The sequence below is a fragment of the Arthrobacter sp. TE12232 genome (genome assembly GCF_054062615.1).
Genome location: NZ_JBSSFK010000001.1, coordinates 1,839,000 through 1,894,841, shown reverse-complemented (window position 1 = coordinate 1,894,841; position 55,842 = coordinate 1,839,000). Strand labels below are relative to the sequence as shown.

54 protein-coding genes and 1 tRNA gene (2 of these 55 running past the window's edge) are annotated in these 55,842 nt (G+C 67.3%); 27 read left to right on the top strand and 28 right to left on the bottom strand.

The genetic code is table 11. The features are described from left to right. Together ACVWZ7_RS08320 and ACVWZ7_RS08315 are read right to left on the bottom strand one after the other, a co-directional pair. Positions 1-435 carry the 5' portion of a TetR family transcriptional regulator gene (locus tag ACVWZ7_RS08320; protein WP_456507567.1) on the bottom strand. The gene continues 159 nt to the left of window position 1, outside the view, so only the first 435 of its 594 coding nucleotides appear in the window; its start codon is at positions 433-435; its stop codon lies off the left edge, out of view. Beyond that, positions 432-1,448: an aldo/keto reductase gene (locus tag ACVWZ7_RS08315; protein ID WP_116767093.1), complete on the bottom strand. Its 1,017-nt coding sequence runs from the start codon at positions 1,446-1,448 to the stop codon at positions 432-434. Before ACVWZ7_RS08315 ends, ACVWZ7_RS08320 begins: the two co-directional genes overlap by 4 nt. A 165-nt stretch (positions 1,449-1,613) precedes the next feature. Between ACVWZ7_RS08315 and ACVWZ7_RS08310 the strand changes: the two genes are divergently transcribed. The 3 genes from ACVWZ7_RS08310 (at position 1,614) to ACVWZ7_RS08300 (ending at position 5,620) form a co-directional block, all read left to right on the top strand. Continuing rightward, positions 1,614-2,294: an NADPH-dependent F420 reductase gene (locus ACVWZ7_RS08310; protein WP_456507566.1), complete on the top strand. Its 681-nt coding sequence runs from the start codon at positions 1,614-1,616 to the stop codon at positions 2,292-2,294. A 141-nt stretch (positions 2,295-2,435) separates the two neighbouring features. Next, the gene (ppc, locus tag ACVWZ7_RS08305) at positions 2,436-5,249 is read left to right on the top strand and encodes a phosphoenolpyruvate carboxylase (protein ID WP_344362851.1); all 2,814 of its coding nucleotides are present in this window, start codon (positions 2,436-2,438) and stop codon (positions 5,247-5,249) included. Positions 5,250-5,314: 65 nt separating this feature from the next. After that, complete coding sequence (locus ACVWZ7_RS08300) at positions 5,315-5,620, top strand: hypothetical protein (RefSeq protein WP_116767090.1); 306 nt, start codon at positions 5,315-5,317, stop codon at positions 5,618-5,620. Between the two features lie 13 nt (positions 5,621-5,633). Here the strand turns inward: ACVWZ7_RS08300 and ACVWZ7_RS08295 are convergent, their stop codons facing one another. Both ACVWZ7_RS08295 and ACVWZ7_RS08290 read right to left on the bottom strand, forming a co-directional pair. Next, on the bottom strand, positions 5,634-6,269 hold the full coding sequence (locus ACVWZ7_RS08295; RefSeq protein ID WP_116767089.1) for a DedA family protein: 636 nt from the start codon (positions 6,267-6,269) through the stop codon (positions 5,634-5,636). A gap of 28 nt (positions 6,270-6,297) precedes the next feature. Further along, on the bottom strand, positions 6,298-7,296 hold the full coding sequence (locus tag ACVWZ7_RS08290; RefSeq protein WP_116767088.1) for an RluA family pseudouridine synthase: 999 nt from the start codon (positions 7,294-7,296) through the stop codon (positions 6,298-6,300). Positions 7,297-7,552: 256 nt separating this feature from the next. Between ACVWZ7_RS08290 and ACVWZ7_RS08285 the strand changes: the two genes are divergently transcribed. Next, positions 7,553-8,239 carry a helix-turn-helix domain-containing protein gene (locus ACVWZ7_RS08285; protein WP_456507565.1) on the top strand — a complete coding sequence of 229 codons (687 nt, stop codon included), beginning with the start codon at positions 7,553-7,555 and terminating at the stop codon, positions 8,237-8,239. Beyond that, positions 8,232-8,924, top strand: a complete 693-nt coding sequence (locus ACVWZ7_RS08280; RefSeq protein WP_456507564.1) for an SRPBCC family protein — start codon at positions 8,232-8,234, stop codon at positions 8,922-8,924. The genes ACVWZ7_RS08285 and ACVWZ7_RS08280 overlap by 8 nt, the downstream gene beginning before the upstream one ends. A gap of 283 nt (positions 8,925-9,207) precedes the next feature. Here the strand turns inward: ACVWZ7_RS08280 and yczR are convergent, their stop codons facing one another. After that, a complete protein-coding gene (gene yczR / locus ACVWZ7_RS08275) occupies positions 9,208-10,809 on the bottom strand; it encodes a MocR-like transcription factor YczR (protein WP_456507563.1) in 1,602 nt (533 codons plus the stop codon). 61 nt (positions 10,810-10,870) lie between these two features. On the opposite strand from yczR, the gene yczE reads away from it, so the two are divergent. Continuing rightward, positions 10,871-11,503 carry a membrane protein YczE gene (gene yczE, locus ACVWZ7_RS08270; RefSeq protein WP_456507562.1) on the top strand — a complete coding sequence of 211 codons (633 nt, stop codon included), beginning with the start codon at positions 10,871-10,873 and terminating at the stop codon, positions 11,501-11,503. Positions 11,504-11,739: 236 nt separating this feature from the next. Here the strand turns inward: yczE and ACVWZ7_RS08265 are convergent, their stop codons facing one another. From ACVWZ7_RS08265 to ACVWZ7_RS08225, 9 genes are all read right to left on the bottom strand, one after another. After that, positions 11,740-12,603, bottom strand: coding sequence for a DNA-formamidopyrimidine glycosylase family protein (locus ACVWZ7_RS08265; protein ID WP_456507561.1), 864 nt, complete (start codon positions 12,601-12,603; stop codon positions 11,740-11,742). Continuing rightward, the gene (locus tag ACVWZ7_RS08260; RefSeq protein WP_456507560.1) at positions 12,596-17,737 is read right to left on the bottom strand and encodes an Lhr family ATP-dependent helicase; all 5,142 of its coding nucleotides are present in this window, start codon (positions 17,735-17,737) and stop codon (positions 12,596-12,598) included. Before ACVWZ7_RS08260 ends, ACVWZ7_RS08265 begins: the two co-directional genes overlap by 8 nt. Positions 17,738-17,799: 62 nt before the next feature. Next, the gene (locus ACVWZ7_RS08255; RefSeq protein WP_202615846.1) at positions 17,800-18,429 is read right to left on the bottom strand and encodes a DUF4232 domain-containing protein; all 630 of its coding nucleotides are present in this window, start codon (positions 18,427-18,429) and stop codon (positions 17,800-17,802) included. Between the two features lie 114 nt (positions 18,430-18,543). Beyond that, a complete protein-coding gene (locus ACVWZ7_RS08250; protein ID WP_456509084.1) occupies positions 18,544-19,296 on the bottom strand; it encodes a YcnI family copper-binding membrane protein in 753 nt (250 codons plus the stop codon). 260 nt (positions 19,297-19,556) lie between these two features. Next, positions 19,557-20,174 carry a hypothetical protein gene (locus ACVWZ7_RS08245; RefSeq protein ID WP_344362876.1) on the bottom strand — a complete coding sequence of 206 codons (618 nt, stop codon included), beginning with the start codon at positions 20,172-20,174 and terminating at the stop codon, positions 19,557-19,559. Positions 20,175-20,308: 134 nt separating this feature from the next. Further along, positions 20,309-20,452, bottom strand: a complete 144-nt coding sequence (locus ACVWZ7_RS08240; protein WP_344362878.1) for a hypothetical protein — start codon at positions 20,450-20,452, stop codon at positions 20,309-20,311. After that, positions 20,439-20,684, bottom strand: coding sequence for a hypothetical protein (locus ACVWZ7_RS08235; RefSeq protein ID WP_456507559.1), 246 nt, complete (start codon positions 20,682-20,684; stop codon positions 20,439-20,441). The genes ACVWZ7_RS08240 and ACVWZ7_RS08235 overlap by 14 nt, the downstream gene beginning before the upstream one ends. 213 nt (positions 20,685-20,897) lie before the next feature. Then, a complete protein-coding gene (locus ACVWZ7_RS08230) occupies positions 20,898-21,458 on the bottom strand; it encodes an SRPBCC family protein (RefSeq protein ID WP_456507558.1) in 561 nt (186 codons plus the stop codon). A gap of 181 nt (positions 21,459-21,639) precedes the next feature. Then, a complete protein-coding gene (locus ACVWZ7_RS08225) occupies positions 21,640-22,656 on the bottom strand; it encodes a LacI family DNA-binding transcriptional regulator (protein ID WP_456507557.1) in 1,017 nt (338 codons plus the stop codon). Between the two features lie 162 nt (positions 22,657-22,818). On the opposite strand from ACVWZ7_RS08225, the gene ACVWZ7_RS08220 reads away from it, so the two are divergent. The 13 genes from ACVWZ7_RS08220 (at position 22,819) to ACVWZ7_RS08160 (ending at position 37,083) form a co-directional block, all read left to right on the top strand. After that, the gene (locus ACVWZ7_RS08220; RefSeq protein WP_456507556.1) at positions 22,819-24,384 is read left to right on the top strand and encodes a sugar ABC transporter ATP-binding protein; all 1,566 of its coding nucleotides are present in this window, start codon (positions 22,819-22,821) and stop codon (positions 24,382-24,384) included. Continuing rightward, the gene (locus ACVWZ7_RS08215; protein ID WP_456507555.1) at positions 24,381-25,403 is read left to right on the top strand and encodes an ABC transporter permease; all 1,023 of its coding nucleotides are present in this window, start codon (positions 24,381-24,383) and stop codon (positions 25,401-25,403) included. Before ACVWZ7_RS08220 ends, ACVWZ7_RS08215 begins: the two co-directional genes overlap by 4 nt. Further along, positions 25,393-26,406, top strand: coding sequence for an ABC transporter permease (locus ACVWZ7_RS08210; protein WP_344362908.1), 1,014 nt, complete (start codon positions 25,393-25,395; stop codon positions 26,404-26,406). Before ACVWZ7_RS08215 ends, ACVWZ7_RS08210 begins: the two co-directional genes overlap by 11 nt. A gap of 58 nt (positions 26,407-26,464) precedes the next feature. Then, positions 26,465-27,550, top strand: coding sequence for a rhamnose ABC transporter substrate-binding protein (rhaS, locus tag ACVWZ7_RS08205; RefSeq protein ID WP_456507554.1), 1,086 nt, complete (start codon positions 26,465-26,467; stop codon positions 27,548-27,550). 128 nt (positions 27,551-27,678) lie between these two features. After that, positions 27,679-28,053 carry an L-rhamnose mutarotase gene (locus ACVWZ7_RS08200; protein ID WP_456507553.1) on the top strand — a complete coding sequence of 125 codons (375 nt, stop codon included), beginning with the start codon at positions 27,679-27,681 and terminating at the stop codon, positions 28,051-28,053. Further along, positions 28,050-29,216, top strand: a complete 1,167-nt coding sequence (gene rhaI / locus ACVWZ7_RS08195; protein WP_456507552.1) for an L-rhamnose isomerase — start codon at positions 28,050-28,052, stop codon at positions 29,214-29,216. The genes ACVWZ7_RS08200 and rhaI overlap by 4 nt, the downstream gene beginning before the upstream one ends. Positions 29,217-29,222: 6 nt before the next feature. Beyond that, positions 29,223-31,274, top strand: coding sequence for a bifunctional aldolase/short-chain dehydrogenase (locus ACVWZ7_RS08190; protein WP_456507551.1), 2,052 nt, complete (start codon positions 29,223-29,225; stop codon positions 31,272-31,274). Next, positions 31,271-32,803, top strand: a complete 1,533-nt coding sequence (locus ACVWZ7_RS08185) for a rhamnulokinase (protein ID WP_456507550.1) — start codon at positions 31,271-31,273, stop codon at positions 32,801-32,803. Before ACVWZ7_RS08190 ends, ACVWZ7_RS08185 begins: the two co-directional genes overlap by 4 nt. Beyond that, a complete protein-coding gene (locus ACVWZ7_RS08180) occupies positions 32,800-33,603 on the top strand; it encodes a (Fe-S)-binding protein (protein WP_456507549.1) in 804 nt (267 codons plus the stop codon). Before ACVWZ7_RS08185 ends, ACVWZ7_RS08180 begins: the two co-directional genes overlap by 4 nt. After that, entirely contained in the window at positions 33,600-35,126 is a 1,527-nt protein-coding gene (locus tag ACVWZ7_RS08175; RefSeq protein ID WP_456507548.1) for a LutB/LldF family L-lactate oxidation iron-sulfur protein, read from the top strand. The genes ACVWZ7_RS08180 and ACVWZ7_RS08175 overlap by 4 nt, the downstream gene beginning before the upstream one ends. Continuing rightward, positions 35,123-35,764, top strand: a complete 642-nt coding sequence (locus ACVWZ7_RS08170) for a LutC/YkgG family protein (RefSeq protein ID WP_456507547.1) — start codon at positions 35,123-35,125, stop codon at positions 35,762-35,764. The genes ACVWZ7_RS08175 and ACVWZ7_RS08170 overlap by 4 nt, the downstream gene beginning before the upstream one ends. Before the next feature lie 145 nt (positions 35,765-35,909). Continuing rightward, complete coding sequence (locus tag ACVWZ7_RS08165) at positions 35,910-36,176, top strand: hypothetical protein (RefSeq protein WP_456507546.1); 267 nt, start codon at positions 35,910-35,912, stop codon at positions 36,174-36,176. Positions 36,177-36,513: 337 nt separating this feature from the next. Then, positions 36,514-37,083, top strand: coding sequence for an SGNH/GDSL hydrolase family protein (locus ACVWZ7_RS08160; protein ID WP_456507545.1), 570 nt, complete (start codon positions 36,514-36,516; stop codon positions 37,081-37,083). A 486-nt stretch (positions 37,084-37,569) separates the two neighbouring features. Here ACVWZ7_RS08160 and ACVWZ7_RS08155 read toward each other — a convergent pair whose 3' ends face one another. The 5 genes from ACVWZ7_RS08155 to ACVWZ7_RS08135 all read right to left on the bottom strand — a co-directional run bounded on the left by ACVWZ7_RS08155 (position 37,570) and on the right by ACVWZ7_RS08135 (position 42,155). After that, a complete protein-coding gene (locus tag ACVWZ7_RS08155; protein ID WP_456507544.1) occupies positions 37,570-38,478 on the bottom strand; it encodes an NAD(P)-dependent oxidoreductase in 909 nt (302 codons plus the stop codon). A gap of 34 nt (positions 38,479-38,512) precedes the next feature. Then, complete coding sequence (locus tag ACVWZ7_RS08150) at positions 38,513-39,439, bottom strand: SDR family NAD(P)-dependent oxidoreductase (protein ID WP_456507543.1); 927 nt, start codon at positions 39,437-39,439, stop codon at positions 38,513-38,515. Between the two features lie 207 nt (positions 39,440-39,646). Continuing rightward, positions 39,647-40,471 (bottom strand): helix-turn-helix domain-containing protein, encoded by an 825-nt coding sequence (locus ACVWZ7_RS08145; protein WP_456507542.1) that lies wholly within the window; start codon positions 40,469-40,471, stop codon positions 39,647-39,649. A 398-nt stretch (positions 40,472-40,869) separates the two neighbouring features. Then, a complete protein-coding gene (locus ACVWZ7_RS08140) occupies positions 40,870-41,454 on the bottom strand; it encodes a dihydrofolate reductase family protein (protein WP_456507541.1) in 585 nt (194 codons plus the stop codon). Positions 41,455-41,900: 446 nt separating this feature from the next. Then, positions 41,901-42,155 carry a hypothetical protein gene (locus tag ACVWZ7_RS08135; protein ID WP_456507540.1) on the bottom strand — a complete coding sequence of 85 codons (255 nt, stop codon included), beginning with the start codon at positions 42,153-42,155 and terminating at the stop codon, positions 41,901-41,903. A gap of 114 nt (positions 42,156-42,269) precedes the next feature. Here ACVWZ7_RS08135 and ACVWZ7_RS08130 point away from each other — a divergent pair, with 114 nt between their 5' ends. Further along, positions 42,270-42,785, top strand: a complete 516-nt coding sequence (locus ACVWZ7_RS08130) for a TetR/AcrR family transcriptional regulator (RefSeq protein ID WP_456509083.1) — start codon at positions 42,270-42,272, stop codon at positions 42,783-42,785. A 518-nt stretch (positions 42,786-43,303) separates the two neighbouring features. Here the strand turns inward: ACVWZ7_RS08130 and ACVWZ7_RS08125 are convergent. From ACVWZ7_RS08125 to ACVWZ7_RS08095, 7 genes are all read right to left on the bottom strand, one after another. After that, positions 43,304-43,861, bottom strand: coding sequence for an NAD(P)H-dependent oxidoreductase (locus ACVWZ7_RS08125; RefSeq protein WP_456507539.1), 558 nt, complete (start codon positions 43,859-43,861; stop codon positions 43,304-43,306). A gap of 56 nt (positions 43,862-43,917) precedes the next feature. Further along, positions 43,918-44,316, bottom strand: a complete 399-nt coding sequence (locus ACVWZ7_RS08120) for a nuclear transport factor 2 family protein (protein WP_456507538.1) — start codon at positions 44,314-44,316, stop codon at positions 43,918-43,920. Positions 44,317-44,757: 441 nt separating this feature from the next. Then, positions 44,758-45,591: an alpha/beta fold hydrolase gene (locus ACVWZ7_RS08115; protein ID WP_456507537.1), complete on the bottom strand. Its 834-nt coding sequence runs from the start codon at positions 45,589-45,591 to the stop codon at positions 44,758-44,760. A gap of 97 nt (positions 45,592-45,688) precedes the next feature. Continuing rightward, entirely contained in the window at positions 45,689-45,991 is a 303-nt protein-coding gene (locus ACVWZ7_RS08110) for a tautomerase family protein (RefSeq protein WP_456507536.1), read from the bottom strand. A gap of 125 nt (positions 45,992-46,116) precedes the next feature. Next, complete coding sequence (locus ACVWZ7_RS08105; protein ID WP_456507535.1) at positions 46,117-47,070, bottom strand: GlxA family transcriptional regulator; 954 nt, start codon at positions 47,068-47,070, stop codon at positions 46,117-46,119. Between the two features lie 211 nt (positions 47,071-47,281). Continuing rightward, on the bottom strand, positions 47,282-47,875 hold the full coding sequence (locus ACVWZ7_RS08100) for an HD domain-containing protein (protein ID WP_456507534.1): 594 nt from the start codon (positions 47,873-47,875) through the stop codon (positions 47,282-47,284). Further along, a complete protein-coding gene (locus ACVWZ7_RS08095; protein ID WP_456507533.1) occupies positions 47,872-48,714 on the bottom strand; it encodes an inositol monophosphatase family protein in 843 nt (280 codons plus the stop codon). The genes ACVWZ7_RS08100 and ACVWZ7_RS08095 overlap by 4 nt, the downstream gene beginning before the upstream one ends. Before the next feature lie 107 nt (positions 48,715-48,821). Between ACVWZ7_RS08095 and ACVWZ7_RS08090 the strand changes: the two genes are divergently transcribed. After that, positions 48,822-49,790, top strand: a complete 969-nt coding sequence (locus tag ACVWZ7_RS08090; protein WP_456507532.1) for an Lrp/AsnC family transcriptional regulator — start codon at positions 48,822-48,824, stop codon at positions 49,788-49,790. 71 nt (positions 49,791-49,861) lie between these two features. Here ACVWZ7_RS08090 and ACVWZ7_RS08085 read toward each other — a convergent pair whose 3' ends face one another. Beyond that, the gene (locus ACVWZ7_RS08085; protein ID WP_456507531.1) at positions 49,862-51,328 is read right to left on the bottom strand and encodes an MFS transporter; all 1,467 of its coding nucleotides are present in this window, start codon (positions 51,326-51,328) and stop codon (positions 49,862-49,864) included. Positions 51,329-51,426: 98 nt separating this feature from the next. Here ACVWZ7_RS08085 and ACVWZ7_RS08080 point away from each other — a divergent pair, with 98 nt between their 5' ends. After that, positions 51,427-51,987, top strand: a complete 561-nt coding sequence (locus ACVWZ7_RS08080) for a TetR family transcriptional regulator (RefSeq protein ID WP_456507530.1) — start codon at positions 51,427-51,429, stop codon at positions 51,985-51,987. Positions 51,988-52,051: 64 nt separating this feature from the next. Further along, a complete protein-coding gene (locus ACVWZ7_RS08075) occupies positions 52,052-52,618 on the top strand; it encodes a hypothetical protein (RefSeq protein ID WP_456507529.1) in 567 nt (188 codons plus the stop codon). A gap of 96 nt (positions 52,619-52,714) precedes the next feature. Here the strand turns inward: ACVWZ7_RS08075 and ACVWZ7_RS08070 are convergent. After that, a tRNA-Ser gene (locus ACVWZ7_RS08070) sits at positions 52,715-52,804 on the bottom strand. A gap of 128 nt (positions 52,805-52,932) precedes the next feature. Between ACVWZ7_RS08070 and ACVWZ7_RS08065 the strand changes: the two genes are divergently transcribed. The 4 genes in view from ACVWZ7_RS08065 to ACVWZ7_RS08050 are tightly spaced (at most 35 nt apart) and all read left to right on the top strand, a layout consistent with a single transcriptional unit that may run on beyond the window. Then, entirely contained in the window at positions 52,933-53,994 is a 1,062-nt protein-coding gene (locus ACVWZ7_RS08065; RefSeq protein ID WP_456507528.1) for a dehydrogenase, read from the top strand. Between the two features lie 3 nt (positions 53,995-53,997). Beyond that, entirely contained in the window at positions 53,998-54,396 is a 399-nt protein-coding gene (locus ACVWZ7_RS08060; RefSeq protein ID WP_456507527.1) for a 6-pyruvoyl trahydropterin synthase family protein, read from the top strand. Positions 54,397-54,405: 9 nt separating this feature from the next. Further along, the gene (locus ACVWZ7_RS08055; protein ID WP_456507526.1) at positions 54,406-55,608 is read left to right on the top strand and encodes a glycosyltransferase family 4 protein; all 1,203 of its coding nucleotides are present in this window, start codon (positions 54,406-54,408) and stop codon (positions 55,606-55,608) included. Between the two features lie 35 nt (positions 55,609-55,643). Next, on the top strand, positions 55,644-55,842 hold the 5' end (the start) of the coding sequence (locus ACVWZ7_RS08050) for a DNA glycosylase AlkZ-like family protein (protein ID WP_456507525.1). It continues 1,088 nt past the right edge of the window; 199 of the gene's 1,287 nt are visible here — the first part of the coding sequence; it begins with the start codon at positions 55,644-55,646; the stop codon falls past the right edge of the window.

Sequence of the window (55,842 nt, the reverse complement as noted above, 5' to 3'; positions counted from 1 at the left end):
AAACTCGCCGCTGCTGACGCCGTCGGCAATGATCTCAGTGATCATGGCGGCCAGATGGTCGACGTGGGCCGCCACGACTTCCCGCGCCTCGGCGGTCAGCTGGCTGAAGGTGGCAAACAGCTCGGGATCATTTAGTGCCAAGCCCTGTTTGATGGCCGCGAGGCGTTCCAGCCAGCGGAGCAGGCGTTCCGCGGCCGGGCCGTTCGTATCCCGGGCAGGATCCAGCGGCTCCACGAGACGGTCCAGCCAGCGCCGGGCCACCGCGTCCCGCAGCGCCACCTTCGTGGGGAAGTGCCGGTACACGGTGCCGTGGCTGACGCCGAGGGCCTTCGCAACGTCCACCACTGTGGCCTTGGCCGGCCCGAAGCGCCGCAGCACATCTTCGGCGGCGTCGAGGATGCGCTCCTCCGTCAGGACGGCGACGGCAGGCGTCACCGGCGTTCGCTGTCGAGCCAGGCCATCTGGCCGGCGTCGTAGCGGGTGCCCGCGGCGGCGCCGGCCGGGACGGCGGCCTCGATCGCTGCCAGGTCTTCGCCGGAGAGGACCAGGTCGGCCGCTCCCAGCGATTCGGTGAGCCGATCGCGACGGCGGGCGCCGACGAGGGGGACGATGTCCTCGCCGCGGGACAGGACCCAAGCAATGGCGAGCTGGGCGACGGTCGCGCCCTTGCGGTCCGCGATGCCGCGCAGCCGTTCGACGAGTTCGAGATTTCGCTGCAGGTTCTCGCCGGAGAATCGGGGGAGGTGGGCCCGGAAATCGCGCCGGTTTCCGGTGCCGGCCGCGGGCCAGTGACCCGATACCAAGCCGCGGGACAGTACGCCGTAGGCGGTGATGCCGATACCGAGTTCGCGGGCCGTCGGCAGGATGTCCTGTTCGATGCCGCGGGAAATCAGGGAGTATTCGATCTGGAGATCGGAGACCGGGTGGACGGCGTTGGCGCGGCGCAGGGTTTCGGCGCCCACTTCGGACAGGCCGATATGGCGGATGAGGCCCTGCTTCACGAGTCCGGCCAGGGCCCCCATGGTCTCTTCCACCGGGACGGTCGGATCGAGGCGGGTGGGCCGGTAAATGTCAACGTAGTCTGTACCCAATCGCCGCAGGCTGTAGGCCAGGAAGTTCTTGATCGCGGCGGGGCGGGTGTCCACGCCGTTCCATCCGCCCCGGGCGTCGCGCAGTGCGCCGAATTTCACGCTAATCAGGGCGTCCTCGCGCCGGCGGCCGCGGAGCGCATCACGCAGCAGCATTTCGTTGTGTCCCATGCCGTAGAAGTCCCCGGTGTCCAGCAGCGTCACGCCGGCGTCGAGGGCGGCATGGATCGTGGCGACGCTCTCGGCGTCGTCTGCCGGTCCATAAAGATCGGACATGCCCATCAGTCCGAGGCCGATGGGAGCCGTGGCGGGGCCCCTGGAGCCCAGGGTGCGGGTGGGGCCGAGGGGAGAAGTAGTCATGGAGAGAGACTACCGCGGACAGCTGACATATTTCAATATTTGTCAGTCGATCGATTCCCGGCGCCCAAGGTGCCCTTTTTTATTGCCGTAGACAGGTCTGTCTGATAGCGTCTTGCCCACACGTAGACGAACCTGTCTACTCCACTGATTCAGAATGAGGATGCCATGAAGATTGCAGTACTGGGAACCGGCATGGTGGGGCGCACGATTGCCGGCGCACTCGCAGGCCTGGGGCACGACGTCGTGATCGGCACCCGCGACCCGCAGGCGACACTTGCCCGGACCGAGCCGGACATGATGGGCACACCGCCGTTCGCCCAATGGCACGCCGCGAACTCCGGAGTCGGCGTCGCCGCGTTTGCCGACGCCGCGGCCGGGGCCGAACTGGTCGTCAACGCCACGAACGGAGGCGGTTCCCTGGCAGCCCTGACCGCTGCGGGCTCCGGGAACCTCGCCGGCAAGGTCATCATGGACATCGCCAACCCGCTGGACTTTTCGCAGGGCATGCCGCCGTCCTTGAACCCGGTGAACACGGACAGCCTGGGCGAGCAGATCCAGCGGACCTTCCCCGAGGCCAAGGTGGTCAAGACGCTGAACACCATGACGGCCTCGGTGATGGTGGATCCCGCGCGGGTGGCCGGCGGCGAGCACTCGGTGTTCGTCTCCGGCAACGACGCCGACGCCAAAGCCGCAGTGACCGGGATCCTCAAGAGTCTCGGCCACCGCGACGTGATCGACCTCGGCGACATCACCAGTGCCCGCGGGGCGGAAATGATCCTGCCGATCTGGCTGCGGATCTGGGGCGCGCTGGGCACGGGCGAGTTCAACTTCAAGATCGCGCGGTAGGTCCCGGAGGGGACTGACACTATCTGAGACGGAATTCCGGACGGGAGTGCCTCCGGGTAACATCCCATGGGAAGAAGTAATCCGGCTCACAGTATCCAGCGCAGTGTACGAGCCACGTCGAACCCTCGAAAGATAGTTTCCATGGCTGACACTGCAATGCATTCCGACACCGATCTTGCGGCCGAACTCCGGGCCGACGTCCGCCGCGTTTCCACCCTTCTCGGCGAATCCCTGGTCCGCCAGCACGGGCCCGAGCTCCTGGACCTCGTCGAGCAGGTGCGCCTGCTGACCAAGGAATCCAAGGAGGCCGCCCGGGGCGGGGCCGACGCCACCGGGCCGTGGAGCTCGTACGACGTCGTCGCCCAGGTCCGCGAACTGCTCGGCTCCCTGCCGCTCGAGCAGGCCACCGACCTGGTCCGCGCCTTCGCGTTCTACTTCCACCTGGCGAACGCCGCCGAGCAGGTCCACCGGGTCCGCGGGCTGCGCAGCCGGCAGGAAAAGGACGGCTGGCTCGCCAAAGCCGTCGTTGAGATCGCGGACCAGGCCGGCAGTTCCGTGCTGCAGGAAGTCGTCAACGAACTCGACGTCCGCCCCATCTTCACAGCGCACCCCACCGAGGCCTCCCGCCGCTCGGTGCTGGACAAGATCCGCCGGCTCTCGGACATCCTTGCCGAATCGACGGCGGAGGGCACGTCCGCGCGCCGACGCCAGGACCGTCACCTGTCCGAAGTGATCGACCAGATGTGGCAGACCGACGAACTCCGCCAGGTCCGGCCGACCCCCGTCGATGAAGCCCGGAACGCCATCTACTACCTCACCGGCATCCTCAGCGACGCCATGCCGGAAATGCTCTCGGACCTGTCCGAGCTGCTCGCCGAGCACGGCGTCACGCTGCCGACGCAGAAGGCGCCGATCCGCTTCGGCTCCTGGATCGGCGGCGACCGCGACGGCAACCCCAACGTCACCGCCGCGGTCACCCGCGAGATCCTCCAGATCCAGAACCAGCACGCCGTGCGGATCAGCATCGGCCTGATCGACGGGCTGATCTCCATCCTGTCCAACTCGACCGCGCTGGCCGGGGCGGACCAGGAACTCCTGGACTCGATCGACGTCGACCTCAAGAACCTGCCCGGCCTGGACCGCCGTGTCCTCGAGCTCAACGCGCAGGAGCCGTACCGGCTGAAGCTGACCTGCATCAAGGCCAAGCTGATCAACACCGGCCGTCGGGTCGCCGCCGGATCCGCGCACGAGCCCGGCCGCGACTACGTCGCCACCGCCGAGCTCCTCGCCGAACTCGGCCTGCTGGAACGCTCGCTGCGGAACCACCACGCCGCGCTTGCCGCCGACGGCGCCCTGTCCCGGGTCCGCCGCGCCATCGCCTCCTTCGGCCTGCACCTGGCCACCCTCGACATCCGCGAACACGCCGACCACCACCATGACGCCGTCGGGCAGCTGATGGACCGCCTCGGCGGCCCGGGTGTCCGGTACGCGGAGCTCAGCCGTGCCGAGCGGCTTGAGGTCCTGGGCTCCGAACTCGCGTCCCGGCGCCCGCTCTCGGGCCACCCGATCAAGCTCGACGGCGTCGCCGACGGCACGTACGACGTCTTCCGGGAGATCCGGCGCGCCCTGCGCACCTACGGCCCCGACGTGATCGAGACCTACATCATCTCCATGACCCGCGGCGCGGACGACGTCCTGGCCGCGGCCGTTCTGGCCCGCGAGGCCGGCCTGGTCAGCCTCTTCGGCGAGGCGCCGTACGCCAAGATCGGCTTCGCCCCGCTGCTGGAGACCGTGGAGGAGCTGCGCGCCTCGGCCGAGATCGTGGACCGGCTGCTCTCGGATTCGTCCTACCGCGAGCTGGTCCGGCTGCGCGGCGATGTGCAGGAAATCATGCTCGGCTATTCGGACTCCAACAAGGAATCCGGCGTCATGACGAGCCAGTGGGAAATCTACAAGACCCAGCGCAAGCTCCGGGACGTGGCGGCGAAGCACGGCGTCCGGGTGCGCCTCTTCCACGGCCGCGGCGGCTCCGTGGGCCGCGGCGGCGGGCCGACCTACGACGCCATCATGGCCCAGCCCAACGGTGTGCTCGAAGGGGAGATCAAGTTCACCGAGCAGGGCGAGGTCATCTCGGACAAGTACTCCCTGCCGGAACTGGCCCGCGAAAACCTGGAACTCTCCCTCGCCGCGGTGATGCAGGGCTCGGCGCTGCACCGTGCGCCGCGGACCTCCGAGGACCAGCGCGTGCGCTACGGCCACGTCATGGAAACCGTCTCCGACGCCGCGTTTGCCCGCTACCGCACGCTGATTGACGACCCCGACCTGCCCGCGTACTTCATGGCTTCCACCCCGGTGGAGCAGCTGGGGTCGCTGAACATCGGATCCCGCCCGTCCAAGCGGCCCGATTCCGGCGCCGGCCTTGAGGGCCTGCGGGCCATTCCGTGGGTCTTCGGCTGGACGCAGTCACGGCAGATCGTCCCGGGCTGGTTCGGCGTCGGCTCCGGCCTCAAAGCCGCGCGGGAGGCCGGAAACTCGGCCCAGCTCAAGGAGATGATCGAGGGCTGGCACTTCTTCCGCTCCGTGCTTTCCAATGTTGAGATGACCCTGGCCAAGACGGACATGGACATTGCCGGCTACTACGTCTCCACCCTGGTGCCGGAGGAACTGCACCACCTGTTCCACACCATCCGGGCAGAGTATGAGCTGACCGTGGCGGAAATTCAGAACCTCACCGGCGAGCACGTGATCCTCGACGCCCAGCCCACCCTCAAGCGCTCACTGGAGATCCGGGACCAGTACCTCGATCCGATCAGCTACCTGCAGGTGGAACTCCTGCGCCGCGTCCGGGCCGAGGCCGGGGCGAGCATCTCCGGCGCCGAGATCGACGAGCGACTCCAGCGCGCCATGCTGATCACCGTCAACGGCGTCGCCGCCGGGCTACGCAACACGGGCTAACCGGCCCCCGTTTCGATCCTCCCTCAGGATCTGCGGGAGGATCGGAGGGCCGATAGGGTTGTTTCATGCCGTCGTTCCAGACCAGACTGAAGATCACCGGACTCAAGCCGGGCAACCACCCGGAAGCGGTCATGGCCGCGGCTGTCGAGGCGCTCGGGACGCGGCACCACGTCGAATCCCACCAGCTTGATCTCGCCGGCGGCGTGCCGCAGCTGAACCTGCGCTTCCTCGTCGACGCCACCGCGTACAGCACCGAGAACAGCCAGGCGCTCGAATCGGCCGCCATGATGCGCGACGCCGTCGAACGCGTTGCGCTCACCGGTGCGCTGACGGTGCTTCGGCGCAGCCGAGGCCGCTGGGCGCCAGTCTAGAAAGTTCGGGCGTCTAGAAGTCGAGTTCCTCGTCCGGGTCGCCGGGGGCGGGCGCGACGGGGGACCGGCTGCCCCGCCGCCGCGTCACGATCACGCCCACGATCGCGCCGATCAGCAGCCCGACGCCCACACCGATCAGGGAGCTCGCCCAGAAGGGGAGCCGGGTGGCCGAACCTGTGAAATAGCCCAGCGCCACGGACCAGCTGGCCCAGAGCAGGCCGCCGAGGGCCGCGCAGAGGCTGAACCCGCGCGTCGAAACGTTCGCGATGCCTGCCGCAGCCGTCGTGGCGAGCCGTCCGCCGGGGATGAAACGGAGGCCGATGATCGCGCCATACGTGGAGGACCGGCCTGCCTTCGCAATCGCCGAGTGCACAGCCGCGTGGAACTGCAGGCCCCATTTCCAGCGGTCAAGCACGTGGCTGAGCCGCCGCTTGAACAGTTGGAACACCAGCAGATCCCCCAGCCAGGAGGACACGGCGGCGAAGAGCACTACGAGGAAGCCGTTGACGTGGCCCTCCGCGGAGAGCGCGCCGCCGGTGATGACGAGCATTTCTGAGGGGATGGGCGGAAAGATGGCATCGCCGATCACGAAGGGGAAGATCCAGAAATAGATCGCGGCGCCCCAGCTGTCCGCATTTCCGAAGTCCATGGGCACAAGGTACCGCACTTCCAGCCTGCTATCGGGCTTCGCTCAGGTTCAGGCCGCTGCGGTATTCCACCGGGATCCCCGAGATGGGGTCGATGAAACGGATTCCGCGGGCCAGGAGCTGTAGCGGCTTGGTGTAATCGTCCGGGGCTTTGTCCAGCAGTTCCGGGTAGAACGCATCGTTGACGATCCCCAGCCCGAGGGAGGCCATGTGCACGCGGAGCTGATGGGTTTTCCCCGAGTGCGGCTCCAGCCGGTACAGCGCCCGGCGTCCGGGGCCGCCGTCGTTACTGCCTAGTGGGCCGCCGTCGGTCTCGCGTGAAACATGCGCGTTGGCGTCCGTTGCGCCGGTGGCGTCAAATGTCCGCAGCCGCTCGATCCGGGTTTCCGCGTTGGGTTCGCCGTCAATGACCTCGGCGAGCAGGTAGCTGCGGGACTTGGTCATCCGGTTGCGCACCACCACGGGGAAGTCGACCGCGGGGTGGCCCGGGGCCGGTTCGGCGGCGGACACGCACTCGTATTCCTTCTGGACCTGGCGCTTTTCGAACAACACTTGGTACTTGCCCCGGGTCTCGGGGTTCGTGGACAGCAGCAGGATGCCGGCCGTCATACGGTCCAGGCGGTGCATCGGGATGAGGTCCGGCAGGCCGAGCTGGTTCCGGAGCCGGACCAGGGCTGACTCCTGGATGTACGTCCCGCCGGGGGTGGTGGGCAGGAAGTGCGGCTTGTCCACGACCAGCAGGTGATCGTCCTGGTGCAGGATGGTCAGCTCCACGGGGATCCGCGTCTCCGGCGGCAGGGTGCGGTAGTACCAGATGAAGGTGTGGTCCTGCAGCGGCGTGGCGCGGTCCAGCGCCACCCCGGCCTCGCCAACGATCTCGCCGGCGTCGAACCGGTCCTCTATGCCCTGCGGATCAATGTGCCCCCAGCGGTGCATCATGTAATCCAGCGCCGTCTCCCAGGGCCCCTCGTCCGGCAGGCGCAGGCGCGTTGCATTGACGCCGTCGCGCACGGGGAGGGGGGATTGCATCACGGGTCTATTCTACGTGTGCGCCTCTTGCCCACCGTCCCGCCCCTGCCCGCCCGCCCCTGCCCCGCCCCTGCGCCCCGCACTGCCCCTGCCCCGCCTCTGCGCCCAGTTCGCCGGACGGGTGCGAATTCGCCGGAAGCTTACGGCGAACTGGTACGTCTCCGGCGAACTCGCGAAACCGGGCCTGCCGTCCGCCGGCCCGCCGACCAGAAAAAAGTTCTTGACAAATAAAATTGTCGGCGAGCAGACTTGAAGCATGTTGGATATCGAAGTGATCGAGGATCCGGCCGCTGCGGAGGCCTCCCTGGACCCGATCCGCACCCGGATCCTGCGCGAGCTGGCCGAGCCCGGATCGGCAACGCAGCTCGCCGCGAAGGTGGGCCTGCCGCGGCAGAAGGTGAACTACCACCTCAAAGCCCTCGAACGGCACGGGCTCGTCGAGCTCGTCGAGGAGCGGCGGCGAGGCAACGTCACCGAACGCATCCTGCAGGCGACGGCGGCGTCGTACCTGATTTCGCCGGCGGCGCTGGCTTCCGTGGCGCCGGACCCGCACCGTTTCTCGGACCGCTTCTCGGCCTTCTGGCTGCTGGCGCTTGCCGCACGCATGGTCCAGGAGATGGGCCAGCTGATCGCCGGTGCGGCCGCGGCCAAACAGAAACTTGCCACCTTCGCGATCGACGGCGAGATCACTTTCCGCTCGGCGGCGGACCGGGCGGCCTTTGCCGAGGAGCTCGGCGTCGCCGTGACCCGACTCGTGGACAAATACCACGACGCCGGAAGGGGACCCGCAGCGGGTTCCCCGGCGGCGGGACGCAGGCACCGGCTCGTCGTCGCGCTCCACCCGGCCCTCAAAGCGCCGGCAGCCAACCCGGCGCCCGCCGATTCACACGCCACAGACGGACAAACTACAGACCCGCAAGCTAAGGAGCAGGACAATGACTGACAAGCGTGAATTTGAGATCGTCTACGACACCGAGCTCCCCGGCACCCCGGAGCGGGTGTGGGAGGCCGTCACCAAGGACACCCCGGCCTGGATGTTCCCCACGGACCAGTGGCCGGCGGTCCGGACCGTGGATGAGTACCCGGCACACCTCGTGTCCCGGATGGACGGTCCGGATGGCTGGTTCAACCAGCTCGAGCACGTCCTGGAACCGCTCGACGGCGGCCGCGCCCGGCTGCACTACGTGCACAGTGGCATTTTCGCGGACAACTGGGATGAGCAGTACGACGGCGCCAGCAAGCACACCGCGTTTTATCTGCACACTTTGGGTCAGTACCTGAAGTACTTCGACGGCAAGCCCGTGGTCTTCACTGACATCCAGGCGCCGGACGCATCGCAGACCCCGGACGGCTTCGACCGGCTCAAGAAGGCCCTTGGCGTTGGCGCTGCGGCCCAGGGGGACACGGTCCAGCTGGATCTCGACGGCGTTGGCCCGCTCACCGGCGAAGTGGACTTCGCCAACGAGAACTTCCTTGGGCTGCGGACCGCGGATACGATGTACCGCTTCTTCGGGCGCAACGCCTTCGGGGCGCCGGTGGGCATGACCGTGCACGACTTCAGCGGCGCCGGGGACTCCGCGGCGACGGAGAAGGCCTGGGCCGGGTTCCTGGCGAAGGTGTATGCGTAGGGCCGCGACACGCATCCCGCGTGGCGAGGCGCACTCCACCTGGTGACGCGCATCCCGGCCGGCGACGCGCAAATGCCTTGTCGACACCCGGAATCGGGCGTCGACAAGGCATTTGCGCGGCGTAGGAAAGCGCAGGCCGCGCCGGGTCGTTAGCGCAGCGTAGGAAAGTGTGGGCGTCGCCGGGTCGTTTGCGCAGCGTAGGAAAAGGTGGGCCGCGCCGGGTCGTTAGCGCAGCGCAGGAAAGTGTGGTGTCGCCAGGTGTCGTTCCCCGCCACGGCTGCGCTCAGGCGATGGCGACAGCTGGCGGTCCCGTCAGGTCCCGGCGGCCGGCGAGCTCTCTTCGCAGTTGCGGCGATGCCTCGAGCCGGTCCTGCGCGGCCCGTAAGGCCAGGACCGCCGTTTTCAGTTGGTCCGGGGGCAGGGTGAACGGCAGCCGCAGGTATTGCTCGAACGCGCCGCCGACGCCGAAACGGGGTCCGGCGGCGAGCCGGATTCCGACGTCGGGAGCCACCACCGCGAGGGCGGTGCTGATCGGCGCCGGGAGACGGCACCAGAGGGACAGGCCGCCGTCGGGCCGTTCCGGCTCCCAGCCCGGCAGGTGCTCGCGCACCAGTTCCAGCAGGGTGTCCCGGTTCTCGCGCAGCGCGGCGAGCCGGGCCGGGAGCGGCTCGGCGATGGCGTTGACCAGATGCGCCGCGGCAAGCTGTTCCACCACGGGGCCGCCGAGGTCCAGGGTGGTGCGGGCGGCGGCGAAGCGCTGGATGAGGGGTTCGCTGGCCCGGATCCAGCCGGTCCGCAGCCCCGCCCAGTGCGACTTGCTGAGGGAGCCGAGGGAGACCACCGCGGGGCTGAACGCGGCCACCGGAGTGGAGTGTGCGTCGTCGAGATTCAGCTCCCGCAAGGTCTCGTCCACCACCAGCACGGTGCCCGACGCGGCGGCAGCCTTCACGAGGCGGCGCCGCTGGGAATCGGGCATCAGCCGCCCGGTGGGGTTGTGGAAGTCCGGCACCACATAGGCCATCGCGGGCCGCTGCTGCAGTAGCGCTGATTCCATGGCCTCGAAGTCCCAGCCGCCAGCGCCGTGGTGAGGAACGCCGTGGTGGCCAATTCCGTGGTGGCTAGCGCCGTTGCCCGCCGTGCCGGTCTGGCCTGTGCCGGTGTGGCCCGTGCCCGTCGGCCCTGGGGCGGGCATGGCCACGGGAACCGGGCGGCAGCCCGCGGCCCGGATGGCGTCGAGGGCATTGGGGTAGCTCGGATGTTCCACGAGCACCTTGGTGCCCGAGCGGCCGGCCAGGGTGCGGAGCACAATGTTCAGGGCATGCTGTGCGCCCGAGGTGACCAGGATCTGCCCGGCCGTGGTGGGAACACCCGCGGCGGTGTACCGCGCTGCGATAGCTTCGCGGAGCGGGCCCACGCCCAGGGCGTCGTAGCCGAAGCCCGGCAGCAGTGCCGGCAGCTCCGTCAGCGCCGCGGCAAAGGCCCGGTGCACCACTTCGCCGCTGGCGGGCAGGGACGCGTAGGCCAGGTCCAGGATTCCGTCCGGCACCGCCAGGCCGGGAGCGCCGCTGAGCCGCAGGGCGCCATCGGGGCCGCCGGCATGCGCGGGCCCCTGGCTCGGGATGCAGCTGCGGCTACGGCTGCCCTGACCGCTGCTGAGGAAGCCCTGCTCGCGCAGCAGAGCGTACGCCGCAGTTACCGTCGTGCGGCTGATTCCAAGGCTTACGGCCAGGGAGCGCTCGCTCGGCAGGGCGACATCCAGGGCAATGCGCCCGTCGAGGATGAGCAGGCGGACGACGTCGGCCAGCTCGCGGTAGGCGGGGGCGGCACCAACGTTCCACTCGCCCAGCTGGCGGGCCAGTGATCCGGGCGTCAGAGAGATCGGCATGTAGCCAGTATTTCAAACTGGCTATGGATTACAAGGCCAGTTTTCCTGGAGGATGGACTCCATGTTGACCCGCAGACTCCTCCAGCTCCTGATCGGCCTCGCCATGTACGGCGTTTCGCTCGCAATGTTCATCCGGGCCGGCCTGGGACTGGATCCCTGGGACGTCTTCCACCAGGGACTCGCTGTCAAGACCGGGCTGAGCATCGGCACGGTGGTGGTGATCGTCAGCTTCCTCGTCCTGCTCTTTTGGATTCCGCTCCGGCAGTGGCCCGGCGTCGGCACTCTGTGCAACGCCGTGCTGGTGGGTGTGTTCGCGGACGTCGGACTGGCCCTCATCCCGAAGTTCTCGCACCTTGGCGGCCAGATCGGAATGCTCGCGGGGGCCATCGTGCTCAACGGCATCGCCTCTGCCTGCTACATCGGCGCCCGCCTCGGACCCGGGGCCCGGGACGGACTCATGACGGGACTCGCCCGGCGCACGGGCTGGTCGGTGCGGGCCTCCCGCACCGGGATCGAAGTGGTGGTCCTCGGGGCCGGCTGGCTGCTGGGCGGTTCTGTTGGTGTGGGCACGGTGCTGTACGCGCTGGCGATCGGCCCGCTGGTGCAGTTGTTGCTGCCGCGGTTCACCGTGCCGGAAGCGAAGCGGCCCGAGATCCCGGTGGCGGAGGCCGACCCCGCCGTCGCGGCTTCTTGAGCGCGACTTCTTGACCGCGACTTCTTGACCGCGGCTTCCTGACCTCCGAATCCTGAGCGGTCCATCCGGTACCCGCATCTTGACGACGGGGGAAATCCCTGCCGACGCGCAGATTTCCCCTCGACGCGGGAATCCAGGTGTCCTCAGGTAAAGAGCGCCGCGCAGACGCTATTCCGCGTCACGAGTCCGATCACGCCGCGCAGGGGTCGCTACGCAGGGGTCCCTACGACCGGGGGCTACGCCGGTCCCGTTGCGGGGGCCGGCAGCGGCTGGCACGTGGGGCAATAGTAGATGTCCCGCTCCTCCGTGAGCGTGCCGGTGCCGGTCTCCTTGCCAAGGACTCCGCGGCGGATCGGGGAACCGCATTTGAGGCACGGCTGGTGCTCGCGCCGGTAAACCCAGTAGCCGGGGCGTCCGGCCGTGCGGCCCACCGGGACGCCCCGCGCATTCAGCACGGTCGTCCGGCGGCCCGGGCCGAGATTGGCCGCCAGCAGTCCCTGGGCCTCCGTGATCATGGCGGCGAGATCCGGCACCGCGGACACGGGCGCCGCCGGATGGACGCCCGAGAGGAAGCAGGCCTCGCACCGGTAGATGTTCCCGATCCCTGCCAGCTTGCTCTGGTCCAGCAGGGCGACCCCGATGGGGACATCGGGGTCCGCGCGCAGCCGGCGTTCGGCCTCGGCCGCGTCCCAGCCCGGGCCCAGCAGATCCGGGCCCAGGTGCCCCACGATCGAGTCCTCCTGGTCGGTGCGGACCACCTCAAGAATGCCGAGGGAGAACCCGACGGCGTCTGCTGTGGCGGTGCGCAGCACACACCGGGCCGTGAAGCCGGGCTTCCGCCAGCGACCTCCGGACGGGTAGACCTGCCAGCTGCCCTCCATCTTCAGGTGCGAGTGGATGGTGAGCCGGTCCTTCGGCGTCGGCCCCTGCACCCGCATCAACAGGTGCTTGCCGCGGGGCACCACCTCGTCCACGGTCCAGCCGCCGAGCTTCAGGGTGGCGAAGCGCGGGACGCGGAAGTCGGACGAAACCAGTTCCTTGCCGGCCAGGGCGGCATGCAGCTGCGCCGCGGCGCGGAAGACGGAATCGCCCTCAGGCACGGATCCTCAGTCCCTTCGGGGTGGAGTAGGCCCCGGCCTGGGCGAGGGCGGCGGCCACCGGGGTGTCGAGGATGCCGTGGCCGTTGACTTTCTCCATGATCAACTTGTCCACTGCGCCGCGGGTCACCACTCCCACCAGGGCCGTGCCCGCCGCGGCCAGGACCTCGGCGTCGTCGCTGAAGGCGAGCAGGGTCTTGCCGCCGCGTTCGACGTAGAGGGCCAAGGCGCCGTCGACCAGAACCACAAGGGCGCCGGCTTTCCGGCCGGGGCGGTGGCCTGTGCCGGCGTCGACGTTAAGCGCAGGCCACGGCAGCGCGGCGCCGTACGGGTTGGCGGGGTCGGTGGCGGCGAGGGCGAGCGCCACCGGTTCGGCCTTGTGCAGCTGGGCGTCCTCGACGTAGGACCGCAGCCGGTCCACCGTGGCCGGCACGGCGAACTGCGCGGCGCCGAGGTGCTCGATGAAGTAGCCGCGGCGGCACCGGCCGGCCTCCTCGAGCCGTGCCAGCACCTTGTACATAAGGCCAAAGCCGCCGAGGATGTTTTCTGCCATGACGGAGCCGCGGGTGACCACGCCGTAGCGGTCCAGAAGGAGTTCCGCGGTGGCCCGGGCGTGGATGGTGGCATCGAGTTCCGGGGATGGCAGGGCGGACCATCGTCCGGCGGCGAGCGGGGGCGCGGGCGCGGTGCCGGTCACCGAGCCGTACCTGCCGCCGGTGAGCCCCGGCGATCCGAGCAGGCCGGTGCCGTGCGCACGCCCGAGGCGGCTGAGCCGCGGCGCGCGAGCCCGCGGGGCGCGCCCCACCTGCCGGTGCGCGGTGTGCCCGCCGGCGATGAGGGCCCGGACGGGGGCAAAGGTGTCGCCCGTGATCCGGCCCGCCCAGGCGAGATCCCACAGCGCGGCCACCACGTCCTGGTCGCTCAGAACGGTGTCCATGCCGCCGGCAACGTCGGTCAGCTGCCGGAAGAAATAGCCGCCGCCGTTGGTCTGCAGGTGCTCCAGGAGCCGCCGCTGGGCGTCGCCGGGTTCGAAATCGACGGCGGGATTCAGCGTCAGTTCGGCCGAATCGGCGAGGTGGAGGCTGATCCAGCCGTCGTTGCCCGGCAGCGAGCCGGCCCCGGACCAGAGGACCTCGCCGGCGGCCATGAGTTCGTCCAGCATGGCGGGCTGGTAATTGGAGACGCGGCTGGCCAGCACCAGCGGCTCCCAGGCGGAGGCCGGAATGGGCACGCCGGAGAGCTGGTCGACGGCCGTGATGATGCCGTCGAGGCCGCGCAGCGCGGACTGCCCGCGGCCGCCGGGTGTTCGCACGTTTTGCCAGGCGGGAAGGAACCGGCCGTACGCCGTGGCGTCCACGGGCTCCACTTCGGCCCGGAGCGCGGCGAGCGAACGACGGCGCAGCTTGCGGAGGACCTCCGCGTCGCACCACTCGCTCACTCCCGCCAAAGGCGGAACGACAGGCGCAACGGCAGTCGGGGCCGTGGCCGCCGCGTCCTCGGATTCCGCGGTGCCGGGTGCGGTGCTGGCTGCCGTAGTGTCCGCCGTGACTGCGGGCGCCGGTGCGTGCGGGCGGAACTCGCCTTCCACCACGCGGCCGTCCGCGGCGAGCCGCTTCAGCGCGGTGCCGACGACGGCGACGCCGAGGCCCAGCCGCGCCGCGGCCTCGGCGGCGGTGAAGGGCCCGTGCGTGCGGGCGTAGCGCGAGACGAGGTCGCCGAGCGGGTCCGCGACCGGTTCAATGAACGCCAGCGGCACGCCCATGGGCAGCGGCACGCCGAGGGCATCGCGGAGCCGGGCGGCGTCTTCGACCGCCGCAAAGCGTTCGACGCCGGCGATGTTGACCTTGATCGCCCGGTTGGCCCGCTGCAGCGCGGTCAGGTGGGCCGCGGCGACGTGGACCCCGGTGACGGCGTCGCCCGCCACAGGAGTCTTGGCAGACGCTGGAGCAGGCTCCCGCGCCGGGGCAACCTCGGCGCTCGCCAGTGCCAGGGTTCCGGCGGGTTCAATGCCCGCGGTTGGTGCCGCCACCGATTCCAGGCGGGCGGCAACCTCGTCCGGAGTGAGCGGGCCCAGGAGGCGCAGGAGGTCCGCGACGCCCTCCAGCCCGCGCGCCCGGCGGTCCGGAGCGAGCCGCTGCAGCTCACGTTCCGTGGCGTCGATGACCTTCGCGTCGAGGAGTTCGCGCAGCTCCACCCGGCCCAGGAGCTCGTTGAGCAAGGTGGAATCGAGCGCCAGGGCCGCGGCGCGGCGCTCCGCCAGTGGTGAATCCCCTTCGTAGAGGAACTGGGCCACGTAACCGAAGAGCAAGGACTTCGCGAACGGTGAGGGCTGTTGGGTGGTGGTCTGCACGATCCTGAGCTCGCGGCGTTCCACCGAGGCGGCGATGTCCTTGAGCGCCGGAAGGTCGTAGACATCCTGCAGGCACTCGCGCACCGTCTCCAGGACGATCGGGAACGTCGGGTACTTCCGCGCCACATCGAGCAACTGCGCGGAGCGCTGCCGCTGCTGCCACAGCGGCTGCCGTTTGCCGGGGTTCTGCCGCGGCAGGAGCAGGGCGCGGGCGGCGCACTCGCGGAAGCGGGAGGCGAAGAGGGCACTGCCGCCGACCTCCGCCGTCACGATCTGTTCCAGCTCCTCGGGATCGAAGAGGAAAAGCTCCGCACCCGGCGGCTCGTCTTCCATCATGGGCACCCGCAGCACGATGCCGTCGTCGGCGGCCATCGCCGAGCCGTCCATCCCGTAGCGCTGGTGCAGGCGCTGGCCCACGGCCAGGGCCCACGGCGCATGCACCGGCAGGCCGAAGGGGCTGTGCAGCACCACGCGCCAGTCCCCGAGCTCGTCGTGGAAGCGTTCCACCACAAGGGTGGTATCACTGGGGACCACCTCGGTGGCGAGCCGTTGTTCGGCGAGGTACTGGATCAGGTTGTTCGCCGCGTAGTCGTCCAGCCCGCTGGCCTTGCATCGCTCGGTGGCTGGTCCGACGTCGGACGCTGAGAGTTCGCGCATGAACGCGCCGAGGGCGCGACCCAGGTCCACGGGCCGGCCCAGCGAATCGCCCTTCCAGAACGGCAGCTTGCCCGGCTGACCGAACGCCGGCGAGACCAGGACGCGGTCGTGCGTGATGTCCTCGATCTTCCAGCTGGTGGCGCCAAGGGCGAAGATATCGCCCACCCGCGATTCATAGACCATTTCCTCGTCGAGTTCGCCCACCCGGCGCCCGCCCTTGGCCGCCGCCGTGGCAGGGCTGGCTGCCCTGCCGTCCGCACTGGCACCGCCGGCGGAACCGCCGGTCCCCTCGACCTCGGTGCCGATGATGTAGACGCCGAACAGCCCGCGGTCCGGGATGGTTCCGCCGGAGGTGACGGCGAGCCGCTGCGCCCCGGGACGGCCCTCGATGGTCCCGGCGTTCCGGTCCCAGATGACCCGCGGCCGCAGCTCCGCGAATTCGTCCGAGGGGTAGCGTCCGGCGAGCAGGTCCAAGGTGGCCTCGAACGCGGACCGGGGGAGCGAGGCGAAGGGCGCCGATCGCCGGACCGTGGCGAACCATTCCTCGACGTCGATGGCGCCCAGCGCGGCGGCGGCGACCGTCTGCTGCGCAAGGATGTCCAGCGGATTGGCCGGCACGCTGAGCCGCTCGATCTTGCCGTCGAGCATCCGTTCCACGGTGATGGCCGTGTGGACGAGATCGGCCCGGTGCTTGGGGAACAGGACGCCCTGGGAAATTTCGCCCACCTGGTGGCCGGCGCGGCCCACCCGCTGCAGGCCGCTGGCCACCGAGGGCGGCGACTCGACCTGCACCACGAGGTCCACAGCACCCATGTCGATGCCCAGTTCCAGGGAGGACGTGGCCACGACGCAGCGCAGCCGCCCGGACTTGAGATCGTCCTCGATCAGGGCCCGCTGATCCTTGGAGACGGAGCCGTGGTGGGCGCGGGCCAGCACGGGATCGGCGCCCGCGGTGCTGCCGGCCTGGGCCATCATGTGCGCCGGCGTGGCGGTGGAGGTGGGCAGCGCCGAGGCGCCGCCGGACTGCACGGCGATCGGCACAGCATTCGGTCCGGCTTCGAAGTCCGGCGCGTCTGCGCCAAACTCGGTCCAGCCGCCGCCAGCTGCCATGAGCTGGCGTTCGGCGTAGATCTCGTTGAGCCGGGCGGTAAGCCGTTCGGCGAGGCGGCGGGAGTTCGCGAACACGATGGTGGACTGGTTGGCCAGCACCAGGTCCACGATCTTTTCCTCCACATGCGGCCAGATGGACGCCTGTGGCTGGAGACCGGAGGCAGGACCGGAATCGAAAGCCCCCGCGGCGCCCTGGAGATCGGACATGTCCTCAACCGGGACAGAAACGGTCAGGTCCCAGTTCTTCCGCGACGGAGGAGCCACAATTTCCACCGGTGCCGACCCGGCGAGGAACTGCGCCACCAGCTCTTTGGGTTCCACGGTGGCCGACAGCCCGATCCGCTGGGCGGGCTTGGGCAGCAGCGCGTCGAGCCGTTCCAGCGACACCGCCAGATGTGCTCCGCGCTTGGTGCCGGCGACGGCGTGAACCTCGTCGATGATGATCGTGTCCACCTCGCTGAGGGTTTCCCTCGCCTTGGACGTCAGCATCAAGAAGAGGGATTCCGGGGTAGTGATGAGGATGTCCGGCGGGTGGCTGAGCAACGAGCGGCGGTCGGCCGCCGTCGTATCCCCGGACCGGACGCCCACGGTGATGAGCGGGGTGGGGAGGTCCAGGCGTTTGGCGGTCTGCGTGATGCCGATCAGCGGCGCGCGAAGGTTGCGTTCGACGTCGACGCCGAGGGCCTTGAGCGGGGAAATGTACAGTACGCGGGTCTTCCGCGGGACCGTTTTCCGGCGGCCGCCCTTGGCCGTCGTGTCCAGGCCGGGCAGGGCTTCGGGCTCGGCCGGGGCGGAGGCGATCAGCCGGTCCAGCGCCCAGAGGAACGCAGCGAGCGTCTTGCCGGAGCCGGTGGGAGCGACAACGAGGGCATGCGAGCCGGAGGAGATGGCATTCCAGGCGCCGTTCTGGGCCGGGGTGGGCCCGGAAAAGGCGCCCAGGAACCAGTCCCGGGTCGGCCGGCTGAACCGGTCCATGGCGTCGGCCGCAAGTGTGCCGCCGGCGAGCTCCTGCCCCTTCATTCCTCCATCATGCCCTACCCGGCCGACACTATTGGCCGGGCAATGTCCTGGGGCGTCTGGGGCTACTTCGGTTGGAAGGCCCCGATGGTCAGCAGGTTGATCTCGGTGTTGCTGCAGGCATCAAGCGGCTGCGGGAGGAACAGGGAAGCGGTGTCCTCAGGCGGGTAGACCCGGAATCCTGCCGCGGGCGTCCGGGTGCAGTCCCCGTAGTTGGCGGCTTGGGTATAGCGCAGGGTGGCGACGCCGGCCTGGCCCGGGGCAAGCTGGACATCGGTGACCGGCGTGGAGTCGTCGCGGGTGGCGGCGGCGCCGATCGGCTCGCCGTCGGCCCCTGCCGTGAGGGAGACGCCCGCGTAGCCCTTGAGCAGGCACGGCTCGGTGCCGGAGTTGGTCACGATCAGTTTCATGTAGACGCTGCCCGCCGCGCCGCCGCCGGTAGAGTCGGTGGTGGCCGTCAGGCCCGCGGCCTTGCACAGCGCGGGGCCGGACTGGGCCGCCTGCGATGCCGGGGCGGCAGAGGTGTCCGTTGCGGCGCCGGAGGCTGCGGGCAGGCTGGCCGGGCTGGCCGACGCGGTAGCCGGTGACGTCGCCGACTGGGTCTGCGCCGCGCTGCCCCCGCAGCCGCTGAGCAGGAGGGCCGCGACGGCAGCCGTTGTCACAAGCAGTGCATGATTCATTCGCTGAGACCTCATGGCTCCACCTTTATGCCCGCCGATGCCTTAGTCAACGACGCCACGGCGACGGAGCCCCGATTGATGCCCGGATTGTGATTTCCGGGCATCAACCGAGGTCAACCGCGCTGCGCGTTACTTCTGGGTCACGGAGCTGCTGCCGTTCTTGGTGCGGCTTCGGATGAATGCTGCCCCGCCGAGCACTAGGCCGCCTAGCCCGGCGGCCATGGCGCCCCAGCTCCGGGCCTGCGCGCCGCCGTCGTCCACGGACGCCATCTGGGTTGCTGCCGGGGCGGCCTCAACGCTGGCAGTGTGGGCCGAATGGCCGTCCGCGCCTGCGACGGCGTCGGTGACCGTCACAGACGGTGACGGGGTTTTGAGGGATTCCTCGTCCTGGCCTTCCTGCGGGATCTGCGACCAGTCGGTCTGACCCTGCTCGCAGGTCTGCAGGGTGGGGAAGTAGAGGGTCTTCCCCGGAGTATCGGGCAGCTTCACGGAGAGCACCAGGGTGTCCCGCAGCTCCGGGTCCAGCGGGGACTTGGCCGTGTAGACGATCTGGCTGGTCCGCTTGGTGATGGACGTCCCGTTGTCCAGTTTCTTGGGCGCGGGCAGCTGCTCCGTAACCTTTTGCACCGTCCAGTTCGGGTTCACCGTGGGCTGGGCGTCGTTGAGTTCGGCGGGCAGGGTGATGGTCATTTTGGTGGTCCCGGACGTATCGCAGCCGTGCGGAATCCCGAAGGTCAGCAGGGCGTACGAGTTCGCGGCGGTCTTGTCCGGGGTGGCTTCGACGTGCGCGGACGCGGCCGGAAGCCCGGCGAGCATCAGCGCCGCCGTTCCGCCGGCCACGGCCGTGACGGAGAGGGTGCGGCGGAGGGCAGAGGCGTGCAGTGTGGTTTTCAAGGTAAGGGTGCCTTTCAGGCGGACGCGCTGCGCTCGGGGCAGCGCGAAAGTGGGGGTGGACGCGGCGGCTCCTACCGCTCATGGCTGTGCGGATCAGCCCAGCCCAGGACAGGACGGGGCAGCACAGGCGGCCCAGAACGGGCGGATTCGATCAGCGCAGGGCAGCGCACGGCAGCGCAGGCCGGATCGGAACGGGCCGGTTGAGGGCACAGCAGAGCGGGACAGCTCCGGCCGCGGCCGGAGGGATGTCAGGGAAGTACGACGGCGGCGGGCGGGCCGCGGCGGCTATCGGGACGGAGGTTCCGCCAGGGGAGCGGGGCACAGTCCGCCGGCCAGCCGGCCGGCACCGGTGCGGGGCCGGCGTCGGGCGTCACCGGTGACGGGAGCTGGACTAGCGGCCGGAGCCAGGCGGCGAGGGCCCACAGGGCGTCTTCGCCCTTGGCCAGGAGCAGCGCGCAGGCAAGAGTGGCCAGCGCGTGGCCGCTCAGCATGAACAGGGCCAGCGGGGAGTCCAGCTCATGGGGCTGAAGATGGGTGAGGGTCCCAGCGGGGATGACGGCCAGGCCGTGGTGGGTTGGCTCGCCGGCGGGCGTCCCCGCAACGGATCCGCCGAACGCGGTGAAGGCCTCGTGCAGGACCACCTGCCCGGCGCCCAGGAGGGCGGCCGCGGCCGGGAACCCAAGATGGAGCCGGGTGGCAACCGTGCAGGCCAGTCCGGTCAGGGCCAGGATGGCAACCAGGATGCCGGAACCGGGCAGTTGGCCGCCGGAGACGACGTGGGCACAGGCTGCCAGCGTCACCGCGGTGGTGGCGAAGAGGGCGGCCCGGAGGGAATGGAAAGGAACCCGGGCGTCGTGTAGTCGCACGGAGTCCTCCTGACGGGTCGCTGATCGCGGGTCGCGGTTTCCTACCAGATTCTACCGGCGCGCGGGAGCTGAGGGGCCCGGGCGGCTGGCGCCGGGGAGGTGCGGGAGTGCCCGGGGGAGGGAAGCCGCTGCGGCTAGTCGGTCTCGGGGCCCGAGCAGTAGTGGCAGTCATCGGGGCAGGAGGCGGCGCCGGAAGCCCAGGTGTCCGTCCCGGCTGCGGTGCCGGACAGGGTGGTCGGCTGGCGCACCAGGGGTGCGGAGCGTTCAGTTGTCAGCATGACGGGCTCCTTCGGGGTCTGCCACGGTCAGTTCGAAGCCGTCGGCAACATGGAACAGCTGCCGGCGTCCGCCGTCGGAGAGCACCCACACGACGGCGCCGTCGGCGGTGCGGTTGTCGACGCGTCCGGCGTACTCAATGCGGCCGCCCCGGCGGAGGTGGACGGCGTCGCCGATCTCGACGTCGTCCCAGTGGACGGGGCCGCCGGAGGGCCGGTTCTTCTGCAAAGTCATGAGGATTCCTGAAAGGTCACGGGGAAACGTTGATGTGATCCAGCTAACCGTGGAATGGCTTGTCGGCTCAATGGTCAACTGAATGAGACACCTCCGTCTCGTTGTGCAGGAGTCCAGTGCGGGAGTCCGTTGCGGGGACAGTGCGGGAGTTTGGGCGCCACGCCTTCCGCTCCGCATCGCTGTCATGCGCGCCGGCGCGGGCTGCCGGCCGGTTCAGGCCCGCCACCGCAGCCAGGCGAAGGTGGGCCGCGGCGGCGGTGGAACAGGGTGCGTTGCGCCGGTGGCGATCCCCGCTGCAGCCCGGCGCCGGCGCAGCTCCAGGGCCAGGCTCTCCTCGCCGCGGGCCATCGCCCAGCGGTGATTGGCGGCGAAACCGGGTTTGAGCAGCCAGCTCAGCCGCCGCAGCAGCGGCTTGGCGGCGCTGACCCGCCAGTCGTAGGTGATGACCGTTTCCGGCCCGTCCGGCTCAAAGGTCCAGCGGCCGGTGCCGTTGAGGTCGCCGGCGGCGGTGAGGGCGAAGCCGCGGCTGGTGACCGGCTCCGTGACCGTGAGCGTCCACCGGAGCGTGTAAGGCAGCCAGCCCTTCGTATGGAGGCGCACGGGGCGGGGAACGCCGGGCCCGGGTTCCGGACCGCCGGCCACCGGCTCGACGCTGAGATAGACGGACGGCCACCAGCGGGGCAGGGCGGTGGCGTCGCCGAGGACGGCCGCGACCTCCTCCGGCGTGCCGGCCACCCGCCAGACAGTCCGGAACTCATAGTCTGTGCTGCCCATGGGGGCCTCCCGAAATGTTCGCCAGCCGTAGGCGATGCAGCGGCCGGGGCGGATCGATGCACGTGACCGTACCCAGCAGGGTGCGTCCGGTCAATGGGCCTGGCGGAAGCCCGAGCGTGCGCTCCGGACGGGGCGAAAGGGCACATGCCCCCGGTCCTGAAGGGCGCAGGGCAGGGGCTCGCTAGTGGCGCCGGGTGCTCTGCCTGGCAACGAGTTCCGGCGTGAACACCACCTGGCTGTGGACGTGACCGTTCTCGTCGTCGATTTCGTCGAAAAGGAGCTGGGCGGCACGCTCGCCGATCAGGTGCCGCGGCTGGCTGATGGAGCTGAGCGGAATGCTCGATTGGGAAGCGAAGTCGATGTCGTCGAAGCCCACGATTGCGATGTCCTCGGGCACGCGGAGCCCGTTGGCGGCGAAGGACTGCAGGAGCCCGAGCGCCAGCTGGTCATTGGCGGCAAACACGGCGTCCGGCCGCTTGTCGGGCTGAAGATTTCCGATGAGATCGCCGATCTGGCGCCCGCGCTCAAATTTCAGGTCGGGCGTTTCGAACAATTGCAGCGATACCCCAGCCGCTTCGGCCGCGTCGGCGGCACCGCGGTAGCGGTCCTCGACCTGCTGCAGCGTGAAGGGACCGCCCACGAACGCCGGGCGCACCGAACCGACGCTTAGGAGATGGGTCAGGGCTGTCGCGCCGCCGGCGACGTCGTCCACCGAAACCGAGCAGAACTGATCCGTGCGTGCGAGCCGGTCAACGAGCACCGAGGGGATGCCCCGGGCACGCATGGTTTCGAGCCGCTCCAGAACCTGGCCGAACGGGGTGATCAGGACGCCCTGGACGCGCTGCTGCTCGAACAGGTCCAGATAGGCCAACTCCCGCCCCGTGTCCTCGGCGCTGTTGGCCAGGATCAGGGAGTGCTTGTGGTCTTCGGCGACGTTTTCGGCCCCCAGCGCCACATCGGTGAAGAAGGGGTTCCGGACGTCCAGTACGAGCATGCCGAGGCTCCGGGTGGACCCGGACCGCAGCGACCGGGCCGATTCGTTGCGCACGAATCCCAGCTGGTCGATGGCAGCCAGGACGCGGCTCTTCTTGTCGACCGAGACCTGCTCCGGCCGGTTGAGGACATTTGAAACAGTGCCGACGGAAACCCCCGCAAGCGCGGCGACATCCTTCAGCTTTGCACCCGGGCCGCTTGACACGTAAGAACCTCCTAATCACTGAATCGAATCAATCCACTCCTTCAATGTTACGTCGTTCACATTGGCCGCCCGGATGTTTGCTGGTTGACACGCAGCGGAAACAAGCCCTAACGTGTGAGTAGGTTCACAAATGAATCGATTCATTACAAAGGAGTAACGGACATGGCCGAAGCACAGGACGCCACGGTTCGGAGCACCCGGAGGGCCCAGGCGGCAGATGTTCCGCTTCTGGAACTGCGGGACATCCACAAGTCCTTCGGCGCGGTGCACGCGCTGCGCGGCGCCAGCCTCAGCCTGTACCGGGGTCAGGTCACCGCGCTGGTCGGAGAAAACGGCGCCGGCAAATCCACTCTGGTCAAGACCCTCGCCGGACTGCACCAGCAGGACCGTGGTCAGGTTCTGCTGGATGGCGAGGAGGTCTCGTTCCGCGATCCGCTCCATGCCCGCGAGGCAGGGATTGCGGTCATCTACCAGGAACCGACCATGTTCCCGGATCTTACTGTCGCCGAGAACATCTTCATGGGCCGGCAGCCGCTGCGGTCCCTGCGCCGGATCGACCGGAAGGCGATGCGCCAGCAGGCCCTGGAGCTTTTTGAGCAGTTGGGGGTCAAGATCGATCCCGACCGGGCCGCGCAGGGTCTCTCGATTGCCGACCAGCAGGTGGTGGAAATCGCCAAGGCCATTTCGCTCGACGCGCGCGTCCTGATCATGGACGAACCGACGGCGGCGCTTAGCGGCGTCGAAGTTGACCGGCTCTTTGCCGTCACCCGGACCCTGCAGGCCCAGGGGGCCGCAGTAATGTTCATCTCCCACCGCTTCGAGGAAGTCTTTGCCCTGGCGGACTGGATCACCGTAATGCGCGACGGCGCGCACGTCGCCACCGCCCCGGCCTCCGAACTGACGGTCGACGGCGTGATCCGGCAGATGGTCGGCCGTGACGTCGCGTCCTTGTTCCCCAAGCAGGAAACGACGATCGGGCCCACCGCCCTCGAGGTGAAGGGGCTCAGCCGCAAGGGCGTGTTCTCGGATATATCCTTCACCGTGAGGGCCGGCGAAATCGTCGGCCTCAGCGGCCTTGTGGGCGCCGGGCGTTCCGAGGTGGCGCGGGCCGTCTTCGGCATCGACAAATACGACTCCGGTGAAGTCCTGGTCCGCGACGCGCCGCTCAAATCCTTGTCCCCGCGGGCATCGATGGCCGCAGGGCTCGCGTTCGTGCCGGAGGACCGGCGCAAGCAGGGCCTGGTCATGGAGCTGAACGTGAGCCGGAACCTCACCCTGACGCTCCGGCGGAAACTGAGCCGTTTCGGTCTCCTCACCAACCAGGCCGAGGCCCAGGCCACAAAGGAATGGGCCAGGAAGCTGCAGATCAAGGCGGGGTCCCCGATGTCCCCGATCTCGACTCTTTCCGGCGGCAACCAGCAGAAGGTCGTCCTGGGCAAGTGGCTGGCCACCGGCCCGCGCATCCTGATCATCGACGAACCCACCCGCGGAATCGACGTCGGCACCAAGTCCGAGGTGCACCGGCTCATCTCCGAGCTCGCGGGCACGGGCCTGGCCGTCCTCATGATCTCCTCGGAACTGCCCGAGATCCTGGGCATGTCGGACCGTGTGCTGGTGATGCACGAGGGACGGATCACCGCAGAACTTAGCCGCAAGGACGCCACGGAGGAATCCGTCATGACGGCGGCCACGGGAGTCGACCCGAAAACCAAGGAGACAACAGCGTGACCACCCTAACCCTGCAACGTCAGCCTTCCACGGCATGGCTGGGGACGTTGACCCGATCCCGTGAATTCAGCGTGTTCCTCGCGCTGGTCATCCTGATCGCCGTCACAGTAGCGGCCAACCCCCGGTTCTTGAGCGGGCAGAGCATCAAAGACCTGCTGCTGAACTCCTCGATCCTGGTGATCCTCGCCGTCGGCCAGGCGATCGTGATCGTGACGAAGAACGTGGATCTGTCGGTCGGCTCAGTGCTCGGACTGACGGCGTTCGCGACCGGAAAAATCTTCATCGCGCTGCCCGATCTTCCCGTGATCGCCATGCTCGGCATCGGCATCGCCCTCGGCGCCACGCTGGGGGCCATCAACGGGGCACTGATCGCGGTGGCCAAGGTGCCGGCCCTGGTGGTCACCCTGGGCACCTTGTATATCTTCCGCGGCGTTGACTTCGCCTGGGCCCAGGGCCAGCAGATCAGCCCCTCCGACCTGCCGGCAGACTTCCTGGCGCTCGGTGCCGGCACGCTGCTGGGATTCCCCTACCTGGCCCTGATCGCCCTCGCGGTCGTCCTGGCTTTCGGCCTCTACCTGAAGAACCTGCGTTCCGGACGCGAGTTCTATGCCATCGGATCGGACGTCCAGGCCGCCCGCCTGTACGGAATCCGGGTCGGGCGGAAGGTCTTCTCCGCTTTCGCGATCTCCGGCGCCCTCGCCGGACTCGGCGGGGTGATCTATGCGGCCAAGTACGGCAACCTGGACGCGACGGCGGGCCAGGGCCTTGAACTGAACGTCGTGGCCGCGGCTGTGGTGGGCGGGGTGGCCATTGCCGGCGGTGTCGGCACGGTCTACGGGGCAGCCCTCGGCGCCGTGCTCCTGACCACCATCACCTCTGCCCTTCCGGTCCTGGGCGTCTCGCCGTTCTGGCAGCGGGCCATGATCGGCGTCCTGATCCTGGCCTCGATTGTCCTGGACCGATACCTTGCCCTGCGCACCGAGCGCCGTCTGAGAGGACACGATTCACATGCTGGTTGATACAGCACCGCCGGCAGCAGAAACCCGCCGCGCCCCCCGCTTCGGCTTCCTGCGCAGCTGGGACACCGCCATCATTCTGGCCCTCGTGGCCAGCATCATCGTCGCCTCCCTGACCGTGAGCGGTTTCGCAACCTCCCGCAACGTCGGGTTCCTTCTGATCGACGTGATCCCGGTCCTGCTGCTGGCGCTGCCGATGACGCTGATCATTATCACCGGCGAGATCGACCTGTCCGTCGCCAGCATCGCCGGCTTCGTCAGCTGCGTCTTCGGAGCGCTCTGGAACGCCGGGATGCCGATGGAAACGATCGTCCCCTTGTGCCTTGTCCTCGGCGCCGTGTCCGGGGCGCTCAACGGTTTCCTGGTCTCCGTCGTCGGCCTGCCGTCCCTGGCCGTGACCATCGGTACCCTGGCGTTGTACCGCGGGCTTGCCTTCGTTGTCCTGGGGGATCAGGCGGTCACCAGCTTCCCGCGGGCCATCACCACGGGCCTGCAGGCAAAGATCGGCACCACGGGCATCCCCGTCTGGATTCTGCCGGTCATTCTCCTGGTCATCATCTTCGGTGTCGCCCTGCACTTCACCGGCTTCGGCCGCTCCCTGTTCGCCATCGGCTACAGCGTTGACGCCGCCCGTTTCTCGGGAATCGGCGTCGCGCGGACAAAGTTCTGGCTCTTCGTCATCTCGGGCACCGTCGCGGCGCTGGTCGGCGTGTGGTGGACCCTGCGGTACGGCAGCGCACGCGGTGACAACGCCACGGGCCTGGAACTGTCGGTCATCGCGGCGGTACTGCTCGGCGGCGTGTCCATCTTTGGCGGCAAGGGCACCCTGCCGGGCGTCATCGCCGGCGTCGGGCTTCTGGCCATCCTGCGCAACGCGCTCCAGCTGGCGAGCGTCCCCGAGGACACGCTGTCCATGCTCACCGGCGGCCTCCTGATCCTGGCCGTCGTCGCCCCTAACGCCATCGCCTGGGTCCGTTCTCTCTCCCACAAAGCTTCAACGACCTGACCACCGTTCACACCACAGCAACAACGACGTTCAGTTGAAAGGCACCACTATGAAATTCATGTCCACGACCGGATCCCGCCGCCTCGCGCCGGCCTATATCGCCGTCGCCACGGGACTTGCGCTGGCGCTTAGCGCCTGCGGTGGAACCACCAACACCTCCAGCACCGCCGGCGGCGGGGCCGCATCTTCCAGTGCCGCAGCGGATCCGAATGCGCCGATCAAGGAAGGCCTGAAGGTGGCCTTCCTGCCCAAGCAGCTGAACAACTCCTACTTCACGGTCACCGACCGCGGCGGCAAGGCTGCGGTGGACGAGTACAAGGGCGTCTTCTCCGAGGTGGGCCCCTCAGAGGCCAGCGCCTCCAGCCAGGTGAGCTACATCAACACGCTCACGCAGCAGGGCTCCAACGTCATCGCAACCTCGGCCAACGATCCCAAGGCCATCTGTTCGGCGCTGGACGAGGCCCGCAGCGCCGGCGCGAAGGTGGTCACCTTTGACTCGGACACCGACCCCTCCTGCCGCGACCTCTACATCAACCAGGCCACCGCTGAAGGCATCGCGTCCACCCAGATCAAGCTCATCTCCGACGCCATCGGTCCCGACGGCGGGGACATCGCCATTCTGTCCGCCACGGCCAACGCCACGAACCAGAACGCGTGGATCGAGCTGATGAAGAAGGAACTCGAGAAGCCCGAGTACTCCAAGCTCAAGCTCGTCGCCACAGCGTACGGCGATGACAACGCCCAGAAGTCCCAGCAGGAAGTCCAGGCGCTCCTGCAGGCCCACCCGACGCTCAAGGGCATCATCTCGCCCACGACTGTCGGCATTGCCGCGGCCGCCCAGTACCTCTCCGGGTCCGAGTACAAGGGCAAAGTGCAGCTGACGGGCCTCGGCTTCCCGAGCCAGCTCAAGGAGTACCTGAAGAACGGCACCATGAAGTCGTTCGCCCTGTGGGATGTCGAAAAGCTCGGCTACCTCGCCGCCTACGCCGGCGCGGCCCTCGCCTCCGGCCAGATCACCGGCGCCGAAGGCCAGACGTTCAAGGCCGGCACCCTGGGTGAGTTCAAGGTCGGCCCCAACTCCACCGTTCTGCTCGGCGAACCCACGGTCTTCACCGCCGCGAACGTGGACCAGTACAACTTCTAGGCACCCCGCTCCGGCGCTGATGTCATGATCAGCGCCGGAGTTTCTTCACTCAGCACGCACAATGCTATTGTCTGAATGAATCGATTCAATCGACTTATGGTCAAGAGTCGAGATCAGGAGAATTCCTCATGAGGGTGTGCTTTCGCTCCTCGGTCAAACCCAGCCAGGTTCCCGAATACCGGCGCCGTCACGCCGCCGTCTGGCCGGAGATGCTCCGGGAACTCAAGGCAGCGGGCTGGAACAATTACTCGCTGTTCCTCGCCGACGACGGGCTGCTGGTGGGGTATGTGGAGTGCGATGACTTCGACGCAGTGCGCGCCCGGATGGCACTGACTGAGGTGAACGCACGCTGGCAGGCAGAGATGGCAACCCTGTTCGAAGACGAAGCACAGGCGCCGGACCAGGGCTTCCTCCAGCTCACCGAAATTTTCAATCTTGAGGACCAGTTGTCCGCGGCCAACGCCGCTGAGGACAACCCCCAACCGCAGAAGGAACAATCATGAACACCATAGAAACGGCCCTGGGTCGCCTCGGGGAACTCGCCATCGAGGTCCCGTCCTGGGCCTACGGCAACTCCGGCACCCGCTTCAAGGTGTTCGGCACCCCCGGCACCCCGCGCACCGTCCAGGAGAAGCTGGCCGACGCCGCGAAGGTCCACGAACTCACCGGCCTGGCACCCACGGTCGCGCTGCACATCCCCTGGGACAAGGTAGATGACTATGCGGCCCTGAAGGAGTATGCCGCGGACCTGGGCGTGGGCCTGGGCACGGTGAACTCCAACACCTTCCAGGACGATGAGTACAAGTTCGGGTCCCTGACATCTTCCAACCCGGCGGTCCGCCGCCGCGCCGTCGACCACCACCTTGAGTGCCTGGAGATCATGCACGCCACGGGTTCGCGGGATTTGAAGATCTGGCTCGCGGACGGCACCAACTACCCGGGGCAGGATGACATGCGCGGCCGGCAGGACCGCCTGGCCGAATCCCTGCAGGAAATCTATGCCGGCCTGGGCGAGGAGCAGCGCCTGGTGCTGGAGTACAAGTTCTTCGAGCCGGCCTTTTACCACACCGACGTCCCGGACTGGGGGACCTCCTACGCCCAGACCCTGGCCCTGGGCGCGAAGGCCTTCGTCTGCCTGGACACCGGCCACCACGCTCCCGGCACCAACATCGAATTCATCGTCATGCAGTTGCTGCGCCTGGGCAAGCTCGGCTCCTTTGACTTCAACTCCCGCTTCTACGCGGACGATGACCTGATCGTCGGCGCGGCCGATCCTTTCCAGCTGTTCCGCATCATGCATGAGGTCATCCGCGGCGGCGGTTTCGGTCAGGACTCGGGCGTGGCCCTGATGCTGGACCAGTGCCACAACCTGGAGGAAAAGATCCCGGGCCAGATCCGCTCCGTGCTCAATGTCCAGGAAATGACGGCCCGCGCCCTGCTGATCGATACCGATGCCCTGGCCGAGGCGCAGCGCAGCGGGGATGTCCTGGCCGCCAACGGCATCTTCAACGATGCCTTCTACACCGATGTCCGTCCTGCGCTGGCGCAGTGGCGTGAGTCCCGCGGCCTGCCCGCGGACCCGATGGCCGCTTTCAAGGCCAGCGGCTACCAGAAGAAAATCAACGAGGACCGCGTCGGCGGCCAGCAAGCCGGATGGGGAGCGTAAGCAGGCATGAACATGCAGAACACAGCCAACAAGACTGTTGAAGAGCTGATCTCCCGGTCCAACCGTCTCGGCGCGGACAAGCGGAACACCAACTTCGCCGGCGGCAACACCTCCGCCAAGGGCACCGAGAAGGATCCCGTGACCGGCGAGGACGTCGAGCTCCTGTGGGTTAAGGGCTCCGGCGGGGATCTGGGCACGCTGAGGGCCGAAGGCCTTGCTGTGCTGCGGCTGGACCGGCTGCAGGCGCTCAAGAACGTGTACCCCGGCGTCGAGCGTGAAGACGAAATGGTGGCGGCGTTCGACTACTGCCTGTTCGGCTTGGGCGGTGCCGCGCCGTCGATCGACACCGCCATGCATGGCCTCGTCGACGCCGCGCACGTGGACCACCTGCACCCGGACTCCGGCATCGCCATTGCCACGGCCACCGACGGCGAGGCGCTCACCAAGGAGATCTTCGGCGAGAAGGTGGCCTGGGTGCCGTGGCGCCGGCCCGGATTCCAGCTGGGCCTGGACATCGCGGCGATCAAGGACGCCAACCCGCACGCGGTCGGCACTATCCTCGGTGGCCACGGCATCACCGCCTGGGGCGCAACCAGCGAAGAGGCCGAGGCCAACTCGCTGTGGATCATCGAGCAGGCCGAGCAGTACATCAAGGATCACGGCAAGAACGAGCCGTTCGGGCCGAAGCTGCCCGGCTACGCCGCCCTCCCGGAGACCGAGCGCCGTACGAAGGCGGCCGCCCTGGCCCCGGTGATCCGCGGCCTGGCGTCCACGGACAAGCCGCAGCTGGGGCATTTCAGCGACGATCCCGCCGTCCTGGAGTTCCTCGAAGCCGCAGAGCACCCGCGGCTCGGCGCCCTGGGCACCTCCTGCCCGGACCATTTCCTGCGCACCAAGGTCAAACCGCTGGTCCTGGACCTGCCCGCCGACGCTTCGATCGACGACTCCGTAACCCGTCTGAAGGAACTCCACACCGCCTACCGGGCGGACTACCAGGCCTACTACGACCGCCACGCGACCCCGGACAGTCCTGCCCTGCGCGGCGCGGACCCGGCGATCGTGCTGGTGCCGGGCGTGGGCATGTTCTCCTTCGGGGCGAACAAGCAGACCGCCCGGGTGGCGGGGGAGTTCTACCTCAACGCCATCAACGTCATGCGCGGCGCCGAGGCCGTCTCCAGCTACGCCCCGATCGAGGAATCCGAGAAGTTCCGGATCGAATACTGGGCCCTGGAAGAAGCCAAGCTGGCCCGGATGCCGAAGCCTAAATCCCACGCCGGCCGCATCGCGCTGGTGACCGGGGCGGCGTCGGGCATCGGCAAGGCGATCGCCACCCGCTTCGCCGCCGACGGCGCCTGCGTGGTCATTGCGGATCTGAACCTGGACAACGCCCGGGCCGTGGCCGCTGAACTGGGCGGCTCCGACGTCGCGATCGGCGTCCAGGCCGACGTCACCGACGAAGCCCAGATCGCCGCAGCTATCCAGGACGCCGTGCTGGCCTTCGGCGGACTGGACCTGGTGGTCAACAACGCCGGGCTCTCCATCTCCAAGCCGCTCCTGGAAACCACTGAGAAGGACTGGGACCTGCAGCACAACGTCATGGCCAAGGGCTCGTTCCTGGTGGCCAAGGCCGCCGCGAAGGTGATGATCGACCAGGACATGGGCGGGGACATCATCTACATCTCCTCCAAGAACTCCGTGTTCGCCGGTCCGAACAACATCGCCTACTCCGCCACCAAGGCTGACCAGGCCCACCAGGTCCGGCTCCTGGCCGCGGAACTGGGCGAGTACGGGATCCGGGTCAACGGGATCAACCCCGACGGCGTGGTCCGCGGTTCCGGGATCTTCGCGGGCGGCTGGGGCGCCAAGCGCGCCGCCGTCTACGGGGTGCAGGAAGAGGAGCTGGGCAAGTACTACGCCCAGCGCACCCTGCTCAAGCGCGAAGTCCTGCCCGAAAACGTGGCCAACGCCGCCTCCGTGCTCACCGGCAGCGAGCTCTCCCACACCACCGGGCTCCACATCCCCGTCGACGCCGGCGTGGCCGCGGCCTTCCTGCGATGAGTACGGAACCCTCAGCGACGGACGCCGCCCCGGCCCTTGCCGCGGCGGCGTCCGCCCGCGGTGTCTCCGCCGGCAGTGTCTTCGCCGCCGTCGACATCGGCGCCTCGTCCGGCAGGGTCATTCTGGGCCGTGTCAGCGCGGGACAGGCCGAACTGGAGACCGTGCACCGCTTCCCCAACGGTGTCAGGGAACTCGACGGCGGTCTCCGCTGGGACTTCGACGCCCTGTTCGCCGAGGTCCTCACCGGGCTCGCGGCCGCCGCCACGGCGGCCGCGGCCCGCGGTGAGAGCATCGCCAGCATCGGGATTGACACCTGGGCCGTGGACTACGGTTTGGTCAACGCCGCCGGCGACCTCGTTGCGGCGCCCTTCAGCTACCGCGATGACCGCAGCCGCGCCGCCGTCGCCCGGGTCCACCAGCTCCTGGACCCGGCCCGCCTCTACGCCACCACGGGGCTGCAGTTCCTGCCGTTCAACACGATCTACCAGCTCGCCACCGAGGCCCACCTTGACGGGCTGCAGGTGCTGCTCATCCCGGACCTCATCGGGTTCCTGTTGACAGGGCGGCGCCGTACCGAAGCCACGAACGCCTCCACCACCGGGCTTTTCGACGCTGTCGCGGGGGAGTGGGCCACGGAGTTCCTGTCCGCCCTGGGCCTGCCCGCCGGACTGTTCCCGCCGCTGATCCAGCCCGGCGAGACAGTCGGCACCCTGCTGCCGGAGATCGCGGAACGGACCGGCCTGACCGCCGCCACGAAGGTGGTGGCCGTGGGCTCGCACGACACCGCCTCGGCCGTCGCCGCCGTGCCCGCGGAGCGGCGCGACTTCGCCTACATCTCCTCGGGCACGTGGTCGCTGGTCGGCGTCGAACTGTCCCACCCGGTCCTGTCCGAGGCCAGCCGGGCCGCGAACTTCACCAACGAACGCGGCGTGGACGGCACCATCCGCTACCTGCGCAACGTCGGCGGCCTCTGGCTGCTCAGCGAGTGCCAGCGCACGTGGGCACAGGAGGGCTACCGGCCGGAACTGGTGGAACTGCTCGACGCTGCCGCAGCGCTTCCTCCCGGCGGCCCGCTCATCAACGCCGATGACCCCGACTTCATCGCCCCCGCCAACATGCCCGAGCGCATCCGGGCCGCGGTCCGCAATACCGGCGCGGTCCTCCCGGAGCATCCGGCGCACATCGTGCGGTGCGTCCTGGACAGCCTCGCCGCCGGCTACGCCCGGACCATCGCCGACGCCGAGCGGCTCGCGGACGTGAGCGCCGACGTCGTGCACATTGTGGGCGGCGGGTCCCAGAACCGGCTCCTGTGCCAGCTCACCGCCGACGCCACTGGCAAGCGCGTGATCGCCGGCCCCGTGGAAGCCACGGCGCTGGGCAACGTCCTGGTCCAGGCCCGTGCCGCCGGCGTGGTCAGTGGCGGGTTGGGGGAGCTGCGCGCCGTGGTTCGTGCCTCCCAGCACCCCGCGGAATATGTGCCGGCGCGCCGTCCGGCCCCCAGCCCCATGACCAGCGGAGGTGTCCTGTGAGGATCGCGCTTTTTGCCACGTGCATCGTGGACGCCATGTACCCGAGCACGGCGCGCGCCACCGTGTCTATCCTGGAGCGCCTCGGCCATGAGGTCATCTTCCCCGCCGGGCAGGCGTGCTGTGGGCAGATGCACGTCAATAGCGGCTACTTCAGGGAGGCGCTGCCGGTCGTCGCCAATCACGTGGAGGCCTTCGAGGCGGAGGAGTACGACGTCGCCGTCGCGCCGTCCGGCTCCTGCGTCGCCTCCGTGAAGCACCAGCACCCCATGGTCGCCCGCCGCTGCGAGGCAGCCGGGCTGGAAGCCCGGGCGGCCGCCGTCGGGCACAAAACCTACGAGCTCTCCCAGCTCCTGGTGGATGTTCTGGGCGTCACGGACGCCGCGACCCAGCTGGGCTCCTACTTCCCGCACCGGATCACGTACCACCCGAGCTGCCACGGTATGCGGCTGCTCCGGCTCGGCGACCGGCAGCTGGACCTGTTGCGCTCGGTGGGTGGCATCGAGCTGGCCGAACTGCCCGAGGCCGAGCAGTGCTGCGGCTTCGGCGGCACGTTCTCGATGAAGAACGCGGACGTGTCCTCGGCGATGCTCGCGGACAAGACCGCCAACATTTGCGGCACTGGCGCCGACCTTTGCGCCGGGGGTGACGCGTCGTGCCTGATGCATATCGGCGGCGGCCTGTCCCGGCAGGGCAGCGGCGTCACCACGATGCACTTCGCCGAGATCCTGGCCAGCACTTTCGAGGATCCCGCCGCCGTCACCGGCGACGTCCGCCTCACCACCGGAAGGACCGCACGATGAGCGGCACATTCCTGGGGATGCCGTCCCTGCCGGTCTTTGGCATCGGCAACCTGCATGAACACGAGCCCTTCCCCAAGGCCGCGCACCGAGAACTCGGCAACACCCAGCTGCGGGCAAACCTCGGCCACGCCACCCGGACCATCAGGGACAAGCGGCTGGCCGTCGTGTCCGAACTCCCCGACTGGGAGGAGCTGCGCGACGCCGGCCGGGCGGTCAAGGAATCCGTCATGGCCCGGTTGCCGGAGCTGCTGGAGCAGTTCGAGGCGAACTTCACCGCCCGCGGCGGGACCATCCATTGGGCCCGCGACGCCGGCGAAGCCAACCGCATTGTCGCCTCCCTCATCCGGGAGCAGGGCGCCGACGAGGTAGTCAAGGTCAAGTCCATGGCCACCCAGGAAATCGGCCTCAACGAGTACCTTGAGGAACAGGGGATCGCGGCGTTCGAGACCGACCTCGCCGAGCTCATCGTCCAGCTGGACCACGACAAGCCCAGCCACATCCTGGTCCCGGCCATCCACAAGAACCGCACCCAGGTCCGGGACATCTTCCTGCGCGAAATGGAGGGTGTTGACCCGGAACTGACCAACGAACCGGCCCGCCTCGCCGCGGCCGCCCGGGCCCACCTGCGCCGCAAATTCCTCAGCGCCAAGGTGGCCGTGTCCGGCGCGAACTTCGCCCTCGCGGACTCCGGCACGCTCGCCGTCGTTGAATCCGAAGGCAACGGGCGCATGTGCCTGACGCTCCCGGAAACCCTCATCACGGTCATGGGCGTGGAGAAGCTGCTGCCGGCCTGGGAGGACCTGGAAGTGTTCATGCAGCTGCTCCCGCGGTCCTCCACGGGCGAGCGGATGAACCCGTACACCTCGCTGTGGACCGGCGTCACGACCGACGACGGGCCGCAGAATGTGCACCTGGTCCTGCTGGACAACGGGCGCAGCGCCGCCCTGGCCGACGAGATGGGCCGCTCCGCCCTGCACTGCATCCGCTGCAGCGCCTGCATGAACGTCTGCCCCGTCTATGAGCGCACCGGCGGGCACGCCTACGGATCCACCTACCCGGGACCGATCGGCGCGATCCTGTCCCCGCTGCTGACCGGGATCACGGCGGAGGAGAACAGCTCCCTGCCCTACGCCTCGTCCCTGTGCGGGGCCTGCTACGACGCCTGCCCGGTGAAGATCAACATCCCGGACATCCTGGTGCACCTGCGCGGCGAGGACGTGGACAGCAAACGCGGCAAGAAGCGGCTGCCGAGCCAGATGGACCTCGGCATGAAGGCCGCCTCCTGGGCGCTGTCCTCCGGAAAGAACCTCGGTCTGGTCGAGAAGGCGCTGCCCCTGGGCCGGCTCGCCGCCGGCCCGGATAAGAAGATCACCAAGCTGCCGGGCATCGCCGCCGGCTGGACCCAGAGCCGGGACATTCCCGCACCGCCGTCGCAGTCCTTCCGGCAATGGTGGAACAAGGACCATCAGGCACCGGCGGCCGCACCCGGTGCGGCGGCGCCCGGCCTGAAGGAGAACCCGTGAACGCGCGCGAAGAAATACTCGACCGGATCCGCTCGGCCCTCCGGGACGCCCCGGCCGTCCCGGAGGTGCCCCGCGACTACCGGCGTTCCTCCGAACTGGGCGAGGACGCGCTCATCGAGCTGCTGACGGACCGGCTGGTCGACTACAAGGCGAACGTCTTCGTTGAGGATGCCGCCGCGGTGCCGCAGCGGCTCGCCGCGCTCCTCGAAGGCACCGGCCGTTACGCCGTCCCGCACGGCCTCGCCGAGTCCCTGTTCGCGGAGGCGGACGCGCACGACGGCGGTTCCGGCCGCCGCGTCACCGACGCTCCCGGCCACCGGCTCAGTGTCGAGGAGTTGGATGGGGTGGATGCCGTCGTCACCGGCAGCGCCGTGGCGGTCGCCGAAACCGGCACCATCATCCTCGACGCCGGCCCGGACCAAGGCCGCCGGGTCATCAGCCTCGTTCCGGACCGGCACATCTGCCTGGTCCGGTCCGGCGACATCACGGCCATCCTGCCCGAGGCCCTCCGCCGGCTCGACGCCACCCGCCCGCAGACCTGGATCAGCGGGCCGAGCGCCACGAGCGACATAGAACTCGAACGCGTCGAAGGTGTCCACGGCCCGCGGACCCTGGATGTGGTGATCGTGCGCGGCTGAGTAGCCGGGCAGCCCTGCTTCCCTTGTAAACAAAGGGAAGCAGGGCTTTCTGTTGGGTGGCGACGGGTTCCGGGAAAGCACCGCCAGCGCCGATCACCCAGACGACACTCATGGTCTTCTCAGGTGGGAGTTGAACCATGGAAACATGTACCTAGTCGATCCCAGAGCCTATGCACAGCGTTTACTGCATCCTGGCGCTTGGTTCCTCACATCGATCCACCGGCACCTGACCGCCCGGGAGCAGCGGCCCACCCACTCCCGGCTCGACTATCTCGAGGCCGGCATCACGGGAACAGTCAGCACGGCCTACACGCGCCGCAGAGCCAAAGAACTCGAGCAGGCCTTCCGCAACGGCGAGGTCTCCTACGAGGACGCGTGCCTGGAAATGGAGCAACTCGACGGAGGGGCCTGAGCAGGCGCCCCGGAGCCGGGGCCGCAAATAGAAGGAACCCCTGTCAGTGCGACTGACAGGGGTTCCTTGCCGTGCGGTAGCTACCGAATCGACCCGTGTCTATTCTGGATACCATGGCAAAGCGACATGCCGGGGACGCTATCTGGGAGCCACTGTGACCCTCAGCGGCCACCGCCGGTCCACCCTGGCAACCGCTCTCGGTGCGACGGCGGTTCTCTGCGCTCTGGCTGCCTGCGCCCCTGCTGCCGACCACCGCTTGGCCCAAGCGAGCCCGCCGCAGAGCACTCCCACCCCGGCCCCATTACAGACCCCTCGGAGGACGACGCCGGAACGTGTGGTGGTCATTGGCGATTCCCTCAGTACGGGGTTCGGTACCTCCCCGGAGGAAGCATGGCCTCGCCAACTGGGCCAGGCGCTGCAGTCCGGGCAGCACCCGGTGGACATCATCAACGCGGCAAAGAACGGTGCAGGCTACCTTGCCCCCGGCGAGGGAGGGGAGACGTTCGGGTCGCAGATCGCCGCCACGCTCAATGCCTCGACAGACATCGTCGTGTTCTTTGGCTCGGACAACGACGCAGGCCAGGATCCGGCGGCCCTGAAAGCCGCCGTCGCGGACGCACTTTCGACAAGCAAAACCCTGGCCCCCCACGCGGCCAGGATCGTCATCGGCCCCCTCACGGCCTTTGAGCCGGTGAAGGCGGATGTTGATGTAATCCGTGACCAGGAGAGGACAGTTGCCCTGGACGCAGGCGCAGAGTTTGTTGATCCGATCACGGAGCATTGGATAGCCGGGCCCAACTCTCCCCTCCTGGGCCCGGACCACGAACACCCCAGCAGCCAGGGACAGCGATTCCTGAAAGGCATGATCCAAGGCATACTCGGGTCCCTGAAAGCCCCGCCGCCGTGACGTCCCCTCCCGGAGCCCCTCGCCATTGAACGTCCGCATCCCGCCGATGTTGGTCCTTCCGCTGCCGGACTGTTGCGCACGACGGCGGCGGAACTGCTGGCAGGCCTTGACGCGTTGGGGCGTTCTCATACCTGGCCGCGCTAGGATGCGCGTTATGAGCGCGTGCAGACGCTAGCCCCGGACGGGGGCTGGCGACAATGGAAAGGCACTCCGTGATTCGGCACGCCATTGCCTCGCACTTGTTCGCAATCTTTGGGCACCGCATTTGCTGCGGCGAAATTCCTGACTGGACCGCCCATGTCGGCCAGACCTGGGACACTTACGACGTAGCGCCATACAACCTCTACAACGTCATCTGGCGGGCTCAGAACTGGGTTTTGCAGAACTGTGACAGCCGCGTCACCGACTCCTAAGCACCCAAGAACAGCCCCGGCTCCGGTAATCGGCCCGGGCTGTCCTGTTTTGCTCCTTCGTTGCGCTCATCGGCTAGGGGTGAGTCACCCTGGCGATCAGGTGGGCGGCGGCGGGCAGGCCGCTGGCGCCGGCGCGTGCGTAGTCGTCGATGGCGGTGACGTCTTGGCCGAGGCTTGTCATGGCCCCGGCGAATATGTCCATGTCGATGATCTGCAGGACCCTGAGGTGGTCGGCATTGATGGTGGTGACGGCGCCGGTGAGTGCCTCGAGGGCAAAGCTGCGGCCGGTTCCGGAGAGCAGCAGGTCCGTCAGTGCGCCGAGGTCGAGGTCCAGATTGTTGGCTAGAGCGAGGATGTCCTGGACGTTCTTCTGGTTCATCATCAGCAAGGCATTGTTGATGAGTTTTCCGGTCTGTCCCGACCCTGCGGCGCCCATGTAGAAGACCTTCTTGGAGAAGGCGTCAAAGACGGGCCGGACCGTGGCCAGCGCCTGGCTGGGGCCGCCGACGATGGTCGTCAGTTGGCGTTCTTCGGCGCCGGGGCGACCGCCACTAACCGGTGCATCCAGGACGAGGACCCCTGTTTCGGCGGCCCGCTTGGCCATGGCGGAGGCGTAGCCGGGAAGTCCGGTGCCGTGGTTGATGAGGATGGTGCCCGGCCGCAAGCCTCCGAGCAGCCCGCCGGCGGTGAGGACGTCCTCGATGTCGGAGTCCTCGCGGAGGCACAATCCGACCACGTCACTGGCCGCGCCGAGCGCGGCGAGGGTGTCGTGCCGGACGTAAGGGAGGCCGTCGAGAGCGGCCAGGGATGCCTCGCGGCGGACCCAGATGTTCAGTTCGAAGCCCGCCTCGGCGATGGCCCGTGCCATGGGGGCACCTTGGTCTCCGAGGCCGACCCAGCCGACACGCAGTTCCGAGGCAGTGCCCGGGGTGATCGCTGGTGTGGTTGTTATTGCGTCGGGTGTGGCGGCGGTACCGGTCATGTCATTGTCTTTCTGCGTGGAGTAGTTGATGGTTTCACGCAGTCTTCCGGGCCAGGAGTTCGGTCGAGAGGTCCCAGAGGCGCTCGGCGTTGGCCGGATCGAGTGCGAAGGGTGCCACTCCGGTGTAGTCGGGGCCGCGGTGGTCCACGACGCGGGCCTCGTTGACGTCCTCAAAGTAGCGTCCGCCGATGCCCTCAAGGTCGGGGGAGGTCGCCACATACAGGGTGGTCGCGGCACCCTGCTGGGGGGTTTTCTGGCGTTCGATGGGGGTGCGCAGCCCTCCGGTATGTCGCTGGAGGTTGGTCGCGATGGCCCCGGGCATGACGGCGTTGGAGGTGATGCCGTCCTTGGCCCAGCGTATGGTCACTCCCACGGCGAACAGGGCTGAGGCGGTCTTGGACTGCCCGTAGGCGACAAAGGCGTCGTAGGGGACGAAGTTGAAGTGCGGGTCATCGAACATGACCGGGGAGAACAGGTGTCCGCTGGAGCTCAGGGACACGATTCGGGCGTTCCCCGCCTCGGCGAGGGCTCCATGCAGGGCCTGGGCGAGGGCGAAGTGGCCCAGATGGTTCGTGGCGAACTGCATTTCCCAGCCCTCCGGGGTCCGCTCGAGTTCGGGCAGGGCCATAATGCCGGCGTTGTTGACCAGCACGTGCAGCGGGCCGGTCCACTCGTCGGCGAATTCGGTGATGGTCGCCAGGTCAGCGAGGTCCACCCGGCCCAGGAAGATGTTGTTGTTACCTGTTGACTCGCGCAATTCTTCGGCTATTGGCCGCGCGGCCTCGACGTTGCGCACCGCCAGGGTGACCTCGGCACCGATGTTGGCGAACGCGCGGGCTGTTTCGACTCCGATGCCGGAGGCGCCGCCGGTGACGATGACGCGCTTTCCGGTGAAGTCGATGCCCTCGGTGACATCGGAGGTGGTGGAGCTGAATCCGAATCCGGTGGTGATTCTTGCCATTGGGTTGTTCTTCTTTCGGCAGGTCGAGAAGTGTTTTTCATAGGAGCCGCCCGGCGTCCTTCGGCTGCAAGCCTGAAGGAGCAGGGGGTTAAGGGCAGCTCCGAAATTCAGTGTGCTCCCGCCGTAATCAGACAGGTAGAACCCCGTTATTCATATGAATGCGCGGGCTACCTTTGGCGTGATTCAGAGCCGCCGTTAATTGAGGGTTCAGGTCGTGCCCGGGAGTGTCCGGGCCAGGCGCTCCAGTGCCTGTTCGGAGGCACTGCCGGGCTCGGCGTGATGAATGACCAGCAGATGACCGTCGGTTCCTGTTACGGCCAGTTTCTCGTGGAAGAGCTCGAGTTCGCCCACCAGCGGGTGATGCAGCAGACGCTTGCCCGCCACTTTGGGGCGGACGTCGTGGCGGCCCCAAAGCTGGAGGAAGTAGGCGCTGCGCTCTGACAGCTCGACGACCAGCGCCTCGAGTTGCGGGTCGTTGACGCGCTCCCCGACAGATGCGCGGAGTCCCGCGGTCGCATCCTCCATGACGTGTTCCCAGTCCTCGTAGAGCTCCCGTTCGGCGGGATCCAGGAAAGCCGCCCGCAGCACGTTCGTTCCCGGCTCGTTTCTAGGGGAAAGGGCAACGGCCAGCGGGTTGGCGGCGAGGACGTTCATGAAGCGGTCCTGAACAAAGGCGGGAACATGGGCCAACGTGACCAGCAAATGCGACAGGCCTTCCGCCACCCCGGTCGGCGCTGGACGGGCCAGGGTCTGCAGGGCCGGTTGCGCGAGCCGGTGCAGATGGACGGTTGAGGGCGGGTCCAAGCGCAAGGCGCGTGCGAGAGCGTCCAGTATTTGCGGGGATGGGTGGTGGTCTTTCCCCTGCTCCAGGCGCACGTAGTAATCCACGCTGATGCCCGCGAGGGCGGCAACCTCTTCACGCCGGAGACCCGGAACCCGGCGGCGCCCGTAGCTGCGCAGTTCGACGTCTTCCGGCCGGATAAGCTTACGGCGGGCCTGTAGGTACTGTCCGAAAGCGACGTTCTTTGCCACGGACCTAATCTACGCCCGGGGGCTCATCAAACGCGCGTCCTGACCGTAGTCAGTGATCGTAATGCGAACGTTCCAGCCGTCGATGACTCCAATGCCCCGGCCGCCAGTCCGCCTGCATTGATCCTCCGCTCCCGTACGCATGGCTTGTCCTCCTTTGGCATCAAACCCACCTGCTGGATGTACTTCTCCAGGTCACCCTCCCGGTACTTCCGGTGAGTGCCCCAACGGTATGCGTACTGGGAGGAAGGTCCATCAAGCTGGATGCACAGTGCAGCACCGACCGGAGGCTGAGATCCAGGTTCTCCCATCCCGGCTCTGGTCCGCAATCGACTTGAGCTCGGCGACGATCTGATCGCTCTTCCACGATGCTGCGCAGGAGGCCGGCAGCGCCTACGGAATTAGCCGACGCGGCGATACCGGATGTGGGTGGCCAGCGGTGAGTGAAGCACCTCGGCGGGTTCGAAGCCGAAGGATTCAACCCCGTCGAAGATCCGCTCGCCCGAACCGAGCAGGACCGGTGCGATGTCGAGGGTGAGCTCGTCGATCACACCGGCGATCAGTGCCTGGCGGACGGTCGAGGCCCCACCGGCGATGTCCACGCCGTTGTCCCCGGCGGCCTGGCACGCTGCGGAGTAGGCCGCGTCGAAGCCCTCGGTGATGAAGTGGAAGGTCGTCCCGCCGTCCATCTGGATCGGGTCATGTGCGTGATGGGTCAGCACGAACACCGGTGCGTGGTACGGCGGTTCGGCTCCCCACCACCCGGTCCATTCCTCATCCCAGTCCCCGCGGATCGGGCCGAACATGTTCCGACCCATCACATACGCGCCCCGCGGGCGCATGAGCCACTCGTTCGCGACCTTGTCGGCATGGTTGGCTCGCGGGTCGCCGATATGCCAGCCGTGCAGCTCCAGCCCCCGCTTGCCCAGAGGGTTTTCGCGGCTCTGGTCCGGTCCGGCGACGAAGCCATCCAGCGAGATCGACATGTGACAGGTTGTGTCCGGCACCGCGAACCTCCTGAGTGATTGCGACTTAAATGCGGTCGTGTGGGGGAGCGTAGCACGTCCCGGCATGTGTTAGCCCGTGCGATGTCGAGGGCGATGACTTCAAACGGGTCGAGATCCGTTGCAATCATGCGCCTACTCCCTTCGCAGAGCCAGGGACTCGGCCGCCCTGTGAACATCCACCCCGTCCGACGGGGGCACCCAAACCCGTCATCGTCAGCGAAACCGGTGCCGCCCTGCGACACTGTCCCAACTATTGCTGGGTATAACTGCGGGGTTGAAACCGGCGGATCCCCTATGGCCCAAGTCAGGTGAATATTGCAGTTTGATTCAGGACCGGTGCGACGGCTGGAACAACCGATGCCACCCTTCGCCTGGACCAAGACCCAGGAAGGCGACACTAGATCCGAAGGGCACCTACTGTCGGGCTACTGTAGATCATCCGGGACGCCGAATCGCCTTCCAATGAGTACGCGAATGGCCGCGAGTAGAGCCTGATCTTCCAGCGCAACGCCCTCGCCCCCGTAGTGCACACCCGTTTCGTCACCCACTGCTTCTATGTCAAAAAGGTTGAGGACCTCGGCCACGCGAACCTGATACTCGGTGGCGTTCATTTGGCGACACACACGAACTGGAATTGTGCTGAGTTTGCGCGCGACCTTAGCATCGATGGATTGAGTCATGGGCGCACTGTGGCATGACGTTCGCCATTGCACAAGGGGGCTCTTTGGGCCTTGTCCAGGAGTATGCGGCGACCTTGGGCTCGCGGGAGGTGAGCCCATCTTCCCGCGGCAGTCCTGGCGTCAGCCCTCGGCGTCTTCAGGGAGCACGGCTTCACGAAGACGACGATGAGCGATCTCGCGGCTGCGGCCGGAATGTCACGGCAGGGCCTTTACTTGCAGTTCTCCGACAAGCAGGAGGTCCTCTTGCTCTCGGTGCGCCAAGAACTCGACCGGGCGTTCCGTGCCGCTCAGGACGCGCTACAAGGGGGCGGAAGCATCAGCGACCGGGTGGCACGCGCGCTCGACGAATGGCTCGGTCCGGGCTCTGGAGAAAGCGCTTCCGACTTGTCGATTGTCGGACGAGAAAACGCTGCTGCGCTTGCCGCGACATTCGCCGAGTCGCGCGCGCAGTTCATCGGCGAGCTGGCGGCCGCGATACGAGCTTCATCGGAAACCGTGGACGACTCTCGAACCGTGGCCGAGACTCTGCACGCGACGGCAACCGGCTGGAAATACCTCTCGCCCGATCGAGAGGGGTTTCGCGAACATGTCGCGGAAGCCTCCGCGATCATTCTGCGCGAGGCCCGTTAGAACGGGATAATCGCGCGCCCCGCGAGGTGGTCCGACGCGATGCAAGTTGGCATTCGGCCATCGCCGCAGCAGCAGGTCTCAGCCGGCGATCGCGTGGGCCGCCTCGCGGATCAATGCCGCCTCCGCGATCATCAACCAAGTCTACGGACAATCCATTCGGCGGCCTTCGAGGACAATCTCGTGTCGCAGAACGCAGAGAGTCGATGAATCCGGACAACCTATCCGAGCGGTCGACATGAGCATTTCGCGGCGTTCTTGGCGGCCCCATGTGATTCACTGAGCCACGAGTCGCAGCGATGGGAGGGCGTCCGTGCAGGATCTCGGAGAGGTCATCGGGACAACCGGGGGCGCGAGCTGAGTTTCAGCAGCAGCCGGTACGGCCAACTGTCGACTGAGCTGTGGGACGCGACCCTGACGCGCCTGGACTTCGACGATGACGACTACGAAGACGAAGGCAGCCAGAGCCGCAGGTGCCCACCCGCCCTGGACCTGACCCGGGCCGGTGGGCACCTGTGTCACTACACGTGCTCGGGCACGGAGCTTGGCTCCAGCAGGCCCCGGTAGTCCCGGGCCAGGTCCTGCAGCTGTTCATCCGTCAGGTCGCGTACCCCGTGCAGGACAAAGGGGCTGAGCCATTGCATTCCGAGCCGGCGTGCTGTCGCTTGCAGAGGGATGAGGATGTCGGCGTAGTTCCATCCGTGGAAGCCGTCCGGGGAGTAGGCATCCATGGTGCCCCCTGTGCTGGTGGCGACGCGCAGTGTTTTGCCGGCCAGTGCCCCAGGTGCTCCGGTGCCGTAGGCCCAGCCGCGGACCAGCACCTCATCCAGCCAGTTTTTGATGAAGGCAGGCGGGGCGTACCAGTGTGTCGGGTATTGCAGCACGATGTTGTCCGCCGCTTCCACCGCAGCCCTTTCAGCCGTGAGGTCGATCCGGCCGTCCGGGTACAGGCGGCGCAGGTCGCGCACCGCCAGCCCGGGTGCGTCCTCCAGGGCGGCGGCCAGAGCGTGATTTACGCGAGACCGGCTGAGATCGGGATGGTCGAGAAGGACCAGGGTCTTGGAGTTGAGGTTGGTCATGGCTTATTTCCTTGGTAGATCGGATCAGTGGCGGGCCCAGGCGGCCGCGTATGTACTCAGACAGGGAGTGGATCACCGGCAGGTGGTGCGACCTGGTTGTTCCACTGCCAATGTGCAGTTGCCGCCCCGTCCGCGTTGAGGGTCACCACCCAAAGGTTGTCAAAGGTTCCAAGAGCGGGATAGATGCCCGTTCCCTGGGCAGCGAAGGTGTCTCCCGTAAGGTGAAGGAGCTTCCAGCCGAAGGTCCAAGAGTCTGTTCCACGCCACCCTGCCCTCAGTTTCCATCCGGCGATAATTTCGTCCAGACCATTCCAATCGGTCTCGTATGGCCGTTCGTGGAACTCGGCGTCCGGGGTGTACACGGTGGAGATGTCCTCCACCTGGTTTGTCCTCCAGGCCTGTAAATATCGATCCATCCATCGCGTGACTTCGTCCTCACGCAAGAACTTGTCCATTTTCTGCGCTCCTTTCAAGAGTTCAAATATGTGGGACCGCGACGAGCAGTAGAAGGCTCCGCCGGCAGGGGTGTCACACTCCCTGGTTCGTCACGCCCGTGGCTGAGTGAGTCGGCCGGGCGGCGTTACCGGGAGTGGCGTTCCCGTTCCTGAGTCGTCCCGTAGGGAACTTCGTCGCTTACAGCCACAGTGAATGAGCCTGGCCCGTGCCGGGTCACCAGGATGCCGTGCCTGCCCCCGGATGCGATGGCCTGTTGCACGGCCATTTCCACCGCCCTATCGAGATGGTTCTCGACTAGGTGAAGTTGGTTGCCCGTCACGTGGTAGACGGGGCCGGCACCTTTCGTGACGGTCATTTCGCTCCCGGGGTTTGCTGGATCTACCTGCAAGCTGGCAGGCCATCTGAGAATGCAATGTATGGACGCCACTTCGGCGGGGTGGTTACTTGGCCAGGAAGCGGAGCAGGATTTCGTTGATTTCGGCGCCGTGCGTCCAGAGCATGCCGTGCGGTGCATCTTCTATCTCCACGTACTCGGCGGACGGAAGTCGCTTGGTGAACTCACGGCCTGTCGAGTCGATCGGCAGGATGCGGTCGTCCGTTCCGTGGACGATCAGGGTCGGCACGGTGACCTTCTCTACGTCGGAGCGGAAGTCCGCCAGCCACGAGTCGACGACGGCGAAGGACGCGTACCAGGACGAGCCGGCGGCGACGTTCCATGCATTGCGCAGCGCTTCCTCGCTGAGGCGGTTCCCGAGGAACTTATCGGTGCTGAAGAAATTGTTGTAGAAGTTGGTGAACCAGCTGTAGCGGTCTTCGATGGCGGCGGTGCGGATGCCGTCGAACACCGAGGAAGGAACGCCGGCGGGGTTGTCGTCGGTCTGCAGCAGGAACGGCTCGAGGGATGCAAGGAATGCTGCCTTGGCTACGCGGGCCTCGCCATAGGTGCCGATGTAGCGCCCAACTTCGCCGGTGCCCATCGAGAAGCCGACGAGGACGGCGTCCTGCAGGTCCAGGGTTTCGAGGACGGCGTTGAGGTCGGCTGCGAAGGTGTCGTAGTCGTAGCCTGTGGTCGGCTTGCTGGATTTGCCGAAGCCTCGGCGGTCGTACGTGATGACGCGGTACCCGGCATCCAAGAGGGCTGCGGTTTGCTTTTCCCAGGAGCCACCATCCAACGGGTAGCCGTGGATCAGGACAACCGGCTGGCCGGTGCCGTGGTCCTCATAGTAGAGCTCGATGTCTGTGGTGTTCTCGGTGCCGACTTTGATGAAGCCCATGATTCTGTTCCTTGTCTCGAAGGCGGAGAACGAATGCTCTCCCGCCGCCATCACATCTCCGAACGGAGTGATGTGATTGGTCTTCCTGTAGTTGGGGTTACTTTTCTTGGACGGGGGCCTTCTCGGCCAGTTCCGGTCGAGTAACCGGGTGGCCATCGATGGACTCGTAGAGGCTCTTGGAGCGGGCAAGTCCGTCCATCAGGCTGGCCGGTCCCCTGAAGGGCAAACCGCCGATGTGCCAGCCGTCGGTGTGCAGCTCCTCAATGAGGACCCAGACCACCTCGCGGAAAGCTTCAGATCCTTCGAACTTGACCATGACGTCAGTTAAGGCAGCCGCCATCCGGTGCTTTTCATCTTCCGTGAAGACGCCGTCGACGAGCTTGACATTTACGAAGGGCATGACCTTCTCCTTTTTTGTAGATACACCGGATTGGACCGGATGTATCCAGCATTGATCAAGGATGGAGTCGGCGGACCCGCAAATGCTGTCAACTACCCCGCAGATAGCGTCAGCCTGCGTCAGAGTCAGGTGGTGAGGCGTTCCAGATACAGCGAGGGACTCATTCCGATCTTCTGCGTGAAGACCCGCCTCATCGTTTCGGCACTTCCGAAACCGCTCGCGGCTGCGGCTGCCGCGACAGTGGCTCCCCGCTGGAGCATTGCCTGAGCCGCTTCGATGCGCACCATCTCGACGTATCGACCGGGGGTGGTGGTGGTTGCCTCTTGAAATCGCCGGGTGAGGCTACTTGCGCTGAGATTGGTCATGGCGGCCATGGCGCCAATTGAGTAATCCGCAGCGGGATCGGCGGCGATACGGTCCAAGAGCTTTCGGAGGACGTGGTCACGGGGAGCGCTTACGCGGACCGCGACCGGGCGCTGGGATTGACCTCCCGGCCGTTGATTGAAAATGACCATCTGACGGACGACGGCCCGGGCAACGTCGGGACCGTAGTCGTCTTCAACTATGAACAAGGCCAGGTCCACCCCGGAACTGACACCCGCGGAGGTGATGATCGCCCCGTCCTGCACAAACAGCGCATCCGGGACGACGCGTACCAGCGGATATGACCTGCTGAACCGCTCGACCTGGGTCCAGTGAGTGGTCGCGTTGCGGTAGTTCAGCAGGCCCCTGTGCGCCAGGAGGAAGGCGCCGGTACAGACGGAAGCGATCCTGCCGGCATCATCCGTCAGGGCGGAAACCGCCTCGACCAGCTCCTGTTCGAAAGGCTTGGCCACCATCCCGTAAGCACCCGGAACGATGACTGTGTCCAAGGCGCCCGTCCGTCCAGCTGCAGTCTCTGCGGTCAAATAGTGTCCGTTGGAAGCGCGCTTGGCTTTGCCGTCGGCGGAAACTAAAACAGTCTCGTAGTGGGCCCCGAACGCATTTGCGTGGTGAAACACATCAGCGGGCCCGGCAATGTCCACCATCGTCACGTTGTCGTGGACCAAGAACCCAATAGCCTGGCTTCGATCACTCACTTCTCACCGTCCTGGAGGGTGCGCAGGGCGTACACCGACGGGCAGTTCCCTGGAAGCCCTTCACTAATCATCAAACGTGACGCGCAGGTTCGCAACGGAAACAGTCGCCGCGGGCCGTCCCGACGCTCAAGCTGATGCATTCTGCGCCAGCGAAGGGGAGAGCTGCAGTGCTGGATGCGGGGCGGGAATGACCGGCTGTTCCGGTCTGCGGCTAGAAAGCCGGGTTGATGCCCTGGCGGCGAGGAGCGCTCCGATGAGCTTCCAGCAGCGCCCCGGGCCAGGAAGCCGGGGGCGCCTTCCCGGGGTTGCGCAATGCCTGCTGAACAACCGCATCTCCCAAGCACTGCTCGATCATGAGTCGGGGATACCTCGCCTGAGCCGAAGAACGATGCACCTCCGCGCGAGGCAGCAGGGTGTCGTCCCCAAAGTCGGCCCGAACGCCAAGACGGAGGTAGCGAGTCAAAGGGCCTCGTCGCTCAGCGATTTGAGGTGAAGTGTGCAGCGCAATGGCCTCCCACACCGAGTCGACCCGGGTAGCGTCCCATCCCTGGGCGCTCAGGAAGGCCGCAGCTGCGTCCGCACCCTCGACTTCAAACCGCTGCGGGCCGTCATATTCGTCCGCGGTGCCGGCATCGTGGAACAACGAAGCGATCCGCAGAGCCGCAACGTCAACCGGGCAACCCTCATGCGCCGCGATGGCTCGGGCAAGTTCGAAGACCCGGGCGCTGTGGTTAAAAATGGCCGGCTGCAGGCGCTGCACCAGGAGTTCCTCGGCAGCAACGAGGACGGCGCTCTCAGCGGTCATAGGAGGAGCCTAGCAGCAGGACCGGCACCGGTCAGTGGTGGTTCATTGGTGCGGGTCAACATCTGGCGGAGCGACTCTGCGAGTGCCGGTCCTGCCGTCAAAATGCTGGTCGACTGCGAAGTGAGCGCCGCCCCGCGAATATCGGTTGTCGAGGCGCCGGCCTCTGCGGCCAGCACGCTGCCAGCGACCCAGTTCGACTGGTCCGCCCCGAAGGCCCAGAAGGCGTCGATTCTGCCGTCAGCGACCCAAGCGAGCTGTAGGGATGTCGGTCCCAGGTTGCGGACCGCGCCGACGGTATTCAGTGCGGCGGTGTATGCGGCACCGGCCAGGGCGTTCGAGTGCCCGTCTTGGTTCTGGCCGGGCGCATGAGACGTGGCGACGAAGGCGTCCGCAAGGTCGGATTTTGGCGATGCGCTCATGGGGCGCCCGTTGACGGTGGCTCCTTCTCCGATCGAGGCGTGGAACATCTCGTCTTTGGCGGGGTCATAAACCCATGCTGACGCTGCCACGCCGTCGGTGATGAGGGCTAGTGAGATGCACCAGGCGTTCATGCCCTGGAGCAGCTGGACTGCGCCGTCGATAGGGTCGCAGACCCACCAAGAACCTGAGTGGAGTAGCCTGCCGGGCCGTCCTGTCTCGGCTTCGAGGTCGAGCCATCCAATTTCGGGGGCGACGTCGGCCAATGCGTCACGCACCGCCTTGGTGGCGGCCGTGTTGATGTCCTGGAACTGCTTGAAGAACTCGGCGCGGTCGCTGGGCGGAGTTGACGGAAGGCGAAATGAACGGATGACGTTTGCTGCCGCTTTGAGAGCGGCTGGGACGGAGTCGAGCTGGACCATGTGCGTTCCTTTGTTAAGTAGTCGAGAACCCAAGCCTCTTCCGCGGATCAACCCGGCGCCTGGTAATGAGTCTAAAGTGAACGGGTTCCGCCATATATGATCGGCTAGTGAACAAATCCGCCATTCTGGACGAGGACGATCGGCGGATCGTGTGCGCGCTGCAGCTTGATGGCCGGGCGTCGGCTGCTGGCATAGCCGACGTCTTGGGCCTGGCCGAGCGGACGGCCGTGCGGAGAATCAACCGACTCTTGGACTCCGGGACTGTCCGGGTGATCCTTCCGCAGGTCGTCGCACCGGAAACTGAGTCAGTCACCGCGATTCTTCGCGTGCGGGTCCTGAAGGGGAAGGTTGTCAGGATCGCGTCGGCGCTGGCCCGTCGGGACGATGTTCAGTTCGTGGACATCATGGAAGACGGGCAAGAGATCGTGGCCTCGAGCATGACTTCCTCGCCGTCCCGAGCGCGTGCATTGCGGGCCGGGCTCGCCTCTGCGGGCGACATAGTCGACATCAGGAGCCACACCGGCTTACATCGATATGCCGACCCCGCATCATGGACGTTGGGACTACTTTCCCCCGAAGAAGTTGCCGCCCTCCGTCCGCTTGGGCATGACGTGACTCCCGTGTGGGCGGCGGACGATCCCGAGGTTCGAGAGCTGCTCGCTGCGAACGCGCGGTCTTCACTTGCTGACCTTGCCCGCAGGTCATCCACGCCGATATCAACGCTGCGCCGGCGCGTGGAGAAGCTATCGGCGAACGGGCTGCTTCGCACGGTCACACTTGTCGACCGTGAGGCGCTCGGCCTCAAGGTTGATGCCAACATCAGCTTGACCGTCCCGCCCGCCGCGGTGAACGAGGTAGGGCAGGCCTTGGCCCTGATGCCGGGAATACACGGCGTAGCGGCAATGACCGGAACGCCCAACATGTTCCTGGCTTATTACTGCGCGCACCTGCCAGCTCTGCACTTGTTCGTGACGGAGACACTAGGTTCTCTCGGGGTGGCTGCCGCCGAGGTAAGCCTGGTCGGCACCCCGGTGAAACGCGCCGGCGCCATACTGCCCGGGATCGGCGGTTCCTAGCGGTCAGCGATGACGCCGCAGCCTTCCTGTCAGCGTTATGCCGCGCGGGCGCGCGATCCTCATCAGGGCCGTTAGCTGGCGGGGCCGGTGGGCGAGGGAGGCATGGTTATAGCCGCGCTTCGGTTGGCGATGGTGATGACAATTCCGGCGATGATGGCCAAGGCGTAGAACCACGTCGCGGCGTTGAACACGGCGGCATAGGCGTTGGCCTCCGTCTGGGCCAGGTGTGTGCCAGTGCCTGCGGCCTTGCTGAACACCACGGTGAGCAGGGCGAGGCCGATGGAGCCGCCGAGTTGGTGGGCGGTGTTGACCAGACCGGATCCTGCGCCATTGTCTTCCGGGGCCACGCGCGACATTCCGAACTCTGTGAGCAGGATGATCGCGGCTCCCTGACCGGCGCCCAAAACGATCAGGGGCAGCAGGATGCCGGGGAAGTAGGTGGTGGTTGGGCCAATGGTGCTCAGCCATAACATCCCGAGCGCGGCGGTGATGAGTGATGCGACCAGGAGCATGGGCTTGCCGATGAGGTTGCTGAGCGGCCGAATGACGTAGACCATCGCGAAGAACATGAGTGTGAGCGGGATGTAGGACATGCCTGCGATGAATGCACTGAACCCGAGTATGTTCTGCAGGTATTGGCTGAGGAAGTAGAACGTGGAGAACATCGCGCCCACGATCAGGATCCGGATGAGGTACGCGCCGGAACGGGTCGTGTCCTTGAAAAGACGCAGGGGAGTGATGGCCTGGGCTGCGCGGCGTTCAACGACGATGAACGTCGCGATGAGCAGAACGGCCAGAAGCAGCGGACCCCAGGTTACCGGCTGTTTCCAGCCTGCCTCGCTGGCATTGACCAACCCGAAGACCAGGGACGACATGCCGAAGGTGACAGTGAGTGCGCCGGGGACGTCGAAGTTGCCTTTGCTCCTGCCGGTCTCCGGAAGGAAGCGGGGTGCGAGCAGCAGGACGACGGCTCCGATCGGCACGTTGATCAGTAGCCCCCAACGCCACGAGAGCAGATCGGTGAACACGCCCCCAACGATGATGCCAACGCTTCCGCCGGCACCGATCACGGCGCTGTATATACCGATTGCCTTCGACCGCTCTTCAGGCTGAGGGAAGGACTGGACCAACAGGGCCAGTGTTGCCGGAATCGCGAATGCGGAGGCGATTCCCTGCAGAACACGGGCAAGGATCATCACGCCGGCATTCGGTGCCAGCCCTGCAAGCAGCGACGCGACGGTGAACATTGCTACGCCTGCCATGAAGACCCGACGGCGGCCCAGGAGGTCACCGGCCCGGGCGCCCAGAAGGAGCAGGCCGCCGAACGCCAGTGCGTAGCTGTTCTGCACCCACGACAGCGATGAGGTGGTGAACCCCAACTCGCGCTCCAGATGCGGCAGCGCAGTGGTCACGATCGATGTATCCAGGACCATCATCAGCTGGCAGCCCATGATCACCGCCAGCACCACGCCCCGCGACCCGCGGCCGGTCGGGCCGGTCGGGGCCCCCACCTCGACGTCCGGTGTTGAACTACTCACGATAGGAACTCCTTTATAAGTAACTAGTTGGTTGCTTAACATGATGAAGCGGCGCAGAAGCGTTTGTCAACTAACTAGTTACTTGTTAGTGTCTGGGAGTGGCCCGAGATGCAGAAGCAACCAAGAGACGAATCCTGGACGCAGCCGAGGAAGAGTTCGCCAGGTATGGGATTGCGGGGGCGCGCGTTGATCGCATCGCCGACAATGCGCAGGCGAACAAGGCAATGCTCTACCGCTATTTCGACAGCAAAGACCGTCTTTTTGAAGAAGTATTCACCCAGCGCGTGCTCGCGTTTGTCGACGAGGCCGAGTTCGACGCCGCCGACCTCGCTGGATACGCGGGGCGCACCTTCGACGTCTACCAGAAGTATCCAAACATTCTCCGGTTGACGAACTGGTACATTCTGGAACGCGGTGAAGAGGGTGAGCTGGAGGAGCTTATGGCCGCCCACCGCCACAAGATCGCCCTTATCGAGCAGGCCCAGGTGGAAGGTCTCCTCCCGGCGGACCGGTCCGCCATCGAAATCCTGACCGCGGTGCGTGCCTTGGCGATGACCTGGCACACACTCACGCCTGAAATGAGCCGGGCTCAACTACCTGACGCCGCCGCACGGCGCGCCGCGGTCGTTGAAAACGTCCGCAGGCTCATTGCGCAGTGAGGCGACCGCGCGTCTTCTTGTAATAGGCGCGAGCTAACACGGTTGTGTTAACAAGGGGTTTGTTTTGATCCTGACGATCATCGTCGTGTGTGAGGTCGCCTTCAGGGTAGTTATCTTGTTGGGACTTCCTGCCCGGTACGTGGGCCGGGCGCCGCGGCTGGGTTTGTTCCTGCTTGCCCTGGCTCCCGTGGTCGATCTGGTCTTGCTCATCTCGACGGCGTTGCACCTTCAGTCAGGGAACGAGGCGACCTGGCACCACGGGCTAGCGGCGGTGTACATCGGCTTTTCGATCGCGTACGGGCACCGCATGATCGGCTGGGCTGATGCCCGGTTCGCCTATCATTTCTCCGGAGGCCCCAAGCCGGTCCGGTTGTCCGGCTGGGCACATATCAAATCGTGTTGGGCGGATGTGGCCCGCACCGCATTGGCGGCAGTGATCTCGGCAGGTATCTTGTTGCTACTGGCCTGGTGCGTCGCTGATGCCGGACGGACGGCGGCATTGCAGTCCTGGTATCCCATCCTTCTTATGCTGACTGCCATCGAAGTCTTTTGGGCGGTCAGCTACACGCTTTCTCCGAAGCGCGGCAGCGGGCCGAGGCGCAAAGTTGCGGCTGGGCGAGGCAGCCCTTAAGAAAGTTTTGCCAATTCTTTGCCAAGCAGGTCACTCCGGGCAAAGCGAAGGCCCCTGGTTCCCTTGTAAACAAAGGGAAGCAGGGGCCTCGCTACGTGGCGGTGACGGTGGGATTTGAACCCACGTTGGCTTTGACACCAAACAACATTTCGAGTGTTGCACCTTCGGCCGCTCGGACACGTCACCAACCTGACTAGGGTACCGGAGCAAGGCACTCATCCACAAAACGAGCCGCAACGGCACCCGAACAAACCCGTAGCCCGCGCGCGCCGCCCTTCCCCGCGAACGGGCAGGGCACTAGATTCGGAAGCACCATGACTACTTTTGCAGGGCCCGCCACCGCGACCGCCTACTGGACCGTCGGCCCGGAACAGGGCGAGCTCCGGAGCGAGGAACTGCCCGCCCGCGGCCCCGGCGAGGCGCTCGTCCGGACCCTGTACTCGGGCATCAGCAAGGGCACCGAGCTCGTCGTCCATCACGCCAGCGTCCCGGCGTGCGTCGCCGGGGCCATGGCCGCCCCCAACCAGGAGGGGGACTTTCCCTACCCGGTGAAGTTCGGCTACCTCACTGTCGGCGTGGTCGAGGACGGCCCGGACGGCTGGGCCGGCAAGACCGTCTTCTGCCTCTACCCGCACCAGGACCGCTTCATCGTCCCGGTCGAATCACTCACCGTGGTCCCCGACGGCGTCCCCGCCCGCCGCGCGGTGCTCACCGGGACGGTGGAGACCGCCGTCAACGGCCTCTGGGAAGCCGGACCCCGTCTGGGCGACAGGGTTGCCGTGATTGGGGCCGGACTCGTCGGCGGAACGGTGGCCAGGCTCCTGGCCGGCTTTCCGCTCGCGCGGCTGCAGCTGATCGACGTCAACCCCGCCAAGCGCGCGTTCGCGGACGCCCTCGGCGTCGACTTCAGCCACCCCGACGATGCCCTTCCGGACTGTGACATCGTGATCCACTGTTCCGCCTCGCAGGAAGGCCTGGAGCGGAGCCTGCAGCTGGTGGGCGACGAGGGCGACATCATTGAAATGTCCTGGTACGCCGACCGGAGAATCAGCCTGCCGCTGGGCGAGGACTTCCACGCCCGCCGCTTGTCCATCCGGGCCAGCCAGGTGGGCAAGGTCGCGCGCGCCCGCCGGCACCGCCGCACCAACGCCGAGCGTCTCGCGCTCGCCGTGGCCCTGTTGCAGGACCCGGTCTTTGACGTCTTCCTCACCGGATCCTCGGCGTTCGCGGAGCTCCCCGACGTCGTCCAGCGGCTTGCCGACGGGAGCCTGAACGCGCTGTGCCACGTCATTGAATACCCGTCAGACAAAGCCCCGTCGGACGAAGCCCAGTCCACTGATCCATCCATCGCCCAGCCCATCGAAGCCACGAGGTAGCCCGTGTTCAGTCTGACCGTCCGCCGTAACTTCATGATCGCCCACAGCCTGCCCCGCGAAGTCTTCGGCCCCGCCCAGGGCCTGCACGGGGCCACGTTCGTCACCGAGGTGACCTTCCGCCGTCGTGAGCTCAATGACGACGCGATCGTGCTGGACATCGGCGCGGCGGGGGTCGTAGTGGACGAGGTCCTCGGCGAGCTGAACTACAAGAACCTCGACGAGCACCCCGACTTCGCCGGCAAACTGAGCACCACCGAGGCCCTGGCCCGTTACATCGGCGAGGGTGTCGCCGCGCAGATCCGCACGGGCAGAGACGGCGGCGCGCTCACCGGGCTGGACGTCACCCTGCGAGAGACGCCCGATGCCTGGGCCAGTTACTCACTGGACTTCGACGCCCGCTAGACGCCGCACATGCCGCCGGTCAGCCTGCGCATCCGGTTCGTGGTGCCCGGGAACGTCCGGCACAACTCCGGCGGCAACGTCTACAACGCCGCACTTGCCCGGGAACTCAGCGCCCTGGGCGCGGACGTGGAGACGTGCCCGCTCGACGGCGACTGGCCAGGCGGCAGCGCCGAAGACCGGGAGCGCCTGGCCCGGCTGCTGCACGCCACGCCCGACGCCGGCGCCCCTGCTGAGTCGGGTCGCGTCCTTTTGGGGTCAGACCCGCCACGCACGCCGCCTGGTTCCGTGACGCTGGTCGACAGCCTCCTCGCCTGCGGGGCGCCCGACGAACTGGAAGCCGCCGCTGCCGCAGGTCAGCAGGTCTGGATCCTGCTGCACATGCCCCTGGCAGACCACCCGGGGCGTGAACGCCGGGCCCTGCAGGCCGCGGCCGGGGTCATCTGCACGAGCGGTTCGGCCTCGGCGGACATCCGCGCCCGGCACGGTCTGGACGGCATCAGAGTGGCCCTCCCCGGCACCGCGCCCGCACCGTTGGCACCGGGCAGCCTGTCCGCCGGCTCCGGCGTCCCGCACTTCATTGCCGTGGCCGCACTGCTGCCGAACAAGGCCCAGGCGCTCCTGCTGGAAGCGCTATCACGGCTCATGGACCTGCCCTGGACGGCGTCCCTCATCGGCTCGGACACCGCCGATCCCGCCTACGCCGCGCAGCTCCGGGACACGGTACAACGGCTGGGCCTGGCCCGGAGGGTCAGCATCCCTGGCGAGCTCCGGGGCTCAGAGCTCGACGCCGAATGGGATGCGGCGGATCTCAGCCTGCTGATTTCCCGGGCCGAAACCTACGGCCTGGTGGTCACCGAATCGCTGGCCCGCGGCATTCCCGTGGTGGTGCGCGAGGGCACCGGCGCCGTCGAGGCGCTTGCGGCAGGCACCTTTCCCGGCACCCCGGCCGGCACGCTGCCGGGGCCGCCCGCCCCGCCGGTGCCGAACCTGCCGCTGCCGGGCGCCGCCGTCGGCCTCGGAACGGACCCCGCCCCGCTGGCGGACCTGCTGCGCCGCTGGCTGGGCGACCCCGCGCTCAGGCAACGCTGGCGGGACGCGGCCGTCGCCGCACGCGGCCGGTTGCCCGGCTGGGATACCACCGCTGGCACCGTGCTCGGGTTCCTGGCGGGAGAACAGGGAAACCCGACGGCGCGGGTTGATACCCGTTCTTGATACCGCTGACGGAGAAGCTGTTGGAGAATGAGCCCATGAGCACCCAGCCTGTGACGACGCACGCACCGTCGGTCAAAGCGCCCGTGGACATGCCGGAGCCGCAGAGCCTGACCCGGGAACGGCTCCGGGCCTGGGCCTGGCACCGGCAGGGCCTGGACGGCTCGCTGGCCGGCTGCACGGCGGAGCAGGTGCTCGCCCGGGCCGGCTGGGCCCGGTCCGTGGGCGGCGCCAATC

Bases quoted from the DNA above. Each gene is read 5' to 3' on its own strand.
- yczR (WP_456507563.1), bottom strand. From the start codon at position 10,809: ATGCCGATCTCTCTGACGCCCGGATCACTGGCCCGCCAGCTGGGCGAG.
- ACVWZ7_RS08210 (WP_344362908.1), top strand. From the start codon at position 25,393: ATGCTGGTTGATACAGCACCGCCGGCAGCAGAAACCCGCCGCGCCCCC.
- ACVWZ7_RS08100 (WP_456507534.1), bottom strand. From the start codon at position 47,875: ATGACCGCTGAGAGCGCCGTCCTCGTTGCTGCCGAGGAACTCCTGGTG.
- ACVWZ7_RS08150 (WP_456507543.1), bottom strand. From the start codon at position 39,439: ATGGCAAGAATCACCACCGGATTCGGATTCAGCTCCACCACCTCCGAT.
- ppc (WP_344362851.1), top strand. From the start codon at position 2,436: ATGGCTGACACTGCAATGCATTCCGACACCGATCTTGCGGCCGAACTC.
- ACVWZ7_RS08165 (WP_456507546.1), top strand. From the start codon at position 35,910: ATGTACCTAGTCGATCCCAGAGCCTATGCACAGCGTTTACTGCATCCT.
- ACVWZ7_RS08095 (WP_456507533.1), bottom strand. From the start codon at position 48,714: ATGGTCCAGCTCGACTCCGTCCCAGCCGCTCTCAAAGCGGCAGCAAAC.
- ACVWZ7_RS08240 (WP_344362878.1), bottom strand. From the start codon at position 20,452: ATGCTGACAACTGAACGCTCCGCACCCCTGGTGCGCCAGCCGACCACC.
- ACVWZ7_RS08260 (WP_456507560.1), bottom strand. From the start codon at position 17,737: ATGAAGGGGCAGGAGCTCGCCGGCGGCACACTTGCGGCCGACGCCATG.
- ACVWZ7_RS08155 (WP_456507544.1), bottom strand. From the start codon at position 38,478: ATGACCGGTACCGCCGCCACACCCGACGCAATAACAACCACACCAGCG.
- ACVWZ7_RS08220 (WP_456507556.1), top strand. From the start codon at position 22,819: ATGGCCGAAGCACAGGACGCCACGGTTCGGAGCACCCGGAGGGCCCAG.
- ACVWZ7_RS08315 (WP_116767093.1), bottom strand. From the start codon at position 1,448: ATGACTACTTCTCCCCTCGGCCCCACCCGCACCCTGGGCTCCAGGGGC.
- ACVWZ7_RS08295 (WP_116767089.1), bottom strand. From the start codon at position 6,269: ATGGACTTCGGAAATGCGGACAGCTGGGGCGCCGCGATCTATTTCTGG.
- rhaS (WP_456507554.1), top strand. From the start codon at position 26,465: ATGTCCACGACCGGATCCCGCCGCCTCGCGCCGGCCTATATCGCCGTC.
- ACVWZ7_RS08280 (WP_456507564.1), top strand. From the start codon at position 8,232: ATGACTGACAAGCGTGAATTTGAGATCGTCTACGACACCGAGCTCCCC.
- ACVWZ7_RS08055 (WP_456507526.1), top strand. From the start codon at position 54,406: ATGCCGCCGGTCAGCCTGCGCATCCGGTTCGTGGTGCCCGGGAACGTC.
- ACVWZ7_RS08290 (WP_116767088.1), bottom strand. From the start codon at position 7,296: ATGCAATCCCCCCTCCCCGTGCGCGACGGCGTCAATGCAACGCGCCTG.
- ACVWZ7_RS08125 (WP_456507539.1), bottom strand. From the start codon at position 43,861: ATGACCAACCTCAACTCCAAGACCCTGGTCCTTCTCGACCATCCCGAT.
- ACVWZ7_RS08120 (WP_456507538.1), bottom strand. From the start codon at position 44,316: ATGGACAAGTTCTTGCGTGAGGACGAAGTCACGCGATGGATGGATCGA.
- ACVWZ7_RS08140 (WP_456507541.1), bottom strand. From the start codon at position 41,454: ATGTCGATCTCGCTGGATGGCTTCGTCGCCGGACCGGACCAGAGCCGC.
- ACVWZ7_RS08310 (WP_456507566.1), top strand. From the start codon at position 1,614: ATGAAGATTGCAGTACTGGGAACCGGCATGGTGGGGCGCACGATTGCC.
- rhaI (WP_456507552.1), top strand. From the start codon at position 28,050: ATGAACACCATAGAAACGGCCCTGGGTCGCCTCGGGGAACTCGCCATC.
- ACVWZ7_RS08185 (WP_456507550.1), top strand. From the start codon at position 31,271: ATGAGTACGGAACCCTCAGCGACGGACGCCGCCCCGGCCCTTGCCGCG.
- ACVWZ7_RS08255 (WP_202615846.1), bottom strand. From the start codon at position 18,429: ATGAGGTCTCAGCGAATGAATCATGCACTGCTTGTGACAACGGCTGCC.
- ACVWZ7_RS08135 (WP_456507540.1), bottom strand. From the start codon at position 42,155: ATGACTCAATCCATCGATGCTAAGGTCGCGCGCAAACTCAGCACAATT.
- ACVWZ7_RS08110 (WP_456507536.1), bottom strand. From the start codon at position 45,991: ATGCCCTTCGTAAATGTCAAGCTCGTCGACGGCGTCTTCACGGAAGAT.
- ACVWZ7_RS08235 (WP_456507559.1), bottom strand. From the start codon at position 20,684: ATGACTTTGCAGAAGAACCGGCCCTCCGGCGGCCCCGTCCACTGGGAC.
- ACVWZ7_RS08300 (WP_116767090.1), top strand. From the start codon at position 5,315: ATGCCGTCGTTCCAGACCAGACTGAAGATCACCGGACTCAAGCCGGGC.
- ACVWZ7_RS08190 (WP_456507551.1), top strand. From the start codon at position 29,223: ATGAACATGCAGAACACAGCCAACAAGACTGTTGAAGAGCTGATCTCC.
- ACVWZ7_RS08115 (WP_456507537.1), bottom strand. From the start codon at position 45,591: ATGGGCTTCATCAAAGTCGGCACCGAGAACACCACAGACATCGAGCTC.
- ACVWZ7_RS08230 (WP_456507558.1), bottom strand. From the start codon at position 21,458: ATGGGCAGCACAGACTATGAGTTCCGGACTGTCTGGCGGGTGGCCGGC.
- ACVWZ7_RS08200 (WP_456507553.1), top strand. From the start codon at position 27,679: ATGAGGGTGTGCTTTCGCTCCTCGGTCAAACCCAGCCAGGTTCCCGAA.
- ACVWZ7_RS08065 (WP_456507528.1), top strand. From the start codon at position 52,933: ATGACTACTTTTGCAGGGCCCGCCACCGCGACCGCCTACTGGACCGTC.
- ACVWZ7_RS08285 (WP_456507565.1), top strand. From the start codon at position 7,553: ATGTTGGATATCGAAGTGATCGAGGATCCGGCCGCTGCGGAGGCCTCC.
- yczE (WP_456507562.1), top strand. From the start codon at position 10,871: ATGTTGACCCGCAGACTCCTCCAGCTCCTGATCGGCCTCGCCATGTAC.
- ACVWZ7_RS08175 (WP_456507548.1), top strand. From the start codon at position 33,600: ATGAGCGGCACATTCCTGGGGATGCCGTCCCTGCCGGTCTTTGGCATC.